Below are 56182 nucleotides of genomic sequence, written 5' to 3'. Positions count from 1 at the left end.
CGTCCCGTCCAGCCGGGCGGGCGGCCGCGGCTCGGTGTGCAGTGCGGCGGTGTCGGCGACGGTCACGGTGGCCCGCAGCGTCATCGTCGAACCGGTGTCGCGGCCGAGGCGCGCGCCGTCCTCCGGGTCCGCCGCGCCCATCGCGAACGGTCCGGTCATCGTCTCCCGGAACGTCAGAGCCGTTCCGGAGCGGGCTTGCTCGAGCATGTCAGGCCGCCTGGCGTTTGAGAAAGTCCAGCATCCGGGGGAAGACATCGGTGGCCACCTGGCTGCCCATGAACACGTCCTGGTGCCCGTAGCCGGGGAACACCTCCAGCTCGTGCCTGCCCGGTGCGACGGCTTCGAGCTGTTCGTAGCACACGATGTTGGAGTCGGCGAACACCCGGTTCTTCTCCCCCGTCGTCAGCAGAACCGGAGTGGTCACCTCCGCGGCGTTCGCGAGGTAGTCGTCGGGCAGCGCGCGATGGCGCTGCTCGCCGGGGTCGTACTTCACCGCACGGCCCGCCCGCACCATCGCCGCGACGTGCCGGTAGTAGTGGAACCCGGTGGCGCCGTAGAGGTCGCCGCCGCGCTCGTGGGTCACGTCGTGCAGGTTCTCGTGGCTGTAGAGGGCGGGCCAGCCGGTGCCCCACATCAGGCTCAGCATGTGACACGCCGGGTTGTCGCACTCGCGGTGGAACAGGCTCACCGCGCGCGAGAACAGCCAGCCGCGGGTGAGCTTCGGTTCGGTGTGCCAGCGCGGGTCCAGGTACGGAAAACCCAGCACGTACTCCATCAGCGCCGGTGCGACGGACAGTTTCAGCCGCGACCAGGCGGGCACCCTCGGCGTCAGCCCGACGCTGTTGGCGATGACGCTGCTGATGCCGTCCACCGCGCCACCGAACAGGCTCATCAGGAACGACACCGAGCCGAGACAGTGGGCGATGACGTGCACCCTGCGGTCCTCGCCGACGACCGAGCGCAGTTCCCGCAGCGCGGCGGGGAAGTCGTAGAGCGCGACGTCGTCGAGCGTGTAGCGGTGCCGCGCCCGGTTGTAGTGGTGGCGGTTGCTCATGCGGAAGTCGAGCGTCCACACGTCGGAGAAGCCGTTGTCGAGCAGAAAGGTCACCAGGTTTTCGTGCTCGGGCATGATGAACATGTCGCTGGACGTCGTGAGCCCGTGGACGACGAGCACGACGTCGTCGGAAGGCTGGCGCAGGAAGCGCAGCATGCTCAGGCCGAGTCCGTCCTCGGTGGCGAAGGGATGCGTGCCGATCCGGGCGTCGCGGACGCCGTCGAGCGTGTACAGCGGGATGCGCCGCGGCATCGCAACCACCTCCGGAAGGGGAGTCTGCGCCTTGTGCCTGGGTGGGGCCAGCCCCCCTCGCGCCGGCCCCACCCGAGACTCCCCGCATGATCCCTAACCGAGAACAACTGTTCTCTGCGGAGAACCCTATCCACAGGTATCGTTCTCAGTCAAGAACACCCTTTCTCGAAAGTTGACGGTGTTCTCACCGGAAGCAAGGATGCGGCACATGGCTACCCCTCGACCGCTCGCCGACGCCGGCGAGCAGCCACCCCCATCGCGGCGCGAGCGATTCCGCCAGGCGACGATCGACGAGATCAAGCAGACGGCGCGCGCACAGATGGCCGCCGAGGGACCTGCCGGGCTGTCGCTGCGTGCGGTCGCCCGCGCGATGAACATCACCCCGAGTGCCCTGTACCGGTACTTCCAGGGCATCGACGACCTGATCACCGCGCTGTGCGTGGACGCCTACAACGCGCTGGCCGACGCGGTGAGCGCGGCCGTGGATGCCGTGGACGAGGCCGACCACGTGGGCCGCTGGTGGGCCTACGCGCGGGCGATGCGCCGCTGGGCGCTGGAGCACCCCGCCGACTTCGCGCTCATCTACGGCACCCCGCTGCCGGGCTACAAGGCGGCGCCCGAGGAGACCCGGCCCGCGGGCATCCGCTTCACCGGCGTCGCGCTGCACCTACTGGACAAGGCCATCGCCGCGGGCAAACTCGACCTCGACCAGGCGCTGATCCAGTACCGGCCCGACGTCAGCCCGGGGCTCACCTCGATGCTCGACGCCGCGGGCCTGCTCTCCGACCGCAGGGCCATCGCGATCCTGATGGGCGTCTGGACGATCCTGCAGGGCCACCTGACGCTGGAGCTGTTCGGCCACTTCGAGTGGCTGGAGACCGACCTGGACCGGGTGTTCGACGAGCACGTCAGGGCGATGCTGCTGACGATGGGCTTCAGTCGAGCCGATGTCGAGGCCATACCCTGACGCCCCTGCGCCACACCGCCCACGTGAGCGGCACGCCCGGCCGGTAGGCCAGGTGGGTCGCCGAGGGCGCGTCGAGCACGTGCAGGTCGGCCCGCGCCCCCACCCGCAGCACGCCGACGGCGCCGTCGCCGGTGTGCCGCCGCAGCGCCCGCGCACCGCCCTCGGTGGCGGCTCGCACCGCCTCGGCCACCGAAAGGCCCATCTGCAGCACGGCCGTGGCCACGCAGAACGCCATCGACGTCGTGTACGAGCTGCCCGGGTTGGCGTTGCTGGCCAGCGCGATCGTGGCACCCGCGTCGAGCAGCCTGCGCGCGGGCGCCAGCGGCTGCCGGGTCGACAGGTCGCACGCGGGCAGCAGGGTCGCCACCGTGTCCGAGCCCGCGAGCGCCTCGACGTCGTCGTCGGTGAGGTGGGTGCAGTGGTCCACGCTCGCCGCCCCGTGTCGCACCGCCAGCCGCACGCCGGGCCCCGGCCCGAGCTGGTTGCCGTGTACCCGCAGCCCCAGCCCGCGCTCGGCGGCGGCCCGCAGCACCCGCTCGGACTGCTCCTCGTCGAAGGCGCCGCGCTCGCAGAACACGTCCGCCCAGCCGACGTGATCGGCCACCGCGTCCAGCATCTCCCCGCAGACCAGATCCACATAGGACTCCGCGTCGGCGCCCGGCGGCACCAGATGCGCGCCGAGGAACGTCACCTCGTCGGCGAGCCGGGCCGCCAGCCGGGCCGAGCGGGCCTCGTCGGCGACGCTGAGCCCGTAGCCGGTCTTGGTCTCCAGGTACGTGGTGCCCTGCCGGATGGCCTCGGAGACATGCCGCGCGAGGGTGCCTGCCAGCTCGGTGTCCGTGGCCTTCCGGGTCGCCTCGACGGTCACCGCGATGCCGCCCGCCGAGTACGCCTCACCGGCCATGCGAGCCTCGAACTCGGCCGTGCGGTCCCCGGCGAACACCAGATGCGTGTGGCTGTCCACCCAGCCCGGCAGCACCGCCCTGCCCGCCACGTCGACGGCCTCGTCGGCCACGGGCGCCACCGCCGCGTCGCCGATCCAGGCCAGGCGATCGCCCTCCAGCACGACCGCCGCGTCGTGCAGCGTGCCGAGCCCCGGGTCGTTGGTGGTCAGCTCCGCGATGCCGGTGACCACAGTGGACTTCATGACCAGAGCCTCCCGATCTCGGTGGCGAGCAACTGATGTGGCCGGTCGACGAGCACGTGTGCCCGGTCCCGCACCACCCGCCGCCCCGCGACGAGCACGTCGGTGACGTCGGCCGCCGAGGCGGCGTAGAACACCCCGTCCGGCGCGCTGCCCGCCGTGCGCACCGAGCCCAGGTCCACCGTCACCAGGTCGGCGTGGGCACCCGGTTCGATCGCGCCCGCACCGTCCCAGCCCAGCGCCGCGTGCCCGGTGGCGGCGGCCCGCAGCTCGGTGACGGCGAACCGGCCCCGCTGCTGGCTCGCGAGCCGCTCGTCGAGCTCCAGCGCCCTGGTCTCCTCGAACGCGTCCACCACGGCGTGGCTGTCGCTGCCGAGGCACAGCCGCACCCCGGCGTCGGCGAGTGCCCGTGCGGGGCCGATGCCGTCGCCGAGGTCGCGCTCGGTGGTCGGGCAGAAGCACGCCCAGGTGCCCGCACCCGCCAGTGCCGAGATGTCCGCCCCGGTCAGGTGGGTGGCGTGCACGGCGACGGTGCGCGGCCCGAGCACCCCGGCATCGGCCAGCAGGGCCGAGGGCGTGCGGCCGGAGGCTGCCGCACAGTCGGTGTTCTCCGCACGCTGCTCGGAGAGGTGAACGTGCAGCGGACGGCCCCGCGCCCACGCGGCGACCACAGGCAGCTCGTGCTCCGGCACGGCCCGCACCGAGTGCACGGCGGCGCCGAGCACCACGTGCCCGCCCTCCGGCCGGAACGCCGACACCCGCTCAGCCCACGCCTGTGCGTCCCCGTCGCCGAAACGCAGCTGCGGCCCGGCGAGCTCCTTGCCGAAACCGCCCGACAGGTAGCAGGTGTCCAGCAGCGTCAGCCGGATCCCGGCGTCGGCCGCGGCGGCGACGAGTGCCGCGCTCATGGCGTTCTCGTCGGCGTAGCGAGCGCCACCCGGCGCGTGGTGCAGGTAGTGGAACTCCCCCACGCTCGTGTACCCCGCGAGCACCAGCTCGGCGTAGACGCCGCGCGCCAGCCGGTGGTAGGAGTCCGGGTCGAGGCGTCCGGCCAGCGCGTACATCCGCTCGCGCCACGTCCAGAACGTGCCCTGCTCGCCGTGGGTGCGCCCGCGCAGGGCGCGGTGGAAGGCGTGCGAGTGCGCGTTGGCGAAGCCGGGCATGGTCAGTCCGGACAGGACGGTCCCGGTGCGCGGCTGGTCCGGGCTCACCCCGGTGATGCGCCCCTCGGCGATGTCGACGCGCACGCCACTGGCGACGCCGCCGGGCAGCCACGCCTGCTCGCACCAGTACGAGGTCACCGGCACAGCCGCTCCAGCACGGTCCGCAGCGCCGCGCCGCCGCGCTCCACGTCGGCGGCCTCGGCGAACTCCTCCGGTGCATGGCTGATGCCGGTGGGGTTGCGCACGTACAGCATCGCCGACGGCACGTGACCGGCGAGGATCGCGGCGTCGTGCCCCGCCCCGGTCGGCAGCTCAGGCACGCCGCCGAGCAGCGCGCCGAGCTCGTCGCGCAGCGCGGGGTCGAAGGTGACGTCGCCGCTGGAGGACTCCTCGGTGACGGTCACGGTGCAGCCCTCGTCCTCGGCCGCGGCGCGCGCCGCCTCGGCGATCTCGGCCACCATCGGGTGCACGCCCTCGCCGGGCACGCGCGCGTCCAGCCACAGATCCACGGTGGAGGCGATGACGTTGGTGCCGCCCGGCCTCGGCACGAGCCTGCCGACGGTGGCGCGGGCCTGCGGCACGGTCGCCGCGACCCTGCGGGCCGCCGCGACCACCGCCGCGGCGGGCAGCATCGGGTCCCTGCGGTCGGCCAGCAGCGTGGCTCCGGCGTGGTTGCCCTGCCCGGCGAAGGAGAACCGCCACCGGCCGTGCGCGATCACGGTGCTGCCCACGGCGATGGGGGCGTCGTCGAGGTCGGCGAGTGCGCGGCCCTGCTCGACGTGCAGCTCGACGAACCGGCCGATGCGGCCGAGCCGCTCGGGGTCGGGGCCGAGCCGGGCCGGGTCGAGGCCCGCACCCGCGGCGGCCTCGGCCAGCGTGACGCCGTCGGGGTCGCGCAGCCGCCGCGCCTTGTCGGGGTCGATCGCTCCGGTGAGCAGCCGCGAGCCGAGGCACGGCACGCCGAACCGGCCGCCCTCCTCCTCGGCGAACACCACGACGGCCAGCGGGCGAGCCGGGGTGACGCCCCGCTCCCGCAGCGCCCGCACGGCCGCGAGCGCGCTCGCGACACCCAGCGGCCCGTCGAAGGCGCCGCCGCCGGGCACGGAGTCCAGGTGGCTGCCGGTGACCACCGCGTCCGGCCCCGGGGTGCCCCACCACGCCCACAGGTTGCCGTTGCGGTCGGTCTCCACCTCCAGCCCGGCACCGGTGGCGCGCTCGGTGAACCACTCCCGCAGCTGCGTCTCGGCATGGTCGAAGACGTGCCGCGAGTAGCCGCCACGCGCCGGGTCGGCGCCGACACCGGCGATCTCGTCCAGCAGCGTCTGGGTACCGCTCACCCGTGCTCTCCCTGCGCCGACCGTGTCCCCTGTGTCTCCATCGGGACGCGCACGCCGCGCTCGGCGGCGACCTGCGTGGCGCGCTCGTAGCCCGCGTCGACGTGGCGCAGCACGCCCATCGCCGGGTCGTTGGTGAGCACCCGCTCGAGCTTGGTCGCGGCGAGCGGGGTGCCGTCGGCGACGCACACCTGCCCGGCGTGGATCGAGCGTCCCATGCCGACACCGCCACCGTGGTGGATCGAGACCCAGCTGGCGCCGGACGCGGTGTTGACCAGTGCGTTGAGCAGTGGCCAGTCGGCGATGGCGTCGGAGCCGTCGGCCATGCCCTCGGTCTCGCGGTAGGGCGAGGCGACACTGCCCGCGTCGAGGTGGTCGCGGCCGATCACCACCGGGGCCTTCAGCTCACCGGAGGCGACCATCTCGTTGAAGCGCAGGCCGGCGAGGTGGCGCTCGCCGTAGCCGAGCCAGCAGATCCGCGCGGGCAGGCCCTGGAACTCCACCCGCTCGCCCGCGAGCCGGATCCAGCGGGCCAGCGACTCGTTCTCCGGGAACAGCTCCAGGATCGCGCGGTCGGTGGCGGCGATGTCCGCGGGGTCGCCGGACAGCGCCGCCCACCGGAACGGGCCCTTGCCCTCGCAGAACAGCGGCCGGATGTAGGCGGGCACGAAGCCGGGGAAGTCGAAGGCGCGCTCGCAGCCGCCCAGCTTGGCCTCGCTGCGCAGCGAGTTGCCGTAGTCGAACACCTCGGCGCCCGCGTCCAGGAAGCCGAGCATCGCGTCCACGTGGGCGGCCATCGCGTCGCGGGAGCGGTCGGTGAACTCGTCGGGCTTCTTGGCGGCGTAGTCGTGCCAGTCGTCGACGTCCACCCCGATCGGCAGGTAGGCCAGCGGATCGTGCGCGGAGGTCTGGTCGGTGACGATGTCCACCTCCAGCCCTCGGCGCAGCAGCTCCGGCAGCACCTCGGCGGCGTTGCCGATGACACCCACCGACAGCGCCCTGCGCTCGCTCTTCGCCGCCCGCACCCGCGCCACGGCGTCGTCCACATCGGATGCCAGCTCGTCGAGGTAGCGGGTTTCGAGCCGTCGCCGGGCGCGGCGCGGGTCGCACTCGATCACGAGCGCCACGCCGTCGTTCATCGTCACCGCCAGCGGCTGCGCCCCGCCCATGCCGCCGAGCCCGGCGGTGACGGTGAGCGTGCCCGCGAGGGTGCCGCCGAAGCGTTTCTCGGCCACCGCGGCGAACGTCTCATAGGTGCCCTGCAGGATGCCCTGGGTTCCGATGTAGATCCACGAGCCCGCGGTCATCTGCCCGTACATGGTGAGCCCGAGCGCCTCGAGCCTGCGGAACTCCGGCCACGTGGCCCAGTCGCCGACGAGGTTGGAGTTGGCGATCAGCACGCGCGGCGCCCACTCGTGGGTGCGCAGCACGCCCACCGGCTTGCCGGACTGCACGAGCAGCGTCTCGTCCTCGGCCAGCGTGGTGAGGCAGCGCTCGATGGCGTGGTAGCTGGGCCAGTCGCGGGCGGCCTTGCCGGTACCGCCGTAGACGACGAGGTCCTCCGGTCGTTCGGCGACGGCGGGGTCGAGGTTGTTGCGCAGCATCCGCAGCGCGGCTTCGGTCTGCCAGTTCCCGGTTGAGAGCGTCACTGTTCCTCCAGGCAGTCGAGTACGGCTCCGGACGCGATGAGTTCTTCGGCGGCGGCGATCTCGGGGGCGAGATGGCGGTCGGGGCCCGGCCCGGGCACGCGGGTGCGCAGCAGGTCGCGCGCCGCGCCCGTCACCGGGGCCGGGGCCAGCGGCGCCCGCAGGTCGAGCGCCCTGGCGGCGGTCAGCAGCTCGATCGCCAGCACCGTGGTGAGGCCGTCGAGGCCGCGGCGCAGCTTGCGCGCGGCCGACCAGCCCATCGAGACGTGGTCCTCCTGCATGGCGCTGCTGGGGATCGAGTCGACCGACGCGGGCACGGCGAGCCGCTTGAGCTCGCTGACGATCGCGGCCTGCGTGTACTGGGCGATCATGTGCCCGGAGTCCACGCCGGGATCGTCGGCGAGGAACGCGGGCAGGCCGTGGGAGCGGGCGATGTCGAGCATCCGGTCGGTACGGCGCTCGGCGATGCTCGCCACGTCGGCGACGCCGATCGCGAGGAAGTCGAGCACGTAACCGACAGGCGCTCCGTGGAAGTTGCCGTTGGACTCGACGCGGCCGTCGGCGAGCACCACCGGGTTGTCGATGGCGGCGGCGAGCTCGCGGTCGGCCACCAGCTCGGCGTGCGACAGGGTGTCGCGCGCGGCGCCGTGCACCTGCGGGGCGCAGCGCAGCGAGTAGGCGTCCTGCACGCGGGGGCAGTCGGGGCCGCGGTGGCTGGCGACGATCGGCGAGCCCGCCAGCGCCGTGCGCATGCGCCGCGCCGACTCGGCCTGGCCGGGATGCGGGCGCAGGGCGTGCAGGTCCTCGGCGAAGACGCGGTCGGTGCCGAGCAGCGCCTCGACGCTCATCGCGGCGGTGAGGTCGGCGACAGCCAGCAACCTGCGCAGGTCGGCGGCGGCCAGCACGAGCATGCCGAGCATGCCGTCGGTGCCGTTGGTGAGCGCGAGGCCCTCCTTCTCGGCGAGGGTGACGGGCTCGATGCCCGCGCGGCGCAGTGCCTCGGCGGCGGGCAGCCGCTCGCCCGCGGCGTCGAGGACCTCGCCCTCCCCCATCAGCGCGAGCGCCACGGCCGACAGCGGCGCGAGGTCACCGGAGCAGCCCAGCGAGCCGTGCTCGTGCACCACCGGCGTGATGCCCGCGTTGAGCAGAGCGACGAGCGTGTTCGCGGTGACCGGCCGGACGCCGGTGTGCCCGGTGGCGAGCGTGCGCAGGCGCAGCACCATGAGCGCGCGCACCACCTCGGGTTCGACGGCGGGCCCCGCTCCCGCGGCGTGCGAGCGGATCAGTGACCGCTGCAGGTCCGCGCGCCGTCCTGCGGGGATGTGCCGCACGGCGAGCGCGCCGAAGCCGGTGGACACCCCGTAGGTGGGCTCGGCCGCCTCGGCGAGCGCGTCGACGTGACCCCGGGCGCCGGCGATGGCGTCCCCGGCCGCGGCGTCCAGCGTCACGGTCACGCGGTCACGCGCCACGGCCACCACCTGCTCTCGGCGCAGCGGCGACACTCCGAGCGTGACCTCGCCTGCCTCGTCTGCCATGCCCCCCATTTCACCGCCGATGGCGGGGGCGCATCATCTGCGGTAAGCCGGTTGTGTCTTGGATTTCAGACAGGAGAACGCTGATGGGTGTACCCGCGTTGCGCCGGGGGCTGGCGGTGCTGGGCGCGCTCGCGCGGCACGCGGGCCCCGTGTCCGCCGCGGCGCTCGCCCGTGAGCTGGACCTGCCGCGCTCGACGACGTATCACCTGCTGACCGAGCTGGAGGCGGCCGGGTTCGTCGTGCACCTGCCCGCCGAGCGCCGCTACGGCCTCGGCATCGCCGCGTTCGAGCTGGGCTCGGCCTACCTGCGGGCCGATCCGCTGGAGCGGCTGGCCGGTCCCCTGCTGCGCAGGCTCGTCGATCACGCCGGGCACAACGCCCACCTCGGCGTGCTGCACGGCAACGAGCTGCTGTACCTGCTCAAGGAGCGGCCCGCCCGCCCGCAGACTCTCGTCACCGACGTCGGCGTGCGCCTGCCCTCCCACCTCACGGCGTCAGGGCGGGCCATGCTCGCCCACCTGCCGCCCGCGCACGTGCGGGCCCTGTTTCCGTCGGCGTCGGCGTTCGTGCGCCGCACCGGCCGGGGCCCCCGCACACTGGCCGAGCTGCGGCACACGCTGAGCGCGCACCGCAGGCTCGGCTGGGCGGTGGAGGACGGCCACGTCACCGAGGGCTTCGCCTCGGTCGCCTACCCCGTGTTCGACCACGGCGGCAGGCCGATGGCCTCGATCAGCCTCACGTTCCGTCACCTCTGCGAAGGGCCCGCCGCCGACGGTTGCGCCGAGACCTGGCCCGAGCTGGCCGAGCAGGTCCGGCGCGCGGCAGGCGAGCTGACCGCGCGCATCGGCGGCCACCCTTCGGCCGCGCCCTGAGGGTGCCGCGTCCCGAGGCTGTTACGTGCCGAGGTTGCCGGAGCTGCCCGCGTTGACCAGCTCGCGCAGGTCCTCGGGCAGGGAGTCCTCGACCTTGCCGAGCACGTCCTGGGTGGCCTCGTCGGTCACCTCGAGCACCACCCGCGCACCGTAGACGGCCTGCGGCTCGTCCAGATGCGAGCGCCCGGACACGCGCCGCACGAACTCGGCGCGGTCGAAGCGTTCACCGCTGCCCGCGCCACCCATCGTCACGGTCCTGCGCAGGTGCTCGCCGATCTCGGTGGGCAGCTGGTCGGCGAGGTGGCCTGCCACCTGCTCCGGGATGCGCTCACCGAGGGTCTCCAGCGTCGCGCGGGTCAGGCCCTCGGCGTCACCACGGCTGGCGAGCTTCGCCCGTGCCTGTACCTGTCCGATGAAGTGGTCGTGCTGCATCAGAACTCAACCTTTCGACAGCCGCTTGACCAGCATCTCCTTGCCCTGCTCGCCGGCCTTCCTGTTGTTCTCCTGGATCTTGCGGAACCAGGTGGCGAGCTCGTCGTCACCCGCCTGCTCGGCGTCGCGGGCGTACTCGTCCATCTGCCACACGTAGTGCAGGGACGCCTGTACGACACTGATCAGGTTGTAGTGCTCGTCCTTCATGGGGCTCTTGGGCTCGTTGGCCATGTCACCTCTCCTTCCCTCACGGAAAGGTTGCCCGGCCCCTGGCGAGCCAAACCGTCCTCAGAGCAGCCTCAGCTGCGTCTCGCGCGGCCTGCGCCGCGGCGCAGGGTCGCCGACGCGCTCGCAGCGCGTCCCGTCGAGCGCGTCGAGAAACGGCGAGCGCGACACCCGCCGCACGCTGCCCCGCACGGTGCGCTCGGCGGCGTGGCTGAGAAACAGGTGCCGCTGCGCGCGGGTCATGCCGACGAACAGCAGCCTGCGTTCCTCGGCCACCTGCTCGCCGTCCGGCTCCGTACCCGGCCAGCGCAGCGGCAGCAGGCCGTCGGAACAGCCGACGAGGAACACGACAGGGAACTCCAGGCCCTTCGAGGCGTGCAGGGTCAGCAGCGACACCCGGTCGGCCCGCGGGTCCCACGTGTCGACCTCGACGCCGAGGGACAGCTCGGTGCGGAACCGCTCCAGATCGTCGCCGCAGTCCTCGGCCAGCGGCGTCAGCAGCCCGGCGGCCGTGTGCACGGCGTCGGGGTCGGCGAGGCCCCGCTCCAGCACGGCCTCGGCCGCCCGCCGCAGCCGGGCCCGCACCGACGTGGCCGTCGCGCCGCGCTCGGGAACGAAGGCCAGCTCCGCCAGGATCGCCTCCACGCCGGGCCGGTCCCGGAGCCGGTCGTGTGAACGCTTCTGGAACGGCAGGCCCGCCTGGGTGAGCGCGTCCATCACCGCGCGGGCCTGCCGGTCGGTGCGGTAGAGCACGGCGAAGTCGGAGAAGCCGAGGCCCTGCGTGCCGTCGCCGTCGACGCGCCCGCTGTCGAACGCGTGGAACGACGCCCCGCCGAGCAGCCGTTCGATGGTGTGCGCGACGAACGTGCCCTCGGCCTGTTCGGTGGCGGCCTCGTGCAGGCCGACCCTGGCGTCGCCGCAGGAGCCCATCGGGTGCAGCTGCCTGCCGGGCACGAGCGTCGCGGGCTCGACGACCCTCAGCGCGCCGTCCAGGATGTGCGGGTTGGACCGGTAGTTACGACCCAGCCGCACGGTCCGGGCGGCCGGATAGTCCTGCCGGAACCGCAGGAAGAACCCGACGTCGGCGCCGCGGAAGCGATAGATGGCCTGGTCCGGGTCGCCGATGGCGGTGAGGTTGCCCTCCGGCGGCACCAGCAGGCGCAGCAGCCGGTACTGCTGCTCGTCGACGTCCTGGTACTCGTCCACCGACACCCAGCGGTAGCGGTCGCGGTAGCTGGCGGCCAGCTCCGGATCGGACTCCAGCAGCGTCACCGGCAGGGTCACCAGGTCGTCGAAGTCGACGAGGTCGCGCTGGCGCAGCTCCTTGAGGTAGCGCTCGGCGTGGTCGGGGTGCCGGGCGCGGTCGGCCAGCAGCGCGCGGGCCTCGGTCTCCGAGCCGGTGACCTCGGTGGCGACGGCGAGCTGCCGGGCCGCGTCGGCGATGCCGAAGCGGGCAGTGAGCCCGGCGCGGTCGTGCTGTTCGCGCAGGATGCGCACACCGAGGGCGTGAAAGGTGGTGACCGTGATGTCCTGCGCCTGCCGCGGCGCGAGTGTGCCGAGCCGGTCGGTGAGCTCCGCGGCGGCCCTGCGGGTGAACGTGATCGCCAGGCACCGCGCGGGGTCGACGCCGCGCTCGGCCACCAGGTGCGCGATGCGGTGGGTGAGCGTGCGGGTCTTGCCCGTGCCGGGCCCGGCGACGATGAGCAGCGGCCCGCCCTCGACTCCGGCCGCGGCGCGCTGGTCGGGATCGAGCCCGTCCAGCAGCGACGGTGCGGTGGCCGCGGCAGGCATCGGCATGGGCGCCGGTTCGGGCGCCGCCGCGGGTTCGGCCGCCGGGACGGGGGCGGGTCGCGCGGGCTTGTGCTGCGGCTCGGGTTCGCGGGGCGACCCGGGCTCGTCGAACAGCCCGGGCGCGCTCGCGGTGCTCCGCCTGCGCAGCTCCCCTGGTTCGAACAGCCGGATGACGCCGTACTCGCCGTCGTAGCCCGGGTGGCGGATCACCTGGCCCCGGCGCAGCCGGGTCACCGCTTCGGCGAGCAGCGGATCGTGCCTGGCGATGTCGTCGGGTGGCACGTCCTGCAGGATCGCCAGTTCGGGGCCGAGCGCGGCGGTGAGCCGGTCGATCCGGCCGAGCACCTTCTTGCTCTTCGGGCCGGTGCCGACGATCTCGCTCACGATCTCCGGCAGCGGCACGAGGCAGCGGAACCCGGCGGCGCCCTCGGGCCGCACCGGTGCGGCGCGGTCGGCGAGTTGCTCGATGCGGTTGAGCACGCCGACGGTCAGTGGCTTGCCGCACTCGGGGCACAGCCCGCGGTGGGCCGTGGTCTCCGCCGGTTCCATGCGCACGCCGCACTTGCGGTGCCCGTCGACGTGGTACTTGCCCTCTTCGGGGAAGAACTCGACGGTGCCGGCGTGCCCGTCGCCGGTCTCCAGCGCGCGGCGGATCGCGTGGTAGTCGAGGTCGGTGTCGAAGACGGTGGCCTCCCGGCCGAGCATCGGCGGCGAGTGCGCGTCGGAGTTGCTCACCAGCCGGTACCGGTCGAGCCCGCTGATCTTCCAGTTCATCTCGGGATCGCTGGACAGGCCCGTCTCCAGCGCGAAGATGTGGCCCGCGAGGTCGGCGTAGCAGTGCTCGACGGCGTCGAACCCGGACTTGGAGCCCAGCACGGCGAACCAGGGCGTCCACACGTGTGCGGGCACCAGGTAGGAACCCTCGCCGGACTCCAGCGTGATCTCCAGCAGGTCGCGCGAGTCGAGGCCGAGGATGGGCCTGCCGTCGGAGCCGAGGTTGCCGATCCGGCCGAGCCTGCGGTTGAACTCCTCGGCCGCGTCGAAGCCGGGCACGTAGACGAGATGGTGCACCTTGCGGGTGCGCTCGTGGCGTTTGTAGATGGTGGAGATCTCCACCGAGAGCACGAAGCGCACCTCGTGCGCGGCCAGGCTCGGCGCGAGCCTGCGCCTGATGCCGGCGTCGAGGTCCTCGCGCAGGCGGAACAGGCCGGGCTCGGCGGGCACCAGGTTCTCGCGCAGATGCTCGAACCAGGCGGGATGGGTGAAGTCGCCGGTGCCGACGACGGTGACGCCCTTGCGCCGGGCCCACCACGTCAGGTGCTCGAGGTCGCAGTCCCTGCTGCAGGCGCGGGAGTACTTGGAGTGGATGTGCAGATCGGCATGGAAACGCACCGCGGCATCCTGCCACAGCGCCACGGCGGCACCCGGATGTGTGGCGGCCCCACACCGCCGCTCACCGGGTGGTGGCGGCGGTCCACGTTGACGCGGCCCGCGTGGTGGGAGGAAGTTGAGGCATGGCCGCCCCACTGCTCGCCGGAATCGCCGCCCGCACGGTGCCGACCGACCGGCTCACCGTCAACGTCCTGGAGGCCCCGGAGCGTTCCGGGGTGCCGGTGGTGTTCGTGCACGGCAACGTGTCGTCCAGCCTCTTCTGGCAGCGCACGATGCTCGCGCTGCCGCCAGGGCTGCGGCCGCTCGCGGTGGACCTGCGCGGCTTCGGCGGCACCGAGGCGGCGCCGGTGGACGCCACGCGCGGGCTCGCCGATTTCTCCGACGACGTCGCCGCCACGCTCGCCGCGCTGGACCTCGAGCCCGCGCACCTCGTCGGCTGGAGCCTCGGCGGCGGGGTGGTGCTGCGGCTGCTGCGCGACCACGGCGAGCGGGTGCGCACGGTGACGCTGGTGAATCCGGTGTCGCCGTTCGGTTTCGGCGGCACCCGCGGCGTGGACGGCGCCCTGCTGGATCCGGAGGGCGCCGGGTCGGGCGCGGGCGCGGCGAACCCGGAGTTCGTGCGGCGGCTGCGGGAGGGCGACCGCTCGGCCGACGAGGCGTTCTCGCCCCGGACCGTGCTGAACACCTTCTACGTCAAGCCTCCGTGCACGCTGCCCGACGCCGACGTGTTCGTGGAGTCGATGCTGAGCACCGTCACCGGCGAGGACAACTACCCCGGCGACACCGCGACGAGCCAGGCGTGGCCGGGGATCGCGCCGGGTTCCCGCGGCGTGCTCAACGCGCTGGCACCCACCCATTTCCGGCTGGCCGACCTGCACACGATCACGCCGAAGCCGCCCATCCTGTGGATCCGGGGCGCCGACGACCAGATCGTGTCGGACACGTCGATGTTCGACCTGGCCTACCTCGGCTCGATCGGGGCGGTGCCGGGCTGGCCCGGTGCCGAGACCTGCCCGCCGCAGCCCATGGTCGCGCAGACCCGGGCCGTGCTGGAGCGCTACGCGGCCGAGGGCGGCGCCGTCGACGAGGTGGTCCTTGCCGACACCGGGCACAGCCCGCACATCGAGCGCCCGGACGAGTTCCTGGCGACGCTGGCCGGTTTCCTCACGAGGGTGGAAGCGGCCTGACACCGACGCCGCCGGGCGAGCCGAAGGGCACCTTGGGTACCGGGGGTGCACCCAAGGTGCCCTTCGGCTCGGTGCTGTGGTGCGGCCCCGGCACGGATCGCGACCGGGCTACCGAGTCGGGGCCAGCATCGCGAGCACGGTCGGCGCGACGACGCCGGGGGCGTCACCGGCACGTATCCTGCCCGCGTTCACCTCGTCGGCGGCCGCGTGCACGACGGCGTAACAACTCGCCACGAGCCAGTCCAGGGGCAGATCGCCGCGGAACACGCCTGCCTGCCTTCCCCGGTCCAGCACTCGCTCCACGTGCCGGAACGCCGGATCGTGCTTGCGGCGCAACTGTTCCGGATCCAGGTCCGCGAGCGCGGCCTCCCGGGTGCGGCGCAGCGTGTTGAGGATGGACCACGACGTCTCGATCAACCTGCGCAGAGCCTCCTCGGGGTCGAGCCGGTCGAGATCCAGCGCGGTGAGCGCGGCATCGGTCTCCGCGATCGCGCTGTCGATCACCGCCTCGAGCAGCGCCTCCCGGGACGCGAAGTGGGCGTAGAGCGTCACCCGGCCCACGCCGGCCGCGCGCGCGATGTCGTTCATCGAGGGCAACGGGCCCTTGCCGAACAACTCGCGAGCCGCCGACAGGATCGCGGCGATGTTGCGTTCGGCGTCCGCGCGGCGCCGGGGCCTGGCCGTGGTCATACCCACCAGCGTACGAAGGCTCAGTGTCCGTGCCCGGTGACCGCGGCCGTCCTGCCCGCGGGAACCAGGACCAGTGACACGACCGCCGCCACGGCGGCCGCGACCGCGCACAGCAGGTAGCCGTCGGCGAAGCCGCTGACCTCGGTGGTGGCGGCGATGCTGCTCGCCGCCACCGTGGAGGCCGCCGCGACGCCGACACCCCCGCCGACCTCGTGGAAGGTGTTGACGGCGCCGGAGGCGACCCCGGCCTCGCCCGGTGGCACGTTGGCCAGCGTCGTCGACGTCGCGGTGACGAACGCCGCGCCGATGCCCAGCACGGCGACGAGAAAGCCCGGCAGCAGCGCGGCGTAGGCGTTGTCACCGGTCCCGACCTGGGTCAGCAGCGCGGCGCCCACGGCGACCAGGCCGAACCCGGCGACGGCGACCGTCCGGCCGCCGATCCGGCTGACCAGCCGCGCGCCGAGGTGCGCGCCCGCCGTCACGGCGACCGCGACCGGCAGGAACAGCAGGCCGGTCTCGAGTGCCCCGAGCCGCAGCGTGTGCTGCAGGTACAGCGAACCGAGGAAGAACAGCGTCAGCATCAGCCCGCTCGCGACCAGCATGACGAACATGCCGGAGACCACCGGCCTGCGCCCGAGCGTCCGCAGCCGCAGCAGCGGGGTGCGGGCGCCGCGCTCGATGGCGGCGAACAACGCGTAGCCGGCGACGGCGGCGGCCAGCGCGACGAGCGTCGCCGGGCCGGTCCAGCCCTCGTCCCCGGCGACCGTGAGCCCGTAGATCAGCAGTGCCGTCGCGGCTGTCACCACCAGCCCGCCTGGCACGTCGATCTCGCCGCCGCGGTGTTCGGCCGCGTCGCGCGGCACGATCGCGGGCAGCGCGGCCAGCACGGCGACGCCGACGGGCAGGTTGACGAAGAAGACCCACTCCCAGCCCGGTCCCGCCGTCAGCAGCCCGGACAGCAGCACCCCCACCGCGGCGCCGCCACCGCCAATGGCGGCCCAGATGCCCAGCGCGCGGACGCGCTCCGCGCCCTCGAACAGCCTGGTGATGAGCGCGAGCGCGGCCGGCGAGAGCAGCGCGGCGCCCACACCCTGCGCGGCGCGGCCGCCGATCAGCACGGCCCCGTCCGCGGCGAGCCCGCAGACCAGCGACGCCGCGGTGAACAGCGTCAGCCCGGCGACGAGTGTCCGGCGCGCGCCGAGGACGTCGGCGATCCGCCCGCCGAGGACCATCAGCCCGCCGAAGCACACCGTGTACGTGGTGACCACCCACGTCAGCGCCGCCCGGTCCAGGTCGAGGTCGGCGCCGATGCTCGGCAGCGCCACCTGGACCACCGTGATGTCGACGACCAGCATCGCCTGCGCGAGACAGAGCAGCGTCAGCGCGATCCAGCGCCCCGGCCGCGCCGGTGCCGCCACCGCCGTCGAACCCCCGTGTCCATGCCCGTGTGTCATCCCGTCACCTCATTAAGTCGAACATCGTTGTTCGACTTAATACGCGGCGGGGGTATGGTGTGTCAACACGACAATGCGGGCGCCCCGCAAGGGACGCCCACCTCGGTGGCGCGCGCGTTCAGTCGCCCGCGAGCAGCGTGTCGAGCTTGGCGTAGCTGTCGTGGACCCCGGCCTCCATGCCGCTGGCGATGATGCCGTCGCGCGCCTCCAGGGAGTCGAAGACGCTCAGCGAGCTCACCCTGGTGCGGCCGTCACCGAGGTCGGTGAACGTGATCGTCTCCAGCGAGACGCCGTCCGGGAACCCCTCGTAGGAGAAGGTCTGCACCAGCCGCTCGTTCGGCCGCAGCTCGTGGAAGGAGCCGAAGAAGCCGTGGACCTGGCCGTCCTCGGCGGTCTCCAGGTAGCGGTAGCGGCCGCCGGTGCGCGGCTCCCAGGCGTCGAGCCGCAGGGTGCTGCCCGCCATCCCGATCCACCTGACGACCAGCTCGGGGTCGGTCCAGGCGCGGTACACGCGCTCCCGCGGAGCGTCGAAGTCGCGGACGATCCGGATGGTGGGCAGGGCGGGGTCGGCGTCGATGGTGGTCTCGCGCCTGGGGGTCGGGGTCATGATGCGGCTCCTCGTCGTGCCGGGTCGTGGGTGGTGATGTCTGCGCTGTCGCTGTCGTCGTCCATGGCCGCCAGCAGGGCGTCGAGGCGGCGGAACCGCTCCTCGGCCTGCCTGCGGTATCGCTCGATCCATGCGGTCATGAGGTCGAACACCTCCGCTTCGAGGTGACACGGCTTGCGCTGCGCCTGCCGGCGCCGACTGACCAGTCCGGCGTCCTCCAGCACCTTCAGGTGCTTCGAGACGGCCTGCACCGACACCCCGTAGGGCTTGGCGAGCTCCCCCAGCGTCGCGTCGCCGTCCGCCAGCCGGGCCACGATGTCGCGCCGGGTGGGGTCGGCCAGCGCCGAGAACACCCGGGACAGCTGGTCGTCGGCCACCGTGCACCTCCGCTTCTTTCTTAAACCGATCGGTTGAGTAAGAGGCTCGCCCGCGAAGCGCGGCTTTGTCAACCATCCGGTTTAAGACGGCGCCCGGGAGCGGACACGAAAAAGGCCCCTTCCCGGCTCTCGCGGGAAGGGGCCTTTTCGATCTCGGTGGAGGTGCCGGGAATCGAACCCGGGTCCTCTGTCGCCTTTCCAGGGCTTCTCCGTGCGCAGTTCGCTGTGCCTCTACTCGGCCCCACCGGTCACGCGAACAAGCCGGTGTGACGGGCCCAGCCACTGTGTGTTTCCCAACCGGTCCCCGTGGCCGGGACCGGCGGTAAGCCTCCTAGCTGATGCCGGCAGACCGGGTCGGAGGCTCACCCGGGCCGACAGACTCGCACTCGCTCAGGCGGCGAGGGCGAAGTCAGCGCGACTGTTAGTCTTGGCGCTTATATTTAGTTGCCACGACGCTTTCGGTGGTCGTTGCCTGCACCGGCACGCTTCCCCTGGATCAACGTCCAGAGTCGAGACCGTTCACCCCCTTGGGACCAACTCGTGTGGTTGCTCGTACCAGGATAACGCCGGTGGCAACCACATCATTCCCCGCCCAGGGGGTGGGGCTGCCCCTACCCTGGCAACGCCGGTGAGCATGATGGTTCCCGCAGGTCAGCAGACGGATGCTGGTATCCGATGACGAAAGAGAGGACACCAGCCATGACTGCGGCCCCCAGCGGCGCCGACCTCGACCGGACCCGCCCGGGATTCGGTGGCGCGCTCGCCTACCTCCTGCTCAACCTTCCCGTGGGCATCGCCGGGTTCGTCTTCCTGGTGACCCTCGGTTCGGTCGGCATCTCGACGGCCGTCATCTGGGTCGGGGTACCCGTCGCGGCGCTGGCGGTGCTCACCGCGCGGGGCGCCGCGCGGCTCGAGCGGGCCCGCGTCTACGCCCTGCTCGACAGCCACATCCCGCTGCCCTACCGCTCGCTGCCGGAGGGCGGCCAGCGGGCGCGCTGGATGGCACGTCTGCGCGACGCGGCGACCTGGCGCGACATCACCTACTTCCTGCTGCTGTTCCCGATCGGCGTCGCGCAGTTCGTCGTCGTGGTGACGGCGTGGTCGGTGTCGCTCGGGCTGGCCGGGCTGCCGCTGTTCTACCGCTACCTGCCCGAGGGCGCCTACTTCTTCCCCTCCTACGACCTGCGCTGGATCACCGTCGACTCCGAACTCTCCGCGCTGCCGTGGTCGGCGCTCGGCGTGCTGTTCATCGCCGTCTCGGTAGCGCTCACCCGAGGCCTCGCCGCCGGGCACGTCCGGTTCGCACGGGCCCTGCTGGGCCCCACCGCGAAGCGGGTCCGCGAGTCCGAGGGTTCGCTGACGTGGACCTCGCCGATGAGCCCGGTGGCAGGATGACCGGCAGCACCGTGACGGAGGAAGCGACCATGACGACCAGCGAGGCGACGCCAGGCCGGCAGTGGCCCAGCGCCCCGAGGTCGATCGCCTTCATGGTGGCGAGCTTCCCGCTGCGGCTGGTGCAGTTCGTGCTCATCGTGGTGCTCGGCGCGGTTGGCGTCGCGACCACCGTGATCTGGGTCGGCATTCCCCTCCTGCTCTGCGCCACCTCGCTGACCCGGGGCTTCGGCGACCTGGAGCGGCGGTGGGTGCGCTCCACGCTGCGGGTGGAGCTGCCCGAGGTGGAGCGGCTGCCCACCGAGGGACCATGGCTGCGCCGGTGGTTCACCCGCCTCACCGACCCGACGACGTGGCGCGACCTGGGCTACCTGATGCTGGCGTTTCCGATCGGCGTCGTCGAGTTCGCGGTGGGCCTGGTGGGCATCGTGCTGCTGCCCATCGCGATCTGGGTGACGCCGGGCATCGGCTACCTGCACGGCAGGCTCGCGGTGGCCCTGCTCGGCCCGCCGAAGGCCAAGCGCCTGGAGGCACGCGCCTCCCGGCTGCAGGCGTCGCGGGCGCGGGGCGTCGACGCCGCCGAGGCGGAGCGCAGGCGCATCGAGCGTGACCTGCACGACGGCGCCCAGCAACGACTGCTGTCGGTGGCCATGAACCTCGGGCGGGCCAAGACGAAGGTCGACAGCGACCCGGAGGCCCTGCGTGCACTGATCGCCGAGGCCCACAGCGACGCGAAGCTGGCGGTGTCCGAGTTGCGCGACCTCGCGCGCGGCATCTACCCGGCGGTGCTCGCCGACCGGGGCCTGGACGCGGCGCTGTCGGCGCAGGCGGCCAAGTCGCCGATCCACGTCGACGTGGAGGTGGACGTCGATCCGAGGCCGCCCGCGGCGGTGGAGACGACGGCGTACTTCATCGTCGGAGAGACACTCGCCAACGTCGCGAAGCACTCCGGGGCCACGGCGGCGGCGGTGAAGGTGTGGCGCGCCGAGGACACCGTCGTGGTCGAGGTGACGGACAACGGGCGCGGTGGTGCGCAGATGCGGCCAGGGGGTGGCCTCGCCGGGCTGGCCGACCGGGCTGCCACGATTGACGGCGTCATCTCCGTCGTCAGCCCACCCGGCGGTCCCACGGTGATCCGAGCGGACCTGCCATGCTCGTGGTGAGCTGCGTTCTCACCACTGGGGAGCATGGATGCGTGTGGTCATCGCCGAGGATGCCGTGCTGCTGCGGGCAGGCGTGCAGCGGTTGCTGGCCGATGAGGGAATCGAGACGGTCGCGGCCGTCGGCAGCGGCGACGAGTTGCTCGGCGTGGTCGAGCAGCACCGCCCTGACCTGGCCATCGTGGACGTGCGCATGCCGCCGACGTTCACCGACGAGGGCCTGCGCGCGGCCCTGCGCGCGCGGGAGGCGGTCAAGGACCTGCCGGTGCTGGTGCTCTCGCAGTACGTCGAGGAGACCTACGCGGTGGAACTGCTGTCCGCGGGCGCGGGCGGCGTGGGTTACCTGTTGAAGGAGCGGGTGGCGGATGTCGCGGAGTTCCTGGACGCGGTGCGCCGGGTCGCCGGGGGCGGCACGGCCATCGACCCGGAGGTGATCGCGCAGCTCATGGCACGCGGCAGGAAGAACCCGCTGGACTCGCTGACGGCGCGCGAGTCCGAGGTGCTGGGCCTGATGGCGCAGGGGCTGTCCAACACGGCGATCGCCGCCACCCTCGTCGTCTCCCACGGCGCGGTGGAGAAGCACATCGGCAACATCTTCGCCAAGCTCGGCCTCGAAGCCAGCTCCGAGGAACACCGCCGCGTGCGCGCCGTGCTCACCTACCTCGGCCGCTGACCCCGGCACCCGCACGCCCCCCACACATACACACACAGAAGTGGGAGCAAGGGACCTTTACTCCCACAAAACGAGAGTAAATGTCCCTTGCTCCCACTTCGGCAGGGCGCTCAGCGGGCCCAGGGTGGGTCGATGGTGGTGTCGCCGACGGTGCCCCGGATGCCCTTCGAGGTGCACACCGTGAGCCGGGCGGGCACGGGGCCCGGGTTGTGCACCCGCAGCGGCGTGTGCGGTGCGGCGATGGCCGCGTCGCCAGGTTCCAGCTCGTGCACCACGCCCCCGACCTCGACGACCGCCCGCCCCTCGTGCAGCACGAACACCTCCTCCCGGTCGACCGTGTGCGGCTCGCTGCGCGCCTCCGGTCGCACCTCCAGCGACCACACGGCCAGCTCGGCCGAGCCCCGGCTGGGCACGGCCAGCGGCCGGAACACGAAGCCGTCCCTGGTGAACGTCGGCGCCTGCGCCAGCGTCACGAGCGTCATGCGCATCTCCCGAACTAGTCAACCAGCTTTACCAAGGCTACGGTAAAGCGCCCTGACCACCTAGTCAAGAGAGTTGACCATCTCATGGCCGGCGACCTTCCCGCCCTGCTCGCGACAAGCTTCCGGGCCGTCATGGACCGCGTCCACGACCAGCTCGCCGCGGACGGTTTCGCCGACGTCCGGCCCGCGCACGGGTTCGTCTTCCAGTACCTGTCCCTGCGCGGGGGCGCCACCGCCGTCGAGATCGGCGAACACCTCGGCATCACGAAACAGGCCGCCGTCCAGCTCGTCGACGAACTCGACCGCCGGGGCTACGTCGAGCGCCGTCCCCATCCGTCCGACGGCCGCAGCCGCGTCGTCACGCTCGCTCCGCGCGGCTGGGCGTGTGTCCACCGCGTGGTGGAACTGTGGGCCGGCCTCGAGCGGCAGTGGGAAGACCTGCTCGGCACCGAGCGCCTCGCTCAGCTCCGCGACGACCTCGGCAGGCTCATCAGCGCCACCTCCGGCGGCCGCCCCGTGCCGCTGCGTCCCCTCTGGTAGGGCGGGCCCCACCAGCGACAGGGCGAAAACTCGACGGCGAAGACGGCAGCCTGCACGGCTGTGTTCGGCGGGCGCTGTGACCAGGCTTGATGCCATGACACCCAGCCAGCTCAGCCCGCCGGTCACCCGCGACCGCTTCCTCGACCTCGTCCGCGCCGTCGCCATCCTCGCCGTGGTGGCGCAGCACTGGACCATGCCGGTGCTCGACTTCGCCGACGGGCGCATCACCACGGGAAACGCCCTGACCACGCCCGGCTGGTGGATCGTCACCTGGCTCTCGCAGGTGATGCCCCTGGTGTTCTTCGCGGGCGGCGCCGCCAACCTGATGTCGCTGCGCCGCGCGTCCTCGTCCCGGGACTGGCTCGCCACCCGCCTGCGCAGGCTGCTGCTGCCCGCGCTGCCACTGCTCGCCGTATGGCTGCTCGTGCCCAGGCTCCTCACCGACCTCGGCGTGCCACCACAACCGGTCGCCGTCGCGGGCGCCATCGCCGCCCAGCTGCTCTGGTTCCTGGCCGTGTACCTGCTCACCGTGCTCGCGGCACCGCTGATGGCCGCCGCGCACCGGCGCTTCGGCGTGCGAGTGCCGCTGGCGCTGGCCTGCGCGGCCGCACTCGTGGACATCGCCCGGTTCGAGGGCCTGGGCGTGCTCGGCTACGCCAACGCGGTGTTCGTGTGGCTGGCGGTGCACCAGCTGGGCTTCTACTACGCCGACGGCACGCTGCGCAGGCTGTCCCGGCGGGCCGCGCTCGGGCTGTCCGCCGCGGGCTTCGCCTGCACGGCGCTCCTGGTCGCCGCCGGTCCCTACGCCGCCAGCATGATCGGCATGCCCGGCGCGGAGGTGTCGAACATGAGCCCGCCCACCCTGTGCCTGATCAGCCTGGCCGTCGGCCAGATCAGCCTGGTCCTCGCCGCCCGGCCGGCGCTCGAGGCGTTCGCGGGCAGGCCCGCCGTGCGGGGTGTGCTCGGCTGGGCCGGGCCGCGGTTCATGAGCATCTACCTGTGGCACATGCCCGCGCTCGTCGTGGTCTCCGGCGTCACCGTGCTGGCCCTCGACTACGCCACGCCCGTGCCCGGCACCCTGCTGTGGCTGGCGGCGCTGCCCGCGTGGCTGACGCTGACCGGCCTGGTGCTCACCGGCCTGCTGCGGCTCTTCGGCCGGTTCGAGGCAAGGTCGTGGCCGGCCGCCGACGCGGTGCCCACCTGGCAGCTCGTCGCCGCGGGCCTGCTCGGCTCCACCGGGCTGCTCGGGCTGGCCGCCACGGGGTTCGCAGCCAGCCCTTCCGGCTGGGCCGTCCTGGTCGGCGGCGCCTTCCTGCTCACGGGCAAGACGGTCACCGTCCGCCGCCGGGTCGCCGCCGAAGCGGCCTAGAGGTCGAGCAGCTTCGCGGGCGTGTCGTGCAGGACGGAACGCAGGAACGGCTCTCCCAGCCGGTCCTCCGCCTCCGCCCAGGCCGCGACCGCCCGCAGCTGCGTGGCGTAGGGGTACGGGATGTTCGGGAAGTCGGTGCCCAGCAGCACCCGGTCGGCGACCGGAACGAGCCGCCGCGGCCAGTCCGGGGGCAGCGGCATCAGCTTCTCCGTGAACGGCACGCCGACCATGGTGGTGTCCAGGTACACCCGCGGGTAGGCGGCCATCAGCTCCAGTGCACGCTCGTACTCGGGCATCGCGGCATGCGCCAGCACGGCCGCCAGGCGCGGATGCCGCGCGAGCACCTCGGCGAACACGTCCAGCCCGGTGTGTTCGCCCCGCAACGGACCGTGTCCACAGTGGATCACCACGGGCACCCCGGCGTCCGCCAGCGCGCCCCACACCGGGTCGAGCAGCCCGTCCCTGGGGTCGTAGGCGCCCACCTGGACGTGGGCCTTGAAGCACCGGGCCCCCGCCCGCAGGGCGGCGTCCACATAAGACGCGGCCGAGGGTTCGGGATAGAAGGTGGCAGTGGGTACGGCGTCCGGCTCCCGCGCGGCGAACTCCAGTGCCCATTCGGACAGCCACTGCGCCATCCCGGGCTTGTGCGGATACACCAGCGGGGCGAACCGGCGTACGCCGAACGACCGCAGCGCGGCCAGCCGTTCGGGCTCGGGCAGGCGGTAGTGCACGGGCCACGGGGTGCCGTAGTGCTCACCGGCGTTGTCGAAGTAGGCCCACACCTTCGCCATGACCCGCTCGGGCAGGAAGTGCACGTGGATGTCGACCAGCCCGGGCAGTCCCAGCTCCCGTGCCCAGGCCTGGATGTCGGCGTCGGACGCCGGCCCCGCGCTCACCGGCGGTACTTGCCCTTCACGGCACGGCCCATCGCCCTGGCGACCTCGCGCTCGGCGTCGCGCTTGGCGAGGGCCTGCCGCTTGTCGTAGGCCTTCTTGCCCTTGGCCAGCGCCAGCTCGACCTTGACCTTGCCGTCCTTGAAGTACAGCGACAGCGGCACCAGGCTGACGCCGCCCTCCTTGGTCTTGCCGATCAGCTTCTCGATCTCGCCGCGGTGCAGCAGCAGCTTGCGGGTGCGGCGCGGGGTGTGGTTGGTCCAGGTGCCCCGCGCGTACTCCGGGATGTGCAGGCCGCGCAGGAACACCTCGCCGTCGTCGACCGTGGCGAAGGCGTCGGCGAGCGAGGCCTTGCCGTCACGCAGGCTCTTCACCTCGGTGCCCACGAGAACGACACCCGCCTCGTAGGTGTCGAGGATCGAGTAGTCGTGCCGCGCACGACGGTTCGAGGCGATCACCTTGCGCCCGACTTCCTTGGCCATGATTCGACTGTAACCGCTAGTGGCGGACGTAGAGCCGCAGTGTCACGTACCCGGTGACCGCCGAGATCACCACCGACACACCGAGCAGGATCGGCGCCACCACGACGAGCACTTCGAAGAACTCGATCTGCGGGACGATGCCACCTGTCGCCGCCATGGCGCGGTCGAGCGCGAGGAACTTGAGCGCGGTCACCCCGCCGATACCGACGACGGCGCCGAGCACGCCGGCCACCACGGCCTCCAGCAGGAACGGTAACTGCGTGTACCACCGCGTCGCGCCGACCAGCCGCATGATGCCGACCTCGGTTCGTCGCGTGTACGCCGAGACCTGGATGGTGTTGGCGATCAGCAGCACGGCCGCGAGTGCGGTGAAGAGGGCGACGACGAACATGACGTTGCGGCCGGCGTTGAGGAAGCTGAAGAACCGGTCGAGGAACTTGTTCTGGTCGTCGATCTTGGCCACCCCGGCCTGGCCGCTGTACTCCTGCAGGATCACCTCGCTGCGGGCCGGGTCGAACAGCTTCACGTGCAGCGAGGCGGGCAGGGCCTGCGGCCGCGCGAGCTCCACGAGCTCGGGCTGGCCCTCGAAGATGCGCTTGAACCGCTCGTAGGCCTCGTCCCTGTTCTCGTACACCACGGACTCGACGGCCTGGTTGCTCTCCAGCGACTGGCGGATCGAGGCGCAGGGCTCGCCCGTGCAGTCCTTGTCGTTCGCGCTGATGTCCTCAGTGAGATACACGGTGACCTCGACGTCGTCGAGGTAGTTGACCTTCATCTTGTCGATCGTGCGGACGAAGAGCAGGCCAACACCGAGCATGCCCAGTGAGATGGCGGTGGTCAGGATCATCGCGATGGTCATCGTGACGTTCCGGCGGAGACCGGTGACGACCTCGCTGAACACGAAGCTGGCGCGCATCGGAGGACAGAGTTCCTTGGGTCGGGGGCTACGGGGGCGGGTGCCGGTCGCTGCGGGGGATCAGCGGCCGACGCCGTACACGCCGCGTTTGTCGTCGCGGATCACCCTGCCGAGGTGAAGCTCGACGACGCGGCGGCGCATGGAGTCGACGATCGAGTGGTCGTGGGTGGCCATCAGCACCGTGGTTCCGGTGCGGTTGATGCGTTCCAGCAGGAGCATGATGTCCTGGCTGGTGTCGGGGTCCAGGTTTCCGGTGGGCTCGTCGGCCAGCAGCACCAGCGGCCGGTTGACGAACGCGCGGGCGATCGCGACGCGCTGCTGCTCACCACCGGAGAGCTCGTTCGGCATGCGGTCGGCCTTGCCGTCGAGCCCCACGAGCTCGAGCACCTCGGGCACGACCTTGTCGATCGTGCGCTTGGGCTTGCCGATCACCTCGAGCGCGAAGGCCACGTTCTCGGCGACCGTCTTGTTGGCCAGCAGCCGGAAGTCCTGGAACACGCAACCGATGGTCTGGCGCAGGCGGGGGATCTTACGCCGGGGCATCTTGGCCACGTCGAAGTTCGACACCATCACCCGACCCCTGCTGGGCACCTCCTCCCGCAGCAGCAGCCGGAGAAAGGTCGACTTCCCGGACCCGGAGGGTCCAATGAGGAAGACGAACTCACCCTTGTCCACGTCGACCGAGACGCCCTCGAGCGCGGGGCGTGTCGAGGTCTTGTAGACCTTGGAGACAGAATCGAGCCGGATCACGGTGCGCCATACTACTCACGACGCCCGTTAAGCCCAGGTTGCCCGGGCAAACGTCACCTCTCCCAGGTCAGGCTGCCGCCGTCTCCTGCTGCTTGCGCCAGCGGATACCGGCCTCGAGGAAGCCGTCGATCTCGCCATCGAGCACAGCCGACGGGTTGCCCGTCTCGTGCTCGGTCCGCAGGTCCTTCACCAGCTGATACGGGTGCAGCACGTAGGAGCGCATCTGGTTGCCCCAGCTGGAGCCGCCGTCGCGCAGCGCGTCCATCTCGGCACGCTCCTCCTCCTTCTTGCGCTGCAGCAGCTTCGCCTGGAGGACCTTCATCGCCGCCGCCTTGTTCTGCAACTGCGACTTCTCGTTCTGGCAGGAGACCACGATCCCCGTGGGCAGGTGGGTGATGCGCACCGCCGAGTCCGTGGTGTTCACGCTCTGTCCACCAGGGCCTGACGAACGGTACACATCGACGCGGATGTCCTTCTCGGGAACGTCGACGTGGTCGACCTCCTCGACCTCCGGCAGCACCTCGACGTGCGCGAACGACGTCTGCCTGCGGCTCTGGTTGTCGAACGGCGAGATGCGCACGAGCCGGTGGGTGCCCTGCTCCACGGAGAGCGTGCCGTAGACGTAGGGCGCGCTGACCTTGAAGGTGGCGGAGCGGATGCCCGCCTCCTCGGCGTAGGAGATGTCGTAGACGTCGGTCGGGTAGCCATGCCGCTCGGCCCAGCGCAGGTACATGCGCAGCAGCATCTCGGCCCAGTCGGCCGCGTCGACGCCGCCCGCCTCCGAGCGGATGGTCACGACGGCGTTGCGCGCGTCGTACTCGCCGGAGAGCAGCGTGCGCACCTCGAGGGTGTCGATCTCCGTGCGCAGCTGTGCGAGTTCGCTCTCGGCCTCGGCCTTGCTCGCCGCGTCGCCCTCGGCCTGGGCGAGTTCGTGCAGCACGCCGAGGTCGTCGAGGCGCTGGCGCAGGTCGGTGACCTTGCGCACGTCGGCCTGCTTGTACGAGAGCTGGCTGGTGACCTTCTGCGCGGCGGCCGGGTCGTCCCAGAGGTCGGGCCGGGCGGCCTCCTCCTCCAGCTCCGCGACCTCTCTGCGCAGGGCGTCGATATCCATCACGGATTCGACCTGCGACAGCTTGCCGGCGAGGTCCTTCAGGACAGCTTCGAACTCAACACTCACAACCCACAAGGTTACGGCAAATCGTGCGGCCGCTCGCAGCGGCCGCACGTATCTGCCGTACTCAGTCGGAAAGGGCATCCACGAGCTTGAGCGCGGCCCTGGCGTGCGCCACGCCGAACTCCGCGACCGCCTTCGCGAGGGGGTCGGGAGCGGCCTTGACGGCGGCCTTGGCCTCGTCGAGCTCCTGGCTGTAGGTGGCTCGGGCCGACTCGAAGAGCGTCGCCCGCTGCTTCTGCGTGAGCACGCCCGCGTGGACGACGCGCAGAATCAACGGGCTACGGAGGTGGTCGGGACCATAATCGCTGGTCAGCCACCCCTTGAACGCCTTCTTACCGGCGGCGGTGATCAGATACTGCTGGCTGGAGCGCGGCCCCTGCTTGCCAAGCCGCACGTAGCCCTCCCGGTGCAGGGCGGGGAGCTCCCGGTACACCTGGCTCCTCGTGACGCTGAAGAACGTGCCGAACCGTTCCTCCGCGCCCGCGACGAGCTCGCCACCCGTGGCAGGGCCGTCGTGCAGCAGGCCGAGCAGTGCTGCGGCGGTTGCGTTCAAATCGGACACGCTACTACCGTGCCACGTTCTCGCTTCTGTGTCCACTGTGGTCTAGGATTCCGTCCACTGTGGAACCCCTGTATCAGAGAGCGCACCCGCCTCTGAGCACGGAAAAGGCCCGGATCGAGACTCGATCCGGGCCTTTTCGAACGTGGTAGCGGGGACAGGATTCGAACCTGCGACCTCTGGGTTATGAGCCCAGCGAGCTACCGAACTGCTCCACCCCGCGTCGTTGTGTCTACAACTCTAACACCCGCCCGAACGGCCCACCCACAGGGGCCCCCGAAGGCCTACCCACGAGGTCCCGAAAGCCCACCTACAAGGTCCCGAAGGTCTACCTACGGGGGGTCCAGGGGGAAGCCCCTCCTGGCGGGGGTCTGGGGGTTCGACCCCCAGGACAATGCGAAAGATGCCGAGGTCCGCGCATTCCGCGGACACTCGGCACCCAGCATCTGTAGCGGGGACAGGATTCGAACCTGCGACCTCTGGGTTATGAGCCCAGCGAGCTACCGAACTGCTCCACCCCGCGTCGGTGACACCCACCTTACGCCCGGGTTACCCCGAGGCGCAAAGTGGGTGCCATCACCGTCAGCCTCCCGCGTTCTGGGCCTCCTCGTAACGCTGGGCGGCCCGGTCGAGCTCCTCCAGCGCCTCACCCTGCGCCGTGAAGTCGCCGGACTGCTGGGCCGACCGCAGCTTGTCCAGGGCGGCCTGGATGTCGGCCACGGCCTGCGCCAGTTCGCCGCCGCCGTTGCCGTCGGCCGGTGGTTGCTGGCCCTGGGTGTCCGTCGGCGGCGTGGAGGGCTGGTCGGTGCCCTCGTCACCGGGCTGGGCGGGGCCTGGCGCCGCCTCGCCGGTGCCCTCGCCGAAGACCTCGTCGAGCGCGCCGCTCAGCGTCGAGGAGACGCCGATCCGGCCGCCGAAGAACACCAGCACCCTGGCCAGCTGCGGGTAGCTCTGCGCGTTGCGCTGCTGGATGTAGACGGGTTCGACGTAGAGGAAGCCTCCGGCCACCGGCAGGGTCAGCAGGTTCCCGTAGTTGATGTCGACGCTCTCGTTGCCGAGCAGCGTGCGGTCCTGGGTGAACTTCGGGTTGCTCTGGAAGGCGTTCTGGACCTGAACGGGCCCTTCCTGTTGCTGGCCGCCGCCCGTGGGCAGCCGCAGCACCGTGATGTCGCCGTAGGTCTCCGGATCGGACGACACGCTCGCCCAGGCCGAGAGGTACTGCCGCGCCAGCGGCGTCATGGCGCTGGTCAGCTGGAACGTCGGCGAGTCCTGGCCGGGCACCTGCGCCAGGATGTAGTAGGCAGGCTGCTTGGCCGTGTCGGAGTTCGGGTCGAGCCCACCCGGCTGGGTCGGGTCCTGCGGGACGTTCCAGAATGTCTGCGTCGAGTAGAACTCCTGCGGGTTCTGCACGTGGTACTTGGTCAGCAGCTCCCGCTGGACCTTGAACAGGTCCTCCGGGTAGCGGAAGTGCTGCCGCAGCTCCGGAGTGATCTCCGACTCCGGCTTGACGATGCCGGGGAACACGTTGCGCCACGCCTTGAGCACAGGCTCGTTGTCGTCCATCGAGTAGAGGTCGACGGTGCCGTCGAAGGCGTCGACGGTGGCCTTCACCGAGTTCCGGATGTAGTTGATCTGGTTGTCCTGCTGCCGGGCCACGCCGCTCAGCGAGTCCTCGGTCGCGGTGCCGATCGACTGCCGCTGCGCATACGGGTAGTTGTTGAGCGTGGTGTAGCCGTCGACGATCCACTTGATCTTGCCGTCGATCACCGCCGGATACGGGTCGCCGTCCACCGTGAGCCACGGCGCGACCTTCTCGACGCGCTCCCGCGGGTCCCGGTTGTACATGATCTTCGAGCCCTCGCCGATGGCGTCGGAGAAGAGGATGTTCCGCTCCCCGTGCTGGGCTGCGAAGACAAGCCGGTTGAACCAGTTGTCGATCGGCACGCCACCGCTGCCCTTGTAGAGGTAGCTGCGGTCGGTGGCCGTGTCGTACTCGCCCGGTGCCTGGCCCCGCTGCCCGCCCACGATGGCGTAGTCGGTGGCCAGCTCGCCGAAGTAGATGCGCGGCTCGTCGACCCGGATGCCCGCCCCGGTGGGGTTCTGCGTGTCGCTGGTCCTGGCGATCGGGTAGCCGCCGTCGCTGTTGGCGCCCTCGATGGCCCGGTCGATCGTGTTCGCCGGGGCGGCGACGAAACCGTTGCCGTGGGTGTAGACGAGGTGCCGGTTGATCCAGGTCTGCTGGTTCTCGCGCAGGCCGTTGGTGTTGATCTCCTTGGCCGCCACGATGTAGGCCTGCCGCTCGCCGTTGACCTCGTACCGGTCGATGTCCAGCTTGTCCGGGAACCCGTAGAAGTTCTCCCGGCCGACCCGCTGGGTGAAGGTCGGGCTCAGCACGTTCGGGTCGAGCAGCCGGATGTTCGGGATGGTGCCCTCGTCGTTGCGGATCTGTTCGGAGCTGGCCTGGGAGCTGCCGCTGTAGTCGCGGTAGTTGACGTTCTCCAGCCCGTACGCGAAACGGGTCGCGGTCATGTTGCGCTGGATCGACTCGGCTTCCTTCTGGTTGGCGTTCGGCCGCACGGAGAACTGCTCGAGCACCGCGGGCCAGGCCACGCCGATGATGATGCCGGACAGGATCAGCAGCACGAGCGCGATCGCCGGCAACTGGACGTTGCGCAGGAACGCGCCGACGAAGAACGCCACGGCGCAGAACACCGAGATGCACAGCAGGATCAGCTTCGCGGGCAGCACCGCGTTCAGGTCGGTGTAGGTGGCGCCGGTGAACAGGCTGTTCCGGTCGGACAGCAGCAGGTAGTACCGGTCGAGGAAGTACTCCGCGGCCTTGAACAGGACGAAGACGCCGATGAGCACCGAGAGCTGCACCCGCGCCGGGCCCGAGATCTGGCCGCCCCTTCCCGCGAGCCGCACGCCGCCGAAGAGGTAGTGGGCGAGCAAACCGCCGATGAAGGCGACGACGATCGCGACGAACAGCCAGCCGAGCAGCCAGCCGTAGAACGGCAGGTCGAAGACGTAGAAGCCGATGTCGTGGCCGAACTGCGGGTCGGTGCGGCCGAAGCTCGTGCCGTTCAGGAAGAGCTGGACGGTTTGCCAGTTGCTCTGCCCGGACACCCCTGCGATGAGGCCGGCGGCCACGGGGATGCCGATGCCGAACAGCCGGACCCTGGCCACGACGAGCGAGCGGTACCGCGCGAGCGGGTCGTCGGCGCCGGTGACCGGCACGAAGATCGGCCGCGTGCGGTAGGCGATCGCGAGGCTGATCGCGAGCAGACCGCCGACGAGCAGGCCCGAGGCGAAGAACAACACGATCCGCGTCAGCAGGATCGTGCTGAACACGTTGCGGGCGCCGACCTCGCCGAACCACAACCAGTCGACGTAGGTGTTCAGGAATCTGGCCCCGAGGAGCAGCGCCAGGATGATGACGGCGGCGAGGATCAGCAGGATTCGGGCTCGCCGGGACAGCTTCGGCAGGCTGACAGGGGGCCGGGTGGCCACTACGCACACTCCCGTGGTCGAGACTGAACTACTCGGGGCGCCAGCGCTGTGAGCGTCCCATGGCTATCTAACTGTACGGAGCCGGGTCCGAGTTCCCGAAACCCCCCAAACCGGGCGCAGTCGGGCCGCCTCGAGCCGCCTGACACGATGGTGCCCATGACCGACAGCGAGAACAACGCGGGGGCACCAGGCGTGGCGGCGCTGGCGCGCGAGGTGGAGGAGTTCGTCGCGTCTGCGGGCTGGAACCAGCGCCCGCAGTTGTTCGCGCTCGTGCCGACAGCGGACCTGCTTCGCCAGCAGCCCGAGCTGGCGGGCCAGCTGGACGAGGCAAGCGAGCTGACGCCCGTGGCACAGGAGGACCTGCCCGAAGGCGACCTCGCCGACGCGCTGGCGCACATCGCCTGGCCCGACGCCGTCCACGGCTGCGCGCTGGCCCAGGAGATCATCGTGCTGCCCCCGGACGCCGAGTCGGAGCTGCCCGAGGTCGACGACAGCGCCGGGTCCGGCGATGTCGAACGGCTCAGGCAGGCCGCCGCCCACCATCCCCGGCGCACCGAGGCCCGCCTGGTCGCCGCGGTGCTGCGGGACGGCGCCGCCGCGTGCGTGATGCGCCTGCGCGGCAAGGAGGACGACGAGGACGGCGTCGAGGAGATCATCGAGCATCCCGAACTCGCCCCGAACCTGGTCGACGCCCTGCGCGCCACCCTGCTCCCCTGATCTCCCCGCCCCCAGACCGGGAGCAAGGGACCTTTACTACCGCCAGACGAGAGTAAAGCTCCCTTGCTCCCGGTTCCGGGGCGGCGGCTCAGCACGAGGGCACCGGCTGCCCGTTGCGCAGGTTCTCGAGGGCGCTGACGGCGCCGTTGAGGTCGGAGACCTTGACCAGGCGCAGACCGTCCGGCGCGGCCGCGGCCGCCTCCGCGCAGTTGTCCTCAGGCACGAGGAACACGCTGGCCCCCGCCTCCTTGGCGGCGACGACCTTGAAGGAGATGCCGCCGATCGCCCCGACCTCGCCCTTCTCGGTGATCTCACCGGTACCGGCAACGCGCTCACCGGACACGAGGTCCTCCGGCGTCATCCGGTCGACGATCGCCAGCGCGAACATCAGACCGGCCGAGGGGCCGCCGACGTCCTCGAGGGAGATGTCCACCTCGAACGGCACGTCGGCCCGGTCGATCGGCTGCATTCCGACGAAGCCCTGCGGCCCGTCGGGGTGCCTGGCCAGCGTCACCGACTCGGTGCGCGGCGGCTGCCCGTCCCGCTGGAAGGTCAGCGACACGGACTGGCCGGGCCGGGTGTCGGCGAGGGCTTCGCGGACGTCGTCCTCGTTGCCGATCCGCTGTCCGTTCACCCTGAGCAACCGGTCACCCGGCTTCAGCACCCGATCGGCCGGGCTGTCCGAGACGACCTCCTTGACCACCACGCGCACGGGGTAGCCCAGCCTGCGGAGGGCCGCGACCTCCGCGTTGCTCTGCGAGTCCTGGAACTGCTGGACGTTCTGCCGCCGGACCTCCTCGTCCGTCTGCCCCGGCTGGAAGTACTCCTCGCGGGGGGCGATCGCGTACCGGCCGCTCGCCCAGAGCCCGAGCGCGCCGAACAACGTCACGTTGTCGTTCAGCGACACAGTCGTCATCCGCAGCTCACCGCGCGTCGGATAGGTCTGCTCACCGTCGATGGTCACGACCCGTTCGCCGTCGACCGTGCCGAGCGTGTCGTAGGTCGGGCCGGGACCGAGCGCCACGTAGGGCACCCGCACGAACGCGCCGAGCAGGGCGAACACCACCACCAGGACCCCGCTGAACAGCAGTGTCCACCCGCGCCTGCTCAGCCGCCTCCGCCCACCGGACGCGGTGTCCTGCGCGTCTCTGTGCTCCGCCGCCTCACCGGGCGCGGCGCTCGCGTGCGTGACACCTGATGCTGCTGTGTTGTCGCGGGGCTCGCTCACAGCCCACAGCGTACGGTGACGGATGTCAGCGAACGGTGCAGGTCTGCCCGCCCGCCACGACCCCTAGGGGGCGGGCTGCGCCAATCCGGGGATGACGTTCGCGCAGGCCCGCGTACGGTGGTGATATGAGCAACCCACCGTTCGGCTTCGGCCTGCCCGACCCCGACAAGGGCCGGGACAACGAGTCGTCAGGCTCCGGCGGCCAGCAGCCGCCTGGCTCGGGTGCCGACGCGTTCCAGCAACTGGGGCAGATGCTCAGCCAGCTCGGCCAGATGCTGAGCCAGGCAGGCAGTTCGTCGGGACCGGTCAACTACGACCTGGCGAAACAGATCGCCATGCAGCGCCTCGCCAGCGGCGGCGAATCCACGTTGGGTTTCTCCTCCCCGGAGACTTCCGGCGAGGGTGCCGTGCGCGATGCCGCTCACCTCGCCGAGCTGTGGCTGGACGAGGCGACGATCCTGCCTGCGGGAGCGTCCAACACCGTCGCCTGGAACGCACGGGACTGGGTGGAGAAGACGCTGCCGACCTGGCAACGGCTGTGCGACCCGGTCGCCAAGCAGGTGTCCGGAGCTTGGATGCAGGCGCTGCCCGAAGAGGCCAAGCAGGCCGCGGGCCCCCTGCTGTCGATGGTCGGCCAGATGGGTGGCATGGCGTTCGGCTCGCAGCTGGGCAACGCCCTCGCCGAACTGGCCTCGGAGGTGCTGACGTCGACGGAGGTGGGGCTCCCGCTCGGCCCGGCCGCGACCTCGGCTCTGCTTCCCGCGAACATCGAGAAGTTCACCGAGGGACTCGAGCGGCCCAGCAGCGAGGTGCTCGTCTTCCTCGCCGCCAGGGAAGCGGCGCATCAGCGGCTGTTCGCCCACGTGCCGTGGCTACGGCAGCGGCTGCTTGCGACGGTCGAGGAGTTCGCGCACGGCATCACCGTGGACACGTCCGCGCTGGAGGAGCTTGCCGGCCAGGTCGATCCGAGCAACCCCGCCAGCATCGAGCAGGCGATGTCGTCGGGCCTGCTGGAGCCCAAGACCACGCCGGAGCAGCAGGCGGCCCTGACGCGGCTGGAGACGCTGCTCGCGCTGGTCGAAGGCTGGGTCGACGTCGTCGTGGCCGAGGCGGTCGGTGATCGGCTGCCCGGTGCCGATGCGCTCAGGGAGACGCTGCGCCGCCGGCGCGCGACGGGCGGACCCGCCGAGCAGACGTTCGCCACCCTGGTCGGCCTGGAGCTGCGCCCGCGGCGGATGCGTGCGGCGTCGGCGTTGTGGAAGCTGGTCGGCGACCAGCACGGCATCGACAAGCGCGACCACCTGTGGTCGCACCCGGACCTGATGCCGACAGCCGAAGACCTGGACGACCCGATGGCGTTCGCCGAGCGGCTCGGCGCACCGGCGGAGCTCGGTGACGACCCCATCGCCGAGCTGGAACGGACGGAGCGGGCCGAGGAAGACGCCAGGTCGCAGAAGGCCGACGAGGCGGGCGAGGGCGGCCCCGACGACGACACCGAAGGCGATACCGGCAAGCAGGCCTGACTGGCCCTCGAACGCCGGCTGTCCGCGGTGCGGGCTGATCACGGTCGCGTGGACCGCGATCAGCCCGCCGCATGCCTTACTGCCCAGGCGCGCGCTGAACGGCAGCCGCCCTCCAGTGCCGCCGCACGGACGGCGCTCGCCAGGGCTGGTCGTTCGGCGGGCTCCTAGTCGGCTCCGTCGAGCGCCGAGATGCCCAGCCCCTCGGCGGCGGAAAGCCCTTCGAGGTACCCGATGGCGCGCTCGGTCTTCGGGTAGCGCTGGACCAGAGCCCAGAAACGGGCGTTGTGCTGCGCGACGCGCAGATGCGCCAGTTCGTGGACGAGGACGTAGTCGAGGACCCACGACGGCACGCTTCTCAGATGCTCGCTCACCCGGATCGTCCGATCGGCCGGCGTGCAGGACGCCCACCGGGTACGCATCGGCGGCACCCAGCGCACGCTGGCCGGTTTCGCCGTGCCGTCCAGGTAGCGCCTGGACAGCTCCAGGCACCGCAGCAGCAGCGCCTCGTCCGAGGCACGGACCGGCGAGGCCCGTTTCGTCTCGGTTCGCTGCAGCTTGCGCTGCATCTCCCCGACCCAGTGCTCTTCCTCGGCCCGGCTCATCTTGGCGGGGATGAGCACTACCAGTGTGTCGCCGTCCCGGTAGGCGGTCACCGTGCGGTGGCGCCGCGCGCTGCGCCGCACTTCGATTTTCTGTTCTGGGACCGAGGGCTGGCGCTTGCCCTTGTCCCGATTCCTCAAGGAGGGAACCCGTGCTTCGGCCACGTGTCCACCGTAAGGCCAGGGGCCGACAACGAGGATGGCTCGAAGGTCACAAGACCGGAGTTGTCCACAAATAGGTTTACTTGTGGACAACTGGGGGCACGGTGGGTGCGCGTCAGGCGACGAGACGTCACCCTGAGCCACATGGCCAAACCGACACGCAGCGTGACCATCCCGCGACGCCCGCGATTCGTACCGGGACTGGAGGTCCTGGAACGCAGACCCGACGAACTGCAGATCGGCTTGGAGCCACGCCATGCCGTCGTCGCACCGCACCTGCCACCGATCCTGATGGACATCCTGCGCAGCCTGGACGGCAGCCGCAGCACCAGCTCGCTGCTCGCGCTCGCCGAGGGCGAACACGCCGAGCGGCTGCGCGATCTGCTGACCGGCCTCACCGAGCGTGGACTCATCGAGGACGCGGAGCCCCCGGCGCACCCGCACACGCGGACCGAGGAGCCCGAGCTGTGGTCGGCGAATCTGGGCAGGAGCAGGCAGGACACAGCGTCGCAGCGGGCCCAGTGTGCCGTTCTGATCCACGGCGGCGGGCGCGTGGCCGCCGCGGTCGCCGCCCTGCTCGCGGCCGCCGGTGTCGGGCACATCGACACCGAGGCCAAGGGCACGGTCGGCATGGACGATCTCGGCTCCGGTTTCGTCGACGGCGATGTCGGCATGGGCCGACGCCAGGCTCTCGCGGCGGTCGTCCACAGAGCCAACCCTCGAACGAGAACCGGGCGCATCCGCAGCAACCGGCTGCCCGATCTCGTGCTGCTCACCGACGCCGTCGTCCCCGCGCCGGAGGTGGTCACCGAGCTGATGGCCGACGGCGCCGCCCACCTGCCCGTCCGGGTCCGGGACGGAATCGGCATCGTGGGCCCGCTCGTGCTTCCCGGCCGCAGCAGCTGCCTGCGCTGCGCCGACCTGCACCGCACCGCGCTCGACTCGTGCTGGCCGCGGGTTGCCGGCCAGCTCGCTGGCCGCTACCAGCGTGCCGAGCTCAGCAGCGTGCACGCGGTCGCCGCGCTCGCCGCCGGTCAGGCGCTCCGGGTGTTGAGCCCCGAGGACACCCCGCCCCCGACCTGGAACGCCACGCTCGAGATCGACTGTTACGGCGGCACGATGACGCAGCGCGAGTGGCTCCCCCACCCGCGCTGCGGATGCGGGGCCAGCAAGCCACGCTTCAGGACGTAGCGGGCAACTACGACCACAGACGGCTGCGGACCCCGTGATCGGCAAGGCAGAATCGCTGTCGTGACCGACTTCCGCGACTCCCTCGACGACCGCGCCGACGCGGCGATGCCCCGCAGAACCGCCGCGCGGACGGCAAAGCTGGCGAGCCTGCCGCTGGGCATCGCCGGCCGCGCTGTCGGCGGCTGGGGCAGGCGCCTCACCGGCCAGACCGCCGAGGAGGTCAACTCCGCCCTTTCGGCGAAGGCCGCCGAGCAGCTGTTCGAGGTGCTCGGCACCCTCAAGGGCGGCGCGATGAAGTTCGGTCAGGCCCTGAGCGTGTTCGAGGCGGCCATCCCCGACGAGTACGCCGCCCCCTACCGTGAGGCGCTCACCAAACTCCAGGCCGCCGCGCCGCCGATGTCGGCCCGCCAGACCCACCGTGTCCTCGCCGAGCAGCTCGGGCGCGCCTGGAAGCAGCGCTTCGCCGACTTCGACGACGACCCGGCGGCCTCGGCCAGCATCGGCCAGGTGCACCGCGGCGTCTGGCACGACGGCAGACCGGTCGCCGTGAAGGTCCAGTACCCCGGTGCGGACGAGGCCCTACGCAGCGATCTGCGCCAGCTCCAGCGCTTCAGCAGGCTGTTCCAGGCGCTGGCCCCCGGGACGGAGGTCAAGCCGCTGCTCGCGGAACTCGCCGCCCGCATGGACGAGGAGCTGGACTACCGGGCCGAGGCCGACAACCAGCGCGGTTTCGCCAGGGCGTTCGACCAGGACGCCCAGGTCTACATTCCGCGGGTCGTGGCCAGCTCGCCCAAGGTCGTCGTCACCGAGTGGGTCACCGGCACCCCGTTCGCGCGAATCATCGGCAGCGGCACGGTCGACCAGCGCAACGAGGCAGGCAGGTTGCTCGCCGAGTTCCACTACTCGTCGCCTGCCCGAGCGCGGATGCTGCACTCCGATCCCCACCCGGGCAACTTCATGCTGCTCGACGACGGGCGGATCTCGGTGCTGGACTTCGGCGCCGTGGCGCATCTGCCCGAAGGTGCGCCGCCCACCCTCGGCCGCATCATGCGGCTCGCGCTCGACGGCCGGTCGGCCGACCTGCTCGACGTGCTCCGTGCCGAGGGGTTCGTCCGCCCCCGAGCCGACGTCGATGCCGATGACGTCTACAAGTACCTCCTTCCCTTCGTCGCTCCGCTCACCGAGGAGCGCTTCCATTTCTCCCGCCGCTGGGCCCAGAAGCAGGCGCTCCGGATGGGCGACGTTCGCAGCCAGGACTTCCGTACCGCTCGATCTCTCAACCTGCCGCCGCACTGGTTGCAGATCCACCGGGTGACCGCGGGCGCCGTGGGCATCCTGTGCCAGCTCGATGCCGAGCTGGCTCTGCGCTCCATTGTCGAACGCTGGCAGCCCGGCTTCGCGTCATGATCGCGAGTTGTCCACAGTTCGCGGCGAATTGACCCGAACGTGCCGTTCACGACGGCGAGTTGTCCACATTCTCGGCGATCGCTTCCGCAACTGGACCGTGGACGGCCACGCTCGGGACATGACCAGACGAGCGCACACGGGCGTACTGCTGCCCGACGCACCCGACAACATCATCTCGGTCGCCGAGCTGCGTGACAGCGGGCTGTCGACCCGGGTCATCGCGATGCGCTGCAGGCCTGACGGCCCGTGGCGGAAGCTGATGCGCGGCGTCATCCAGCTCGCGCCCGGCGAGCCGACACGAAGACAGCTGCTGCGCGCGGCGGCGGTCTACCTCGGCGGCGATGGCGTGCTCTCCGGCATCGACGCCCTGATCGCGCACGGCCTCGAACTGCCGGTGCCTCGCGTCATCCATCTGCTGGTGCCGGCGCACCGCCGGGTGCTGCCGCCGGATTTTCTCCATCTGGAACGCACCATGCGGCCTCCCGACCCGGTGCTGATCGGGGGCCTGCCGTTCGCCCCGGCAGCCCGGGCGGCGCTCGACGCCGCGCGACGCGAACACGATCCCGACACGCTGCGGGACCTGCTGGCCCTCCCGGTGTACTACGGGCTCTGCACGTTCGACGACCTGCAGCAGGAACTCGACGAGGGCAGCCAGCGCGGGTCGGCCGCGGTTCGCGCCGAGCTCCGCAGGCTGAGGAGGATGCGCGACACCTACGTGCACGGAGTGGCCCGGCAGCTCATCCGCCGAGCGCCGCTGCCACCCCCACGATGGCACGTCACCGTGTCCGACCTGCGCGGACGACCGATCGGCACGGTGGACGCCTGGTGGGAGGACGTGGGGCTGGGCTGGCGGTTCAGCAGTACCGCCGCCGAGGACCCTGGCGGCCAGCTCGCCCACCTCTCCCTCACCGCCGCGGGAGTCGTGCTGGTGCGCACGCCGCCCGACCGGCTGCGTGACGATCCGGACTTGGTGCTGCGGGAGCTGGCCAGCGCGTTCCGCAAGGCTGCGACCCGTTCCAGGCCGCTGGTCACCTGGGCGGCGGAGGCGGCATGACCGGCGCGGGAATGTCACCAGTACTCGCTCGGCAGCTTCGCTTCGATGTCGCGAACGTGCGTGCGCGCGCAACGTGGGCAGAGCCAGCGAACACGGCCCCGCTCGTCCTCGCGGACCCACATCAGCGCCTGGACAGGGCTTTCGGCATCGCGCGGGGCGGCACACACCGAGCACGCGACCGCCCCCGGTTGCTCGGTCATGATCGTCGCCCGTGGTGCACGGTTCGCGCGTTCAGGAGGTACAGGTCGTCCCGCGCGCCGAGGTAGTCGGCGCTGCCGGGGTCCAGCAGCCGCCGCACCGCCTCCTTGTCCGCCTCACTCAGCCATTCGCCGACGGTCTCACCGAGCCACGTGATCCGCTCCACCACGAAGTCCCGTACCGCGACTCCGGCAGGAGCCGGGTGATCGAGCAGGTAGCTGAACGAGTGCACGTCGCTCAGTCCGGCGCGGCGCAGAGCCGATGTCCAGCCGTAGGGCATCCGCACGGCGTCCGGCATGGTGGCGCGCAGCCGCTCGAACCATGCGTCGCGTGCCGCGTTGAGTCGTAGCTCCAGACCTGGGTCCCCGACTCCCAGATCCCACGGCAGGCAACGGGCGTCGAGCCCACCTTCGGCCACGGCGAGCAGGCCGCCCGGCCGCAGCACGCCGACGAGCCGGTCGACCGCAGCCTGCTGGTCAGGCAGGTGATGCACCACTGCTGAGGCCCAGAGAAGGTCGGCAGGAGGCACCAGGGTGCCGAGGTCGTCGCTCCCGGCGTCGGCGATCACGGTGTCCACGCGGACCCGGGCGCCGCCTCGCTCGACCGCCGCGTCCCGCGCGGCTTCGAGGAGCTCGTCCACGGCGTCCACGAGCACGAGCGTGCCGCCTCGGCCACGCAGGGCCTCGGCGAGCGCCGCGCTCATGCCACCAGAACCGGAGCCGACGTCGACGACCACGGCATCGGCGGGCAGTTCCGCGGTGAGCCGCGATGCCACGGCGGTGATGGCGTCCTGCTCGAGGGCATCGAGTCTGCGCATCGCCGAAAGCCGTGCGGCCCAGTCGATGTCGTCGTGTGTATGTGCGGACACCCGGCCATTGAACACCACTGGGATGACGCCGGGGCGGAAAGCGGTCCACTGCCGCCTTCCGCCCCGGCAGCCGAAACTACTGGTGATAGCGGCGAGAACGCTGGGACGCCCAACGGGCGACCCGGGCCCAGCGCCGGGCGGCGCGGGCCTGGCGGGCCGCCCGGCTGCCGGCGACAGCGGTGTGCAGGTCCCGTATTCGTTCTCTCGCCAGTTCTTCGTGCAGCAACATTCGAGTGGTCTCCTTGGTGGTACCGAACCCGATGCCCGCACTGTCGGGCAGTGGGTGGTCTGTCTCGCGTAGCGCGCGCTGATCGAGCTGGAGGTCGATGCTCATGCCGCGCTCCGGTGGCCTGCCGTCGCGTGCTCGACGGGGTTCTTGCGCGGACGTCCGCGGGGGCGCTTCCTCGCCACCACGGCACCACGCTCGAAGATCTCTCCGCCCCAGACGCCCCACGGCTCACGGCGGGCGAGCGCACCCGCGAGGCAGCCTGCCCGCACCGGGCAGTCACCGCACAGGCGCTTCGCGCGTTCCAGGTCCGCAGGGGCCTCCGCGAACCACAGGTCCGCGTTGCCGGATTGACAGGGCAGGTCGAGGGAAGGTGCCGACACCGCGTCGAGAAGCTCCGCGACGCCGGTACTTCCGGCCGATCCCTCGGTTAACGCCTCCTCTGACGCGAAGGCGATTGCCGATGGCATTCCCGTTCTCCTTTGTGTTGTGGGGTTACCTGTTGAGCCGAAAACTGCCCTGAAACAGCACGAAGGCCGCGGATCCGAGTACGGTTCCGCGGCCTTCGAGAGCCTGTCCCATGACGGGTGCTGTCATGGACTTCTCTCGCCTGGACGTGGCGGAACCCAAAGCTGCTTCAGGAACGGCATCTCGGCGGTCGCCGGACGGAACACCGGGTTCACAACCCCGGCGTTGGCAGTGGTGTTGACGAGGCGCGCTCGCGTGCGCTGACCGTGAGCGAGAGTCTCGACATACCAACCGCCACCGAACGTGCCGACACGTCGGCACTCGGTCATGACGGATTCGTTGGTCCGGGACAGCGGAGTGCCAGAAATGCCGACCTGTGCATCGAGCTTCATCTGGCACCTCCCTTCACGCTGTCCGCCGGTACGCCGACGCGGTCGGCGACCGAGAATCGCGGATGCTCCACCCAGTCCTTGCAGGCTATTGCGCCGGTACCGGCCGGGGCAACTGATTTTACGAAGATGTCCCCCATGCGGTGGAGAAAGTCTCGTGAGCAGGGTTTTCGCGACGCGGACAGTACCGAGGGTGCTACCGCTCGTGTCTCTGATTGACGACGGCGAGAACGTCCGCCCCGAAGCGCTCCAGCTTGGTGGCGCCGATGCCGGAAATCGCGACGAGCGCCGTGGTGTCGGCGGGTCGCTGCTCGGCGATGGCGACCAGCGTCGCGTCCGTGAAGACCACGAAGGCGGGCACGTTCAGTTCCCGCGCACGCTCGACGCGCCATTCCTTGAGCCTGGCGAGCAGGTCTTCGTCGATGTCGGCCGGGCATTTCCCGCACCGCCCCAGCTTGATCTCCATGGTGGCCAGCAGAGCCGCCCCGCAGATGCGGCACCGCGCCTTCGGCTCCATCGGCTTCTGTTGCTGCCTGCCGACCCGGGCGGCCGGGTGGTCCTCCGGCAGCAAGCCGTAGAGGAAGCGGCTGCGCCTGCGGTTGCGCCTGCCGCCGGGATTGCGCGCGAGCGCCCACGACAGGGACAGGTGCTCCCGCGCACGCGTGACACCGACGTAGAACAGCCGCCGCTCCTCCTCGATCGCCTCGTCGCTGCCGTCGGCGTGCAGGATCGGCAACGTTCCCTCGGCAAGTCCGACCAGGAAGACGGCGTCCCACTCGAGACCCTTCGCCGCATGCAGCGACGCCAGCGTGACGCCCTCGACGGTCGGCGGATGCTGGGCCGAGGCGCGCTGGTCGAGTTCGGCGACATAGCGGCCGAGCGTGGCGCCGTCGGTGGTCGCCGCGAGCTCCTCGGCCAGCTCCACCAGAGCCAGCAGCGCGTCCCAGCGCTCCTTCGCCGCGCCGCCCGAAGGCGGCTGCTCGGTCAGCCCGACACCGGCAAGGACGCGCCGGACCATGGTGACGAGCTCGCCCTGCGGTTCCCCGGCGGCCGCCGTCCGCAGCGCCGCCATGGCCTGGCGCACCTCCCTGCGTGCGAAGAACCGTTCGCCACCACGCACCAGGTACGGGATGCCCGCTTCGGACAAGGCCTGCTCATAGCCCTCGGATTGGGCGTTGACCCGGTACAGCACCGCGATCTCGCTCGCCGGCACCCCCGCGTCCAGCAGCTCCCGGATCCGGGCCGCGACCGCGGCCGCCTCCGTGGCCTCGTCGTCGTACTCGGCGAAGCGGGGCGGCGGGCCGTCCGGCCGCTGGCCGACGAGGTTCAGCCGTGACCCCGCAGGCCTGCCCCGTGCCGCGCCGATCACCCGGTTCGCGAGCGCGACGACCTGCGGCGTGGACCGGTAGTCGCGTTCCAGCCGGACGACCGTCGCGTCGGGGAATCGCCGGGTGAACTCCAGCAGTGGGCGCGGCGACGCGCCGCCGAAGGAGTAGATGGTCTGGTTGGCGTCACCGACGACGGTCAGGTCGTCCCGGCCCCCCAGCCAGGCGTCGAGCAACCGCTGCTGAGCGGGTGTGACGTCCTGGTACTCGTCGACGACGAAGCAGCGGTAGCGGTCGCGGAACTCCTCCGCGACGGCGCTGTGCTCCTCCAGCACCGCAGTGGTGTGCAGCAGGAGGTCGTCGAAGTCGAGCAGCTGCGCGTCGCTCTTGGCGCGCTCGTAGGTGCGATAGAGCTCCGCGATGCGCTCGGCGGGCTCCGGGACGTCGCGGCTGCGCCGGGCGACCGCGGCCGGATAGTCGTCGGGCCCGATCAGTGACGCCTTCGCCCACTCGATCTCACTCGTGAGGTCGCGCAACACCTCCAGCTCGGTGGGCAGGCCCAGCTTGTTGGCGGCCTGACCGACCAGGCGGAGCTTGTTGCCCTCGATCAGGTCCCACTGGCGATCGCCGACCACGCGCGGCCAGAAGTACCGGAGCTGGCGCAGCGCCGCCGCGTGGAACGTGCGAGCCTGCGCCCCTTCCACACCGAGAGGGCGCAGCCGCGCGCGCAGCTCGCCCGCGGCCCGTGCCGTGAACGTGACGGCGAGCACCTGGCCTGCGGCGACGTGGCCGGAACACACGAGGTAGGCGATGCGGTGGGTGATCGTCCTCGTCTTGCCGGTTCCCGCTCCGGCGAGCACGCAGACGGGCCCGCGGGGGGCGCACGCGGCGGCCCGCTGCTCGGGGTCGAGGCCGTCGAGCAGGTCCTGGCGGCGGTTCGCAAGCGCACTTCCCACGAGCGGCATCCTCGCAGAGGGGACCGACAGGGCCACGCCCGCCCGGTCGCCCGTATCCTGGTGCATTATGGCGGAGAAGCTGGACAAAGAGGCTGCCAAGCAGGCCAAACGGGAGAAGCGCGCGGCGAGCAAGGCCAAGCGCGGCCAGATCTTCCAGGCGTTCAAGATGCAGCGCAAGGAAGACAAGGCGCTGATCCCGTGGATGCTCGGATCGTTCCTGGTCGTGACCGGCGTCGTGTTCGGGATCGGCTGGTTCATCGGCATCCAGTGGTGGCTGCTGCCGATCGGCATCATGCTCGGCGTGCTCGCCGCGGTGATCATCTTCGGTCGCCGGGTGCAGAAGACGGTGTTCAGCAAGGCCGAGGGCCAGCCCGGCGCCGCGGCGTGGGCACTGGACAATCTGCGCGGCCGCTGGCGGGTGACGCAGACGGTGGCCGCCACGACCCAGCTCGACGCCGTCCACCGGGTACTGGGCGGGCCCGGCGTGGTCCTTGTCGGTGAGGGCGCCCCGCACCGCGTGAAGAACCTGCTTTCGCAGGAGAAGAAGCGCATCGCCCGGCTGGTCGGCGAGACGCCGATCTACGACTTCATCGTCGGCAACGAGGAGGGCCAGGTCCCGCTGCGCCGGCTGCAGAACCACATGATGAAGCTGCCGAGGAACCTCAAGCCGAAGCAGGTGGACGCCCTTGAGGCCAAGCTGGCGGCGCTCGGCAACCGCGGTGCCGCCCTCCCGAAGGGTCCGATGCCGCAGGGCGCCAAGATGCGCAACGTCCAACGCACCATCCGTCGCCGCTGAGCCGGTCCACTGCACCCTTCTCCGCCACCCCAGAGGCAGTGAGCAAGGGACCTTTACTCCCGGCGAACGCGAGTAAAGGTCCCTTGCTCACTGCGACGGGCCGGAAACTGTCGGTGGCCGTCGGCATGATGGCCGGGTGGCACGACAACGCGTGCTTGAGCACGATGACCTGCACAGACGGTTCCCCGGGGGCGTGGCACCCCGGGCAGAGCTTGTCGCCCTGGGCATGTCCCATTCGGCGATTTCCCGCCGCTGCCGGCCCGGTGGGCCCTGGCAGCGGCTGATTCCCGGCGTCGTCCTGCTCAACAACGGCCGGCCCACCCCGGACCAGCTGAACCGGGCCGCGCTTGCCCATGCGGGGACGGACGCCATGCTCACCGGGATCGCCGCGGCGCGCCTGCACGGCGTGCGCCGCCTGCCTGCCGATTCGCGGGTACACGTGCTCATCCCGCACGCGCGCAAGGTCGCCACCCGCGGTTTCGCGGTCGTCGAACGCACCATCCACCTGCCCGAACCGACGCACGTCGGCGGCCTGCCGGTCGCACCGCTCGCCCGCGCGCTGGTCGACGCCGCCCACCGGATGGCCAGCCTCAACGACATCCGCGCCATGATCGCCGACGCCGTGCAGCGGGGCCTGTGCCATCCGCGTGAACTCAGACAGGCCCTCGAGCAGGGCACGACCATCGGCTCCGCGCTGCCCCGCATCGTCATCGAGGAAATGGACAAGGGCGTACGCTCGGCGGCGGAGGCATGGGCCGCACGCGTGGCGAAGCGCAGCAAGCTCCCAGAGCCGGAGTGGAACGTCGAGATCCGTGACGCCGAAGGACGGTTGCTCGGCGTCGCCGACGCGTGGTGGCCCGACGTCGGACTGGCCTGGGAGATCGACTCGATCGACTTCCACCTCGACCCGGACAGCTACGGCCGTACCGTCCGCAAACACACCCGGCTCACCGCCGCGGGCATCCTGGTGGTCCACACGCTGCCGTCCCAGTTGCGCCGGAACCCGAAGGCGGTCATCGCCGATCTGCGTGCTGCGTTCACCCAGGCCGCAAACCGCCCGCCGCCGACCGTGCGGACGAGGCTGTGGCGGCCGGCCGCGTGACCCGCCGGTCAGCGCGTGCGCAGGACCACCGTGTTCGTCGCGCGGTCGTGCCAGCCACGGCCGTCCGCGTTGCGCACGATCGCCGGGATGAGCAGGAACGTGAGCACCGCTCGCAGCAGGGCCCGCCAGGCTCCCACCAACGCAACGCCGTCGAGCCGCGCGACCCTGACCCCGCACATAGCCATGCCAGGCGTGAAACCCGCGATCGACACGGGCAGCACCGTGATGACGGCCCAGACGGCCACCGCCCAGAGGTTGTAGCTCTGCATCTGCGCCACGTCGTTGTAGTCAGGGCGGATGAACAGGGAGGTCAGCAGTGACGCCATGACCAGATCGATGACGAGAGCCAGGAACCGACGGCCGCCACCCGCGACCGCACCCACGCCCTGCTCCGGCAGCCCCAGGTGTTCACCAGGCCACCGTGGAGATTCCTGATCTCCGGTCACGCTCCCGGAAGAAAGCGACGTCAGCCACTCGCCGGTCCACCTTGCCACCCTTCCAGGGTATGCCGCCTGCGCATACGGCGCTCGCGCCGGTGCCCTATCCGGTATCGGCCGACCCGTTAACATCGGCGAAACATACGGGTGACGGTCGGGCAACACCGCGCTCTTAGCGTGAGCCGAAGAGAGTAAGGCGGCCGGCAACGAACGTGAAGGAGTCACCGAGGGTGTCCACTACTCCAGACGATGTCCAGCGTCTGATCACAGACGAGGACGTGCAATTTGTCGACGTGAGGTTCTGTGACCTGCCGGGGATCATGCAGCACTTCACCGTCCCCGCCTCTGCGTTCGACGCGGATGCCTTCGAGGAAGGTCTTGCTTTCGACGGGTCGTCGGTGCGCGGTTTCCAGTCGATCCACGAGTCGGACATGCTGCTGCTGCCGGACCCGGCCACGGCGCGGATCGACCCGTTCCGCAAGCACAAGACCCTGTCGCTGAACTTCTTCGTGCACGACCCGTTCACGCGCGAGCCGTACAGCCGTGACCCGCGCAACATCGCGCGCAAGGCCGAGCAGTACATCGCCGAGTCGGGCATCGCCGACACCGCGTTCTTCGGCCCGGAGGCCGAGTTCTACGTCTTCGACTCGGTGCGTTTCGACTCCGCCGAGAACGGCACCTTCCACGAGATCGACTCCGTCGAGGGTTGGTGGAACACCGGCGCCGAGGAAAACGGCAACAACAAGGGCTACAAGACCAAGTTCAAGGGTGGCTACTTCCCGGTGCCGCCGGTCGACCACTACGCCGACCTGCGCGACGACATCACCCAGAACCTGGTCCAGTCCGGATTCCAGATCGAGCGGGCGCACCACGAGGTCGGCACCGCCGGCCAGGCGGAGATCAACTACAAGTTCAACACGCTGCTGCACGCCGCGGACGACCTGCAGCTGTTCAAGTACATCGTGAAGAACACCGCGTTCGCCGCGGGCAAGACCGCCACGTTCATGCCGAAGCCGCTGTTCGGCGACAACGGCTCGGGCATGCACTGCCACCAGTCGCTGTGGAAGGATGGCGAGCCGCTGTTCTACGACGAATCCGGTTACGCCGGGCTGTCGGACACTGCGCGCCACTACATCGGCGGCATCCTCGCCCACGCGCCGAGCCTGCTGGCGTTCACCAACCCGACGGTCAACTCCTACCACCGTCTGGTGCCGGGCTTCGAGGCTCCGGTCAGCCTGGTGTACTCGCAGCGGAACCGCTCCGCGTGTGTCCGCATCCCGATCACCGGCAGCAACGCCAAGGCCAAGCGCATCGAGTTCCGCTGCCCCGACTCGTCCGGTAACCCCTACCTGGCGTTCGCGGCGATGGTGATGGCCGGCCTGGACGGCATCAAGAACAAGATCGAGCCGGCCGAGCCCATCGACAAGGACCTCTACGAGCTGCCTCCCGAGGAGGCCAAGAACGTCAAGCTCGTGCCGGGTGACCTGGGCACCGTGCTCGACACGCTGGAGGCCGACCACGAGTTCCTGCTCGACGGTGGCGTGTTCACCCCCGACGTGATCGAGACGTGGATCAGCTTCAAGCGGGAGAACGAGATCGACCCGCTGCGGCTGCGCCCGCACCCGTACGAGTTCGCGCTGTACTACGACGTGTGATCGCTGAGTCGAAACCGTTCAGCTGCGACGGACGGCCCCGCCAGTCGGTGACTGGCGGGGCCGTCCGTCGTTGGGGCGCGCGTGCCGTGGAGGGCCGGTCAGCTGCCGCAGAGGGCAGCGGTGTCCACGCCGGCCGCGTCGAGCCGGGCGCGTGGCTCGGCGACGAGTTTGCGCCGGTCCAGGTCCATCAGGCCCAACGTGCAGGTGATTTCCGCCGACAGTGTGCCGTCGGCCTTGTAGATGTTGGAGTCCATCCGGAACGTCTTGCCCTCGCCGAACTTCACCTCGCACGTGACGTCGATGACGTCGCCCGCGCGTAGCTCCCGGCGGAAGCTGATGTGCGATTCGAGCATCACGGACGCCAGCCGCGCGGCCCGGAGGCCGTCGCCGAGGCCGCCCGCCTGCTCCAGGAGTTCCAGCCGGGCAACCTCGGCGTAGGAGTGGTAGACGGCGTGGTTGACATGGCCCAGGGTGTCGAGTTCGTAGTGCCGCACCTTCAACCGGACGCTGAAAGGTTTCCGCTCAGTCACGCCCCCACCCTAGACACGCCCTCGCACCCGGGTCCCACAAAGGTGAGCAAGGGACCTTTACTCCCGCCAGATGGGAGTAAAGGTCCCTTGCTCACTGCTTGGCGGCCGGGGGTGGTCAGCTTTCGTAGAAGAGGCGCTCGACGACGGCGTGCGCGCGTCGGGTGGTGCGCCGGTAGGCGTCGAGGAACTCGCCGGGGTCGTCGTCAGCCGAGTAGCCGAAGACACGAGCCACGGCGGCGAGTTCCCGGCCGGACGTCGGCAGCTGATCGACCGCCTTACCGCGCACGAGCATCGCCACGTTGCGGGCCCGGGTGGCCAGCTGCCACGCGTCGAGCAGCGAGCCGACATCCTCGGCCTCGGCCAGTCCCGTGTCGGCCATCGCCGCCAGCGCGGCCGGGGTCGACGTGGTCCTCAGGCTCGGCATCTCGTGTCCGAAGCGCAGCTGCGCCAGCTGGACGGTCCACTCCACGTCCGCCAGCCCGCCCCGGCCCAGCTTGGTGTGGATGGTCGGGTCTGCCCCTCGCGGCATCCGCTCCGTCTCCACCCGGGCCTTGATCCTGCGGACCTCCCGAACCCGCGCCGCGTCGAGGCCGCCCTCGGGATACCGGATCGGCTGAACGGCGTCGACGAACCGCTGGCCCAGCTCGGCATCACCGGCGACGAACCGCGCCCGCAGCAGCGCCTGCGCCTCCCACACCTCACCCCACCGCGCGTAGTAGGCCCGGTAGGACTCGAACGTCCGGACAAGCGGGCCGCTGCGCCCCTCAGGACGCAGGTTGGCGTCCACCTCCAGCGCAGGATCCTGGCTCGGAGCGCCAAGCACTTGCCGCACGGTTTCGGCGACCGATGTCGCGAACCTCAACGCGTCACCATCGGTGGCGCCGTCGTTGCGCTCGCACACGAACAGGACGTCGGCATCGGACCCGTAGCCGAGCTCCTCGCCACCGAGCCTGCCCATGCCGATCACCGCGATGCGCGCCGGCTCGGCACCCACCTGCGCCGCGCGCTGCCGGATGGCCGCCGCCAGGGCGCTCTGCAGCACCGCGCCCCACACCGACGACAGCGCCCGGCACACGGTGGCCACATCCGTCAGCCCGAGCAGGTCGGCGCAGGCAACCCTGAGCAGTTCGTGCCTGCGCAGGGAGCGGGCCGCGGCCACGGCGGCGTTGAGCCCGGGCTGCCGCCGGGCCGCCGCACGCAGCGACGTCGCGACCTCGTCCGGAGACCGCTGGGCGAGCCGGTCGGGTTCGGCCAGCAGCTGCAGCACCTCGGGTGCGCGCACGAGCAGGTCAGGCACGAGCCGCGAGGTGCCGAGCAGGGTGGCCAACTGCTCCACCACGGCGGCCTCGTCGCGCAGCACACGCAGATACCAGGGTGTGTCGGCCAGCGCCTCCGACACCCGCCGGTACGCGAGCAGCCCACCATCGGGGTCCGGCGTGTCGGCGAGCAGATCCAGCAACACCGGCAGCAGAGCCTGCTGGATCGCCGCCCGCCGCGACACCCCCGACGTCAGGGCCTTGATGTGTCGCAGCGCTCCGTCCGGGGCGGCGTAGCCGAGAGCCACCAGGCGGCTCTCGGCCTGCTCGGTGGTCAGCCGCAACGCCGCGGTCGGCACACGCGCGACCGCGTCCAGCAGTGGCCGGTAGAACAGCTTCTCGTGCAGCCGCCGGATCCGCTGAACGTGCCTGCGAAACTCGCTCGCGAGAATGTCGCTTTGGGACTTGCCACGTACCGGGCGGATCCCGGTCGCGCGCGCGAGGACGCGTAGCTGTGCGCGGTCGTCGAACTCGGGGAACAGGTGAGTACGGCGCAGTCCGCGCAGTTGCAGCCGGTGCTCGACGGTGCGGAGGAACTCGTAGGACGAACGCAGCTCGGCCGCGTCGGCGCGCCCCACGTAGCCCCCGGCGCCGAGCGCGTCCAGTGCCTCCATCGTCGACGGCGACCGCAGTCCCGAATCGACCCGGCCGTGCACGAGCTGCAGAAGTTGCACGGCGAACTCCACGTCGCGCAGCCCGCCGCGGCCGAGTTTCAGCTCGCGCTCGGCGATCTCGGAGGGGACGTGCTTCTCCACGCGCCGGCGCATCTGCTGCACGTCGGCGACGAAGTTCTCGCGCTCGGCGGCAGACCAGACCATGGGCGCGACCAGCTCGGCATAGCGGCGCCCGAGGTCGACGTCACCCGCCGCGGGCCGCGCCTTGAGCAACGCCTGGAACTCCCAGGTGCGGGCCCATTTCTTGTAGTAGGCCTCGTGGCCTTCGAGGGTGCGAACCAGCGCGCCTGCCTTGCCTTCGGGCCGGAGCGCGGCGTCGACCTCGAAACACGCGGTACCGGTCACCCGCATCATCGAGGTCGCCAGGCGGGTCGCCACCTGAAGGTCGCCGTCTCCCACGAACACCACGTCGACGTCGCTGACGTAGTTGAGCTCGCGTCCGCCGCACTTGCCCATGGCGATCACCGCGAGAGTGGCGTCGGCCGAGCGGGTGACCTCGCGTTCGGCGACCACCAGGCCGGCCCGCAACGCGGCATCGGCCAGTTCCGTGAGGGCGTCGGCGACCTCGGCGAAGGAGGGCTGAGGCAGGTCCGGCTCCACGAGCGGGCTCAGGTCGGCGGCGGCGATCTCCAGGAGCAGGCCGCGGTAGGCCTTGCGCAGGGCCTGCTCGGCATCGGTTCCGGTGAGCGCATCACCCTCAGGCCGCACCGCGCTGGTGAGGATGGTGGAGTAGTGGCCGCTCGGCGTGGTGGCCTCGCCGGTGAGGCGGTGCCACTCGTCCGGCGAGCTGACCAGAAAGTCCGCGAGCGCGGTGGAGGTCCCGAGGACGGCGACGAGCCTGCCACGCAGCGTCGTGTCGTCCCGCAGCGCGGCCGACAGCTCGGGCCACCCGGCCTCGTCGGCCTCGCGGATGCGGTCGATGCCACGCAGTGCGAGGTCGGGATCGGGCGCGCGGGAGAACGCGGTGAGCACCTGTCCGCAGCCGTCGGCGGGTCCGGCGTCGTCCCACCAGCCGGCAGCACGAAGCTGGGCCTCTGCCCGGTCGTCCGTGAAGCCGAACCGTGCCGCCGAGGCTGCCGGTCGAGTGCGCTCTGCCATCGGCTAACACCGTAGCCGGAATCGGCCAGCCCACATCTCGAGCCCGCGTGCCGTGAGCAAGGGAGCTTTACTCTCGTTTCGCGGGAGTAAAGGTCCCCTGCTCACGGTTTGGCGGGCGGGTGGGGGGTGGGTTGGGTTAGGCCAGGGGGAGCGTGCGGGGTTGGGCGGCGACGGGTTCCCGGGCGCCGGTGGCCAGTTGGACGAAGCGCTGGGCGAAGGGGCGCCAGGTTTCGGCGAGGTCGGCATGCAGGGTGGCGAGGGTCTCGTCGGTGAAGGCGTCGGCGCGTGCGGCGGCGGCGACGTCGGGCGCGTCGGCCACCCAGTCGAGCACCACCTGCGGCGTCGTCTCGATGTGGAACTGGAGTCCGTAGGCACAGCGGCCCAGCCGGTAGGCCTGGTTCGGGTACCGGGGTGCCGACGCGAGCAGTTCGGCGCCGGGTGGCAGCTGCTCGATCGCGTCGGCGTGGAACTGCAGCACGTCCTGCATCAGCGGCAGGTCGGCGAACAGCGGGTCCTTCCAGGCGGCGTCCTTCTTGGCGACGAGCCCCGGGCCGGCTTCCGGCCCGTCGTGGCCGCGCACCACGCGACCCCCGGTCGCGACGGCGAGCAGTTGCGCTCCCAGACACACCCCCAGGGTCGGCAGCTGCGAGCCGACGGCGCGGCTCAGCAGGCGCCGGACATCACGCAGCCACGGGTGGCGGTCGTCCTCCTCCGCGTTCATGCCGCCCCCCAGGCACACGAGCCCCTGGTAGGCGTCGAGGCTCGAGGGCAGGGCTTCGGCGAACGGCCTCCGCACGTCCAGTTCGGCGCCGGCTTCGGTCAGCCAGTCTCCGAGCGGGCCCGGAGGGTCCGTCGGGTCGGGTTGGATCATCAGCAGTCGCGCGGTGCTCACCGTTCCAGCGTACGGGTGTGTGCGGGGACGAACCGCAGCTCGATGTCCTCCATCCGGCGCTGGAAACCCATGCGCTGGTAGATGCGGTTGGAGACCGGGTTACCGACATCGGCGAAGAGCACGACGTGCGGCGTTCCCGCGTCCCTGACCCAGCGGCACAGGACGGCGGTCAGCGCGGACGCGTAGCCGTGCCCGCGGTGCTCCTCCGGGGTGTAGACGTAGCTGATCCGGGACATGCCGGACTCCGGTCGGCGGGCGAGAGCCATCGCGACTGGCGTGCCACGGATCCACCACATGCCGTACCGGTCGCCGTCGTCGAGGGACCAGGCCGTGCTGTTCGACGAGAGTGTCTCGCCGTGCGCCATCGCGGCGAGTTCGTCGGCGAACGCCTGCCGCCAGCGTTGCAGCAGCGGAAGGTCCTCGGCCGTCGCGAGTCTCGCCTCGCCCGGGACTCCCTCCGGCTCGGTGAGGGTGCCGAGTTCGTACAGCCACCGGCTCGGGCTGGCGGCGACGTCAGCGCCCGTCTCTGCTGACCACGCCTCGGCGAACGCCTCGGTCTCCGGACGTGGCCCGCGTACGCAGTCCAGGACCGCGCCCGCGTCGGCCAGCGCACGGGCCACCGCGGGCGCCGCGTCAACAGGCAGACCGCTGAGGGTGACGGGGAACGGCCCGTTCCCGACGATCGCGCCGTACGGACGGCCTGCGCGGTACACGAGCGCGGCAACGGAGGCAGCGCTGCCACGCTCGATGCCGCGCAGAGCCGTCAGCGCGGCTGTGTGCCGCGCGGGATCGGCCACATAGACCGGCCGCGCGGCGTCGGCGAACGCTCTGGCATCCGAATACACCCTGACATCCACATGGTCAGAGTGTCAGCCAGGTTCACCGGTGGTCGATCGAATTATCCCCGAAAATGCGAAATGGCCCGCCGCGAAGACGCGGCGGGCCATTTCTTCAAGTTGAGTTCGGCGGTGTCCTACTCTCCCACACCCCTGCGGGTGCAGTACCATCGGCGCTGGTGGGCTTAGCTTCCGGGTTCGGAATGGGACCGGGCGTTTCCCTCACCGCTATCACCACCGAAACACTGTGAAACAGCCACGCGGGGTGTTTCGTGGTGGTGTTTCAGGATCGTAGAGTGGGTGCGTAGCATCTTTGTGGGCAAGTCCTCGGCCTATTAGTACCAGTCCACTCGAAAACGCATTACTGCGCGTCCATGTCTGGCCTATCAACCCAGTGGTCTGCTGGGGGCCTTACCCCACATAGGGTGGGAGACCTCATCTAGGAACAGGCTTCCCGCTTAGATGCCTTCAGCGGTTATCCCTTCCGAACGTAGCCAACCAGCCATGCCCCTGGCGGGACAACTGGCATACCAGAGGTTCGTCCGTCCCGGTCCTCTCGTACTAGGGACAGCCTTCCGCAAGTCTCCTACGCGCGCGGCGGATAGGGACCGAACTGTCTCACGACGTTCTAAACCCAGCTCGCGTGCCGCTTTAATGGGCGAACAGCCCAACCCTTGGGACCTACTCCAGCCCCAGGATGCGACGAGCCGACATCGAGGTGCCAAACCATGCCGTCGATATGGACTCTTGGGCAAGATCAGCCTGTTATCCCCGGGGTACCTTTTATCCGTTGAGCGACACCCCTTCCACCAGGAGGTGCCGGATCACTAGTCCCTGCTTTCGCACCTGCTCGACCCGTCAGTCTCACAGTCAAGCTCCCTTGTGCACTTACACTCAACACCTGATTGCCAACCAGGCTGAGGGAACCTTTGGGCGCCTCCGTTACCCTTTGGGAGGCAACCGCCCCAGTTAAACTACCCACCAGGCACTGTCCCTGAACCGGATCACGGTCCGAGGTTAGATTCCCCATCCGACCAGAGTGGTATTTCAACAACGACTCCACCAACACTAGCGTGCCAGCTTCACAGTCTCCCACCTATCCTACACAAGCCGAACCGAAAACCAATACCAAGCTATAGTAAAGGTCCCGGGGTCTTTCCGTCCTGCCGCGCGAAACGAGCATCTTTACTCGTAGTGCAATTTCGCCGGGCCTGTGGTTGAGACAGCCGGAAAGTCGTTACGCCATTCGTGCAGGTCGGAACTTACCCGACAAGGAATTTCGCTACCTTAGGATGGTTATAGTTACCACCGCCGTTTACTGGCGCTTAAATTCTCAGCTTCACCCCCGRARGGGTTAACCGGTCCTCTTAACGTTCCAGCACCGGGCAGGCGTCAGTCCATATACCTCGACTTGCGTCTTCGCATGGACCTGTGTTTTTAGTAAACAGTCGCTTTCCGCTGGTCTCTGCGGCCAACCCACCCTAGCCCGCAAACGGGGCTTCAGGTGCTTTGGCCCCCCTTCTCCCGAAGTTACGGGGGCAATTTGCCGAGTTCCTTAACCACAGTTCACCCGATCGCCTTGGTATTCTCTACCTGACCACCTGTGTCGGTTTCGGGTACGGGCCACACATGCACTCGCTAGAGGCTTTTCTCGGCAGCAGAGGATCACCCTACTTCACCACAACGGCTACGCATCACGCCTCACCCTCGTCATCCAAGACAGCCCGGCGGATTTACCTACCAGGCGGGCCACACGCTTACACCAGTATCACCACTGACTGGCGGGGCTACCTTCCTGCGTCACCCCATCGCTTGACTACTACAGGATCAGGTCCCACGCTCACCAAGCACGACCTCCCGAAGGAAGCCACACCGGCTCGGGTGGTTAGTCTCCCCTGCCTCGCCAGGGACGCACACACGCGGGTACGGGAATATCAACCCGTTGTCCATCGACTACGCCTGTCGGCCTCGCCTTAGGTCCCGACTTACCCTGGGCGGAACAACCTGGCCCAGGAACCCTTGGTCATCCGGCGGCAGAGATTCTCACTCTGCATTCGCTACTCATGCCTGCATTCTCACTCCCACACCCTCCACAGCTAAGTTCCCTCGCTGCTTCCCCGGATGCAGGACGCTCCCCTACCCACCCACACCACTAGACAACAACCCCGAAAGGTCGAAGCCGATGAAATGTGTGGATGACACAGCTTCGGCGGTGTGCTTAAGCCCCGCTACATTGTCGGCGCAGAACCACTTGACCAGTGAGCTATTACGCACTCTTTCAAGGATGGCTGCTTCTAAGCCAACCTCCTGGTTGTCTCAGCGACTCCACATCCTTTCCCACTGAGCACACACTTAGGGGCCTTAGCTGGCGCTCTGGGCTGTTTCCCTCTCGACGACGAAGCTTATCCCCCGCCGTCTCACTGCCGCGCTCTCACATCACAGTATTCGGAGTTTGGTTGACTTCGGTAACCCGGTAAGGCCCCTAGGCCACCCAGTAGCTCTACCCCCATGAT

Annotated in this window: 51 protein-coding genes, 2 tRNA genes, 2 rRNA genes and 1 other RNA gene (2 of these 56 only partly in view); 16 read left to right on the top strand and 40 right to left on the bottom strand. The window is 70.6% G+C overall.

Annotated features, from left to right (window positions below):
* On the bottom strand, window positions 1-207 hold the start of the coding sequence (locus tag BAY60_RS11000) for a hypothetical protein (protein WP_112280611.1). 414 nt of this gene lie to the left of the window's left edge; only the first 207 of its 621 coding nucleotides appear in the window; its start codon is at window positions 205-207; the stop codon falls past the left edge of the window.
* A 1-nt stretch (window position 208) separates the two neighbouring features.
* The gene (locus tag BAY60_RS10995; RefSeq protein ID WP_112280610.1) at window positions 209-1306 is read right to left on the bottom strand and encodes an alpha/beta hydrolase; all 1098 of its coding nucleotides are present in this window, start codon (window positions 1304-1306) and stop codon (window positions 209-211) included.
* A gap of 208 nt (window positions 1307-1514) precedes the next feature.
* Between BAY60_RS10995 and BAY60_RS10990 the strand changes: the two genes are divergently transcribed.
* On the top strand, window positions 1515-2273 hold the full coding sequence (locus BAY60_RS10990) for a TetR/AcrR family transcriptional regulator (RefSeq protein ID WP_170160352.1): 759 nt from the start codon (window positions 1515-1517) through the stop codon (window positions 2271-2273).
* Here the strand turns inward: BAY60_RS10990 and hutI are convergent.
* Genes hutI through hutH form a run of 5 tightly spaced genes read right to left on the bottom strand, consistent with a single transcriptional unit; the run spans window position 2242 to window position 9095 of the window.
* Window positions 2242-3420 carry an imidazolonepropionase gene (gene hutI, locus BAY60_RS10985; RefSeq protein ID WP_112280608.1) on the bottom strand — a complete coding sequence of 393 codons (1179 nt, stop codon included), beginning with the start codon at window positions 3418-3420 and terminating at the stop codon, window positions 2242-2244. The two genes, BAY60_RS10990 and hutI, sit on opposite strands and share 32 nt — an antisense overlap.
* Window positions 3417-4718: a formimidoylglutamate deiminase gene (locus BAY60_RS10980; protein WP_112280872.1), complete on the bottom strand. Its 1302-nt coding sequence runs from the start codon at window positions 4716-4718 to the stop codon at window positions 3417-3419. Before BAY60_RS10980 ends, hutI begins: the two co-directional genes overlap by 4 nt.
* Window positions 4715-5917: an allantoate amidohydrolase gene (locus BAY60_RS10975; RefSeq protein WP_112280607.1), complete on the bottom strand. Its 1203-nt coding sequence runs from the start codon at window positions 5915-5917 to the stop codon at window positions 4715-4717. Before BAY60_RS10975 ends, BAY60_RS10980 begins: the two co-directional genes overlap by 4 nt.
* The gene (gene hutU, locus BAY60_RS10970; RefSeq protein WP_281272710.1) at window positions 5914-7563 is read right to left on the bottom strand and encodes a urocanate hydratase; all 1650 of its coding nucleotides are present in this window, start codon (window positions 7561-7563) and stop codon (window positions 5914-5916) included. Before hutU ends, BAY60_RS10975 begins: the two co-directional genes overlap by 4 nt.
* Window positions 7560-9095 carry a histidine ammonia-lyase gene (gene hutH, locus BAY60_RS10965; RefSeq protein ID WP_112280605.1) on the bottom strand — a complete coding sequence of 512 codons (1536 nt, stop codon included), beginning with the start codon at window positions 9093-9095 and terminating at the stop codon, window positions 7560-7562. Before hutH ends, hutU begins: the two co-directional genes overlap by 4 nt.
* 83 nt (window positions 9096-9178) lie before the next feature.
* Between hutH and BAY60_RS10960 the strand changes: the two genes are divergently transcribed.
* On the top strand, window positions 9179-9967 hold the full coding sequence (locus BAY60_RS10960; RefSeq protein WP_112280604.1) for an IclR family transcriptional regulator: 789 nt from the start codon (window positions 9179-9181) through the stop codon (window positions 9965-9967).
* Window positions 9968-9988: 21 nt separating this feature from the next.
* Here the strand turns inward: BAY60_RS10960 and BAY60_RS10955 are convergent, their stop codons facing one another.
* Genes BAY60_RS10955 through BAY60_RS10945 form a run of 3 tightly spaced genes read right to left on the bottom strand, consistent with a single transcriptional unit; the run spans window position 9989 to window position 13831 of the window.
* Entirely contained in the window at window positions 9989-10399 is a 411-nt protein-coding gene (locus BAY60_RS10955) for a DUF2267 domain-containing protein (protein ID WP_112280603.1), read from the bottom strand.
* A gap of 6 nt (window positions 10400-10405) precedes the next feature.
* Window positions 10406-10630, bottom strand: a complete 225-nt coding sequence (locus tag BAY60_RS10950; protein WP_112280602.1) for a hypothetical protein — start codon at window positions 10628-10630, stop codon at window positions 10406-10408.
* 57 nt (window positions 10631-10687) lie between these two features.
* A complete protein-coding gene (locus tag BAY60_RS10945) occupies window positions 10688-13831 on the bottom strand; it encodes a UvrD-helicase domain-containing protein (protein WP_245992398.1) in 3144 nt (1047 codons plus the stop codon).
* 98 nt (window positions 13832-13929) lie between these two features.
* Here BAY60_RS10945 and BAY60_RS10940 point away from each other — a divergent pair, with 98 nt between their 5' ends.
* A complete protein-coding gene (locus BAY60_RS10940; protein ID WP_112280601.1) occupies window positions 13930-14994 on the top strand; it encodes an alpha/beta fold hydrolase in 1065 nt (354 codons plus the stop codon).
* A gap of 108 nt (window positions 14995-15102) precedes the next feature.
* Here the strand turns inward: BAY60_RS10940 and BAY60_RS10935 are convergent, their stop codons facing one another.
* The 5 genes from BAY60_RS10935 to ssrA all read right to left on the bottom strand — a co-directional run bounded on the left by BAY60_RS10935 (window position 15103) and on the right by ssrA (window position 18649).
* Entirely contained in the window at window positions 15103-15684 is a 582-nt protein-coding gene (locus BAY60_RS10935) for a TetR/AcrR family transcriptional regulator (protein ID WP_112280600.1), read from the bottom strand.
* Between the two features lie 20 nt (window positions 15685-15704).
* Window positions 15705-17138: an MFS transporter gene (locus BAY60_RS10930; protein ID WP_112280599.1), complete on the bottom strand. Its 1434-nt coding sequence runs from the start codon at window positions 17136-17138 to the stop codon at window positions 15705-15707.
* A 118-nt stretch (window positions 17139-17256) separates the two neighbouring features.
* Window positions 17257-17745 carry an SRPBCC family protein gene (locus tag BAY60_RS10925; protein ID WP_112280598.1) on the bottom strand — a complete coding sequence of 163 codons (489 nt, stop codon included), beginning with the start codon at window positions 17743-17745 and terminating at the stop codon, window positions 17257-17259.
* The gene (locus tag BAY60_RS10920) at window positions 17742-18122 is read right to left on the bottom strand and encodes an ArsR/SmtB family transcription factor (protein ID WP_112280597.1); all 381 of its coding nucleotides are present in this window, start codon (window positions 18120-18122) and stop codon (window positions 17742-17744) included. Before BAY60_RS10920 ends, BAY60_RS10925 begins: the two co-directional genes overlap by 4 nt.
* Window positions 18123-18276: 154 nt before the next feature.
* Window positions 18277-18649: a transfer-messenger RNA gene (ssrA, locus tag BAY60_RS10915) on the bottom strand.
* Between the two features lie 172 nt (window positions 18650-18821).
* On the opposite strand from ssrA, the gene BAY60_RS10910 reads away from it, so the two are divergent.
* From BAY60_RS10910 to BAY60_RS10900, 3 genes are read left to right on the top strand one after another with little or no spacing between them, the layout of a single operon-like run.
* On the top strand, window positions 18822-19517 hold the full coding sequence (locus tag BAY60_RS10910) for a sensor domain-containing protein (protein WP_112280596.1): 696 nt from the start codon (window positions 18822-18824) through the stop codon (window positions 19515-19517).
* Between the two features lie 29 nt (window positions 19518-19546).
* The gene (locus BAY60_RS10905; RefSeq protein ID WP_245992397.1) at window positions 19547-20677 is read left to right on the top strand and encodes a sensor histidine kinase; all 1131 of its coding nucleotides are present in this window, start codon (window positions 19547-19549) and stop codon (window positions 20675-20677) included.
* Between the two features lie 28 nt (window positions 20678-20705).
* Window positions 20706-21347 (top strand): response regulator transcription factor, encoded by a 642-nt coding sequence (locus BAY60_RS10900; RefSeq protein ID WP_112280595.1) that lies wholly within the window; start codon window positions 20706-20708, stop codon window positions 21345-21347.
* Between the two features lie 110 nt (window positions 21348-21457).
* On the opposite strand, the gene BAY60_RS10895 is transcribed toward BAY60_RS10900, so the two are convergent.
* Window positions 21458-21829, bottom strand: coding sequence for a cupin domain-containing protein (locus tag BAY60_RS10895; RefSeq protein ID WP_112280594.1), 372 nt, complete (start codon window positions 21827-21829; stop codon window positions 21458-21460).
* Between the two features lie 84 nt (window positions 21830-21913).
* Here BAY60_RS10895 and BAY60_RS10890 point away from each other — a divergent pair, with 84 nt between their 5' ends.
* Entirely contained in the window at window positions 21914-22369 is a 456-nt protein-coding gene (locus BAY60_RS10890) for a MarR family winged helix-turn-helix transcriptional regulator (protein WP_112280593.1), read from the top strand.
* A 94-nt stretch (window positions 22370-22463) separates the two neighbouring features.
* Window positions 22464-23738, top strand: a complete 1275-nt coding sequence (locus BAY60_RS10885; RefSeq protein ID WP_112280592.1) for an acyltransferase family protein — start codon at window positions 22464-22466, stop codon at window positions 23736-23738.
* On the opposite strand, the gene BAY60_RS10880 is transcribed toward BAY60_RS10885, so the two are convergent.
* From BAY60_RS10880 to BAY60_RS10840, 9 genes are all read right to left on the bottom strand, one after another.
* On the bottom strand, window positions 23735-24634 hold the full coding sequence (locus BAY60_RS10880) for an amidohydrolase family protein (protein WP_112280591.1): 900 nt from the start codon (window positions 24632-24634) through the stop codon (window positions 23735-23737). The genes BAY60_RS10885 and BAY60_RS10880 overlap by 4 nt on opposite strands.
* Entirely contained in the window at window positions 24631-25113 is a 483-nt protein-coding gene (gene smpB, locus BAY60_RS10875) for an SsrA-binding protein SmpB (protein ID WP_112280590.1), read from the bottom strand. The genes BAY60_RS10880 and smpB overlap by 4 nt, the downstream gene beginning before the upstream one ends.
* A gap of 16 nt (window positions 25114-25129) precedes the next feature.
* Entirely contained in the window at window positions 25130-26029 is a 900-nt protein-coding gene (gene ftsX / locus BAY60_RS10870) for a permease-like cell division protein FtsX (RefSeq protein ID WP_112280589.1), read from the bottom strand.
* 60 nt (window positions 26030-26089) lie between these two features.
* The gene (gene ftsE / locus BAY60_RS10865; protein WP_112280588.1) at window positions 26090-26779 is read right to left on the bottom strand and encodes a cell division ATP-binding protein FtsE; all 690 of its coding nucleotides are present in this window, start codon (window positions 26777-26779) and stop codon (window positions 26090-26092) included.
* Window positions 26780-26846: 67 nt separating this feature from the next.
* A complete protein-coding gene (prfB, locus tag BAY60_RS10860) occupies window positions 26847-27956 on the bottom strand; it encodes a peptide chain release factor 2 (RefSeq protein ID WP_112280587.1) in 1110 nt (369 codons plus the stop codon).
* 61 nt (window positions 27957-28017) lie between these two features.
* Entirely contained in the window at window positions 28018-28515 is a 498-nt protein-coding gene (locus BAY60_RS10855; RefSeq protein WP_112280586.1) for a PadR family transcriptional regulator, read from the bottom strand.
* Window positions 28516-28658: 143 nt separating this feature from the next.
* Window positions 28659-28735 (bottom strand) — tRNA-Met (locus BAY60_RS10850).
* A gap of 226 nt (window positions 28736-28961) precedes the next feature.
* Window positions 28962-29035 (bottom strand) — tRNA-Met (locus BAY60_RS10845).
* Between the two features lie 59 nt (window positions 29036-29094).
* Window positions 29095-32022 (bottom strand): UPF0182 family protein, encoded by a 2928-nt coding sequence (locus BAY60_RS10840; protein ID WP_112280585.1) that lies wholly within the window; start codon window positions 32020-32022, stop codon window positions 29095-29097.
* A 156-nt stretch (window positions 32023-32178) separates the two neighbouring features.
* On the opposite strand from BAY60_RS10840, the gene BAY60_RS10835 reads away from it, so the two are divergent.
* Window positions 32179-32739, top strand: coding sequence for a PPA1309 family protein (locus tag BAY60_RS10835; protein WP_112280584.1), 561 nt, complete (start codon window positions 32179-32181; stop codon window positions 32737-32739).
* Window positions 32740-32827: 88 nt separating this feature from the next.
* Here BAY60_RS10835 and BAY60_RS10830 read toward each other — a convergent pair whose 3' ends face one another.
* Entirely contained in the window at window positions 32828-33829 is a 1002-nt protein-coding gene (locus BAY60_RS10830; protein WP_211330294.1) for a YlbL family protein, read from the bottom strand.
* 263 nt (window positions 33830-34092) lie between these two features.
* Between BAY60_RS10830 and BAY60_RS10825 the strand changes: the two genes are divergently transcribed.
* Complete coding sequence (locus BAY60_RS10825) at window positions 34093-35490, top strand: zinc-dependent metalloprotease (RefSeq protein ID WP_112280582.1); 1398 nt, start codon at window positions 34093-34095, stop codon at window positions 35488-35490.
* Window positions 35491-35654: 164 nt separating this feature from the next.
* Here BAY60_RS10825 and BAY60_RS10820 read toward each other — a convergent pair whose 3' ends face one another.
* A complete protein-coding gene (locus BAY60_RS10820) occupies window positions 35655-36179 on the bottom strand; it encodes a M48 family metallopeptidase (RefSeq protein WP_112280869.1) in 525 nt (174 codons plus the stop codon).
* A 216-nt stretch (window positions 36180-36395) separates the two neighbouring features.
* On the opposite strand from BAY60_RS10820, the gene BAY60_RS10815 reads away from it, so the two are divergent.
* The 3 genes from BAY60_RS10815 to BAY60_RS10805 all read left to right on the top strand — a co-directional run bounded on the left by BAY60_RS10815 (window position 36396) and on the right by BAY60_RS10805 (window position 39903).
* A complete protein-coding gene (locus BAY60_RS10815) occupies window positions 36396-37442 on the top strand; it encodes a ThiF family adenylyltransferase (protein WP_112280581.1) in 1047 nt (348 codons plus the stop codon).
* Window positions 37443-37502: 60 nt separating this feature from the next.
* Window positions 37503-38849 carry an ABC1 kinase family protein gene (locus BAY60_RS10810; RefSeq protein WP_112280580.1) on the top strand — a complete coding sequence of 449 codons (1347 nt, stop codon included), beginning with the start codon at window positions 37503-37505 and terminating at the stop codon, window positions 38847-38849.
* A 118-nt stretch (window positions 38850-38967) separates the two neighbouring features.
* Window positions 38968-39903: a hypothetical protein gene (locus BAY60_RS10805; protein WP_112280579.1), complete on the top strand. Its 936-nt coding sequence runs from the start codon at window positions 38968-38970 to the stop codon at window positions 39901-39903.
* Window positions 39904-39917: 14 nt separating this feature from the next.
* On the opposite strand, the gene BAY60_RS10800 is transcribed toward BAY60_RS10805, so the two are convergent.
* The 6 genes from BAY60_RS10800 to BAY60_RS10780 all read right to left on the bottom strand — a co-directional run bounded on the left by BAY60_RS10800 (window position 39918) and on the right by BAY60_RS10780 (window position 44333).
* Entirely contained in the window at window positions 39918-40103 is a 186-nt protein-coding gene (locus BAY60_RS10800) for a hypothetical protein (RefSeq protein WP_112280578.1), read from the bottom strand.
* Window positions 40100-40969 carry a class I SAM-dependent methyltransferase gene (locus BAY60_RS10795; RefSeq protein WP_112280868.1) on the bottom strand — a complete coding sequence of 290 codons (870 nt, stop codon included), beginning with the start codon at window positions 40967-40969 and terminating at the stop codon, window positions 40100-40102. The genes BAY60_RS10800 and BAY60_RS10795 overlap by 4 nt, the downstream gene beginning before the upstream one ends.
* Window positions 40970-41045: 76 nt before the next feature.
* Complete coding sequence (locus BAY60_RS10790) at window positions 41046-41303, bottom strand: hypothetical protein (RefSeq protein WP_112280577.1); 258 nt, start codon at window positions 41301-41303, stop codon at window positions 41046-41048.
* Complete coding sequence (locus BAY60_RS10785) at window positions 41300-41665, bottom strand: WhiB family transcriptional regulator (RefSeq protein WP_112280576.1); 366 nt, start codon at window positions 41663-41665, stop codon at window positions 41300-41302. Before BAY60_RS10785 ends, BAY60_RS10790 begins: the two co-directional genes overlap by 4 nt.
* 123 nt (window positions 41666-41788) lie before the next feature.
* Window positions 41789-42055 carry a hypothetical protein gene (locus BAY60_RS36740; RefSeq protein WP_146770994.1) on the bottom strand — a complete coding sequence of 89 codons (267 nt, stop codon included), beginning with the start codon at window positions 42053-42055 and terminating at the stop codon, window positions 41789-41791.
* 193 nt (window positions 42056-42248) lie between these two features.
* Window positions 42249-44333: an ATP-dependent DNA helicase UvrD2 gene (locus tag BAY60_RS10780; protein ID WP_425466458.1), complete on the bottom strand. Its 2085-nt coding sequence runs from the start codon at window positions 44331-44333 to the stop codon at window positions 42249-42251.
* A gap of 67 nt (window positions 44334-44400) precedes the next feature.
* On the opposite strand from BAY60_RS10780, the gene BAY60_RS10775 reads away from it, so the two are divergent.
* Together BAY60_RS10775 and BAY60_RS10770 are read left to right on the top strand one after the other, a co-directional pair.
* Window positions 44401-45129 carry a DUF4191 domain-containing protein gene (locus BAY60_RS10775; RefSeq protein ID WP_112280575.1) on the top strand — a complete coding sequence of 243 codons (729 nt, stop codon included), beginning with the start codon at window positions 44401-44403 and terminating at the stop codon, window positions 45127-45129.
* 193 nt (window positions 45130-45322) lie between these two features.
* Entirely contained in the window at window positions 45323-46231 is a 909-nt protein-coding gene (locus BAY60_RS10770; protein ID WP_245992396.1) for a hypothetical protein, read from the top strand.
* Between the two features lie 8 nt (window positions 46232-46239).
* Here BAY60_RS10770 and BAY60_RS10765 read toward each other — a convergent pair whose 3' ends face one another.
* The gene (locus tag BAY60_RS10765) at window positions 46240-46725 is read right to left on the bottom strand and encodes an RDD family protein (protein WP_112280573.1); all 486 of its coding nucleotides are present in this window, start codon (window positions 46723-46725) and stop codon (window positions 46240-46242) included.
* A gap of 173 nt (window positions 46726-46898) precedes the next feature.
* Between BAY60_RS10765 and glnA the strand changes: the two genes are divergently transcribed.
* Window positions 46899-48323 carry a type I glutamate--ammonia ligase gene (gene glnA / locus BAY60_RS10760; protein WP_112280572.1) on the top strand — a complete coding sequence of 475 codons (1425 nt, stop codon included), beginning with the start codon at window positions 46899-46901 and terminating at the stop codon, window positions 48321-48323.
* Window positions 48324-48421: 98 nt separating this feature from the next.
* Here glnA and BAY60_RS10755 read toward each other — a convergent pair whose 3' ends face one another.
* The 6 genes from BAY60_RS10755 to BAY60_RS10730 all read right to left on the bottom strand — a co-directional run.
* Window positions 48422-48853 carry an acyl-CoA thioesterase gene (locus tag BAY60_RS10755; RefSeq protein ID WP_170160350.1) on the bottom strand — a complete coding sequence of 144 codons (432 nt, stop codon included), beginning with the start codon at window positions 48851-48853 and terminating at the stop codon, window positions 48422-48424.
* Window positions 48854-48968: 115 nt separating this feature from the next.
* Window positions 48969-51941 carry a bifunctional [glutamine synthetase] adenylyltransferase/[glutamine synthetase]-adenylyl-L-tyrosine phosphorylase gene (locus BAY60_RS10750; protein ID WP_112280571.1) on the bottom strand — a complete coding sequence of 991 codons (2973 nt, stop codon included), beginning with the start codon at window positions 51939-51941 and terminating at the stop codon, window positions 48969-48971.
* 136 nt (window positions 51942-52077) lie between these two features.
* Window positions 52078-52833 (bottom strand): type 1 glutamine amidotransferase, encoded by a 756-nt coding sequence (locus tag BAY60_RS10745; protein WP_245992395.1) that lies wholly within the window; start codon window positions 52831-52833, stop codon window positions 52078-52080.
* On the bottom strand, window positions 52830-53678 hold the full coding sequence (locus tag BAY60_RS10740) for a GNAT family N-acetyltransferase (RefSeq protein ID WP_170160349.1): 849 nt from the start codon (window positions 53676-53678) through the stop codon (window positions 52830-52832). Before BAY60_RS10740 ends, BAY60_RS10745 begins: the two co-directional genes overlap by 4 nt.
* A gap of 115 nt (window positions 53679-53793) precedes the next feature.
* Window positions 53794-53911: ribosomal RNA gene (gene rrf, locus BAY60_RS10735) — 5S ribosomal RNA — on the bottom strand.
* A 73-nt stretch (window positions 53912-53984) separates the two neighbouring features.
* Window positions 53985-56182: ribosomal RNA gene (locus tag BAY60_RS10730) — 23S ribosomal RNA — on the bottom strand (it continues 937 nt past the right edge of the window).

The sequence above is a fragment of the Prauserella muralis genome (genome assembly GCF_003202285.1).
Classification (GTDB): Bacteria; Actinomycetota; Actinomycetes; order Mycobacteriales; family Pseudonocardiaceae; genus Prauserella_B; species Prauserella_B muralis.
The sequence above is the reverse complement of the archived record's forward strand: the minus strand, read 5'-3'. Positions and strand labels throughout refer to the sequence as shown.

What these genes read in the sequence shown, in the direction of transcription:
- BAY60_RS10995 (WP_112280610.1), bottom strand. Translation starts at nt 1,306, where the DNA reads ATGCCGCGGCGCATCCCGCTGTACACGCTCGACGGCGTCCGCGACGCC.
- BAY60_RS10990 (WP_170160352.1), top strand. Translation starts at nt 1,515, where the DNA reads ATGGCTACCCCTCGACCGCTCGCCGACGCCGGCGAGCAGCCACCCCCA.
- hutI (WP_112280608.1), bottom strand. Translation starts at nt 3,420, where the DNA reads ATGAAGTCCACTGTGGTCACCGGCATCGCGGAGCTGACCACCAACGAC.
- hutH (WP_112280605.1), bottom strand. Translation starts at nt 9,095, where the DNA reads ATGGCAGACGAGGCAGGCGAGGTCACGCTCGGAGTGTCGCCGCTGCGC.
- BAY60_RS10960 (WP_112280604.1), top strand. Translation starts at nt 9,179, where the DNA reads ATGGGTGTACCCGCGTTGCGCCGGGGGCTGGCGGTGCTGGGCGCGCTC.
- BAY60_RS10955 (WP_112280603.1), bottom strand. Translation starts at nt 10,399, where the DNA reads ATGCAGCACGACCACTTCATCGGACAGGTACAGGCACGGGCGAAGCTC.
- BAY60_RS10950 (WP_112280602.1), bottom strand. Translation starts at nt 10,630, where the DNA reads ATGGCCAACGAGCCCAAGAGCCCCATGAAGGACGAGCACTACAACCTG.
- BAY60_RS10940 (WP_112280601.1), top strand. Translation starts at nt 13,930, where the DNA reads ATGGCCGCCCCACTGCTCGCCGGAATCGCCGCCCGCACGGTGCCGACC.
- BAY60_RS10935 (WP_112280600.1), bottom strand. Translation starts at nt 15,684, where the DNA reads ATGACCACGGCCAGGCCCCGGCGCCGCGCGGACGCCGAACGCAACATC.
- BAY60_RS10930 (WP_112280599.1), bottom strand. Translation starts at nt 17,138, where the DNA reads ATGACACACGGGCATGGACACGGGGGTTCGACGGCGGTGGCGGCACCG.
- BAY60_RS10925 (WP_112280598.1), bottom strand. Translation starts at nt 17,745, where the DNA reads ATGACCCCGACCCCCAGGCGCGAGACCACCATCGACGCCGACCCCGCC.
- BAY60_RS10910 (WP_112280596.1), top strand. Translation starts at nt 18,822, where the DNA reads ATGACTGCGGCCCCCAGCGGCGCCGACCTCGACCGGACCCGCCCGGGA.
- BAY60_RS10905 (WP_245992397.1), top strand. Translation starts at nt 19,547, where the DNA reads ATGACGACCAGCGAGGCGACGCCAGGCCGGCAGTGGCCCAGCGCCCCG.
- BAY60_RS10900 (WP_112280595.1), top strand. Translation starts at nt 20,706, where the DNA reads ATGCGTGTGGTCATCGCCGAGGATGCCGTGCTGCTGCGGGCAGGCGTG.
- BAY60_RS10895 (WP_112280594.1), bottom strand. Translation starts at nt 21,829, where the DNA reads ATGACGCTCGTGACGCTGGCGCAGGCGCCGACGTTCACCAGGGACGGC.
- BAY60_RS10890 (WP_112280593.1), top strand. Translation starts at nt 21,914, where the DNA reads ATGGCCGGCGACCTTCCCGCCCTGCTCGCGACAAGCTTCCGGGCCGTC.
- BAY60_RS10885 (WP_112280592.1), top strand. Translation starts at nt 22,464, where the DNA reads ATGACACCCAGCCAGCTCAGCCCGCCGGTCACCCGCGACCGCTTCCTC.
- smpB (WP_112280590.1), bottom strand. Translation starts at nt 25,113, where the DNA reads ATGGCCAAGGAAGTCGGGCGCAAGGTGATCGCCTCGAACCGTCGTGCG.
- ftsX (WP_112280589.1), bottom strand. Translation starts at nt 26,029, where the DNA reads ATGCGCGCCAGCTTCGTGTTCAGCGAGGTCGTCACCGGTCTCCGCCGG.
- BAY60_RS10835 (WP_112280584.1), top strand. Translation starts at nt 32,179, where the DNA reads ATGACCGACAGCGAGAACAACGCGGGGGCACCAGGCGTGGCGGCGCTG.
- BAY60_RS10825 (WP_112280582.1), top strand. Translation starts at nt 34,093, where the DNA reads ATGAGCAACCCACCGTTCGGCTTCGGCCTGCCCGACCCCGACAAGGGC.
- BAY60_RS10815 (WP_112280581.1), top strand. Translation starts at nt 36,396, where the DNA reads ATGGCCAAACCGACACGCAGCGTGACCATCCCGCGACGCCCGCGATTC.
- BAY60_RS10805 (WP_112280579.1), top strand. Translation starts at nt 38,968, where the DNA reads ATGACCAGACGAGCGCACACGGGCGTACTGCTGCCCGACGCACCCGAC.
- BAY60_RS10800 (WP_112280578.1), bottom strand. Translation starts at nt 40,103, where the DNA reads ATGACCGAGCAACCGGGGGCGGTCGCGTGCTCGGTGTGTGCCGCCCCG.
- BAY60_RS10790 (WP_112280577.1), bottom strand. Translation starts at nt 41,303, where the DNA reads ATGAGCATCGACCTCCAGCTCGATCAGCGCGCGCTACGCGAGACAGAC.
- BAY60_RS10785 (WP_112280576.1), bottom strand. Translation starts at nt 41,665, where the DNA reads ATGCCATCGGCAATCGCCTTCGCGTCAGAGGAGGCGTTAACCGAGGGA.
- BAY60_RS36740 (WP_146770994.1), bottom strand. Translation starts at nt 42,055, where the DNA reads ATGAAGCTCGATGCACAGGTCGGCATTTCTGGCACTCCGCTGTCCCGG.
- BAY60_RS10775 (WP_112280575.1), top strand. Translation starts at nt 44,401, where the DNA reads ATGGCGGAGAAGCTGGACAAAGAGGCTGCCAAGCAGGCCAAACGGGAG.
- BAY60_RS10750 (WP_112280571.1), bottom strand. Translation starts at nt 51,941, where the DNA reads ATGGCAGAGCGCACTCGACCGGCAGCCTCGGCGGCACGGTTCGGCTTC.